This is a genomic window from Lentzea sp. NPDC051838, assembly GCF_040681245.1.
In the GTDB taxonomy this organism is placed as follows: Bacteria; Actinomycetota; Actinomycetes; order Mycobacteriales; family Pseudonocardiaceae; genus Lentzea.
Genome location: NZ_JBFAYI010000033.1, coordinates 1 through 57,671, shown reverse-complemented (window position 1 = coordinate 57,671; position 57,671 = coordinate 1). Strand labels below are relative to the sequence as shown.

General features: G+C 67.3%; 48 protein-coding genes, 1 tRNA gene and 1 other RNA gene (1 of these 50 running past the window's edge). 33 read left to right on the top strand and 17 right to left on the bottom strand.

Going from position 1 to position 57,671, the window contains the following annotated elements; all coding sequences use genetic code 11:
• On the top strand, positions 1 to 571 hold the 3' portion of the coding sequence (locus AB0M24_RS40415; protein ID WP_363779079.1) for a hypothetical protein. 17 nt of this gene lie to the left of the window's left edge; only the last 571 of its 588 coding nucleotides appear in the window; its start codon lies beyond the left edge, outside the window; the stop codon is at positions 569 to 571.
• A 1-nt stretch (position 572) separates the two neighbouring features.
• Here the strand turns inward: AB0M24_RS40415 and AB0M24_RS40410 are convergent, their stop codons facing one another.
• Complete coding sequence (locus tag AB0M24_RS40410) at positions 573 to 1,097, bottom strand: DUF6790 family protein (protein WP_363779077.1); 525 nt, start codon at positions 1,095 to 1,097, stop codon at positions 573 to 575.
• A gap of 46 nt (positions 1,098 to 1,143) precedes the next feature.
• On the opposite strand from AB0M24_RS40410, the gene AB0M24_RS40405 reads away from it, so the two are divergent.
• A complete protein-coding gene (locus tag AB0M24_RS40405; RefSeq protein ID WP_363779075.1) occupies positions 1,144 to 1,578 on the top strand; it encodes a MarR family transcriptional regulator in 435 nt (144 codons plus the stop codon).
• Here AB0M24_RS40405 and AB0M24_RS40400 read toward each other — a convergent pair.
• A complete protein-coding gene (locus AB0M24_RS40400) occupies positions 1,533 to 3,020 on the bottom strand; it encodes a pyridoxal-dependent decarboxylase (RefSeq protein WP_363779073.1) in 1,488 nt (495 codons plus the stop codon). The two genes, AB0M24_RS40405 and AB0M24_RS40400, sit on opposite strands and share 46 nt — an antisense overlap.
• A 209-nt stretch (positions 3,021 to 3,229) precedes the next feature.
• Here AB0M24_RS40400 and AB0M24_RS40395 point away from each other — a divergent pair, with 209 nt between their 5' ends.
• Complete coding sequence (locus AB0M24_RS40395; protein ID WP_363779071.1) at positions 3,230 to 3,895, top strand: hypothetical protein; 666 nt, start codon at positions 3,230 to 3,232, stop codon at positions 3,893 to 3,895.
• Positions 3,896 to 4,281: 386 nt separating this feature from the next.
• Positions 4,282 to 5,280 (top strand): HNH endonuclease, encoded by a 999-nt coding sequence (locus tag AB0M24_RS40390; protein WP_363779069.1) that lies wholly within the window; start codon positions 4,282 to 4,284, stop codon positions 5,278 to 5,280.
• 1,360 nt (positions 5,281 to 6,640) lie between these two features.
• Here AB0M24_RS40390 and AB0M24_RS40385 read toward each other — a convergent pair.
• The gene (locus AB0M24_RS40385) at positions 6,641 to 7,417 is read right to left on the bottom strand and encodes a hypothetical protein (protein WP_363779067.1); all 777 of its coding nucleotides are present in this window, start codon (positions 7,415 to 7,417) and stop codon (positions 6,641 to 6,643) included.
• Between the two features lie 483 nt (positions 7,418 to 7,900).
• Positions 7,901 to 8,149, bottom strand: a complete 249-nt coding sequence (locus AB0M24_RS40380; protein WP_363779065.1) for a hypothetical protein — start codon at positions 8,147 to 8,149, stop codon at positions 7,901 to 7,903.
• A gap of 186 nt (positions 8,150 to 8,335) precedes the next feature.
• Between AB0M24_RS40380 and AB0M24_RS40375 the strand changes: the two genes are divergently transcribed.
• Positions 8,336 to 9,577, top strand: a complete 1,242-nt coding sequence (locus AB0M24_RS40375; RefSeq protein ID WP_363779063.1) for a zinc ribbon domain-containing protein — start codon at positions 8,336 to 8,338, stop codon at positions 9,575 to 9,577.
• Here the strand turns inward: AB0M24_RS40375 and AB0M24_RS40370 are convergent.
• A tRNA-Leu gene (locus tag AB0M24_RS40370) sits at positions 9,556 to 9,641 on the bottom strand. The two genes, AB0M24_RS40375 and AB0M24_RS40370, sit on opposite strands and share 22 nt — an antisense overlap.
• 60 nt (positions 9,642 to 9,701) lie before the next feature.
• Here AB0M24_RS40370 and AB0M24_RS40365 point away from each other — a divergent pair.
• Positions 9,702 to 10,784: a bifunctional RNase H/acid phosphatase gene (locus AB0M24_RS40365; protein ID WP_363779061.1), complete on the top strand. Its 1,083-nt coding sequence runs from the start codon at positions 9,702 to 9,704 to the stop codon at positions 10,782 to 10,784.
• A 64-nt stretch (positions 10,785 to 10,848) separates the two neighbouring features.
• Positions 10,849 to 11,772 carry a DUF3103 family protein gene (locus AB0M24_RS40360; RefSeq protein ID WP_363779059.1) on the top strand — a complete coding sequence of 308 codons (924 nt, stop codon included), beginning with the start codon at positions 10,849 to 10,851 and terminating at the stop codon, positions 11,770 to 11,772.
• Here the strand turns inward: AB0M24_RS40360 and AB0M24_RS40355 are convergent.
• On the bottom strand, positions 11,769 to 12,290 hold the full coding sequence (locus AB0M24_RS40355; protein ID WP_363779057.1) for an NAD(P)H-dependent oxidoreductase: 522 nt from the start codon (positions 12,288 to 12,290) through the stop codon (positions 11,769 to 11,771). The two genes, AB0M24_RS40360 and AB0M24_RS40355, sit on opposite strands and share 4 nt — an antisense overlap.
• A 268-nt stretch (positions 12,291 to 12,558) precedes the next feature.
• On the opposite strand from AB0M24_RS40355, the gene AB0M24_RS40350 reads away from it, so the two are divergent.
• From AB0M24_RS40350 to rnpB, 4 genes are all read left to right on the top strand, one after another.
• A complete protein-coding gene (locus AB0M24_RS40350; RefSeq protein ID WP_363779055.1) occupies positions 12,559 to 14,319 on the top strand; it encodes an alkaline phosphatase family protein in 1,761 nt (586 codons plus the stop codon).
• Between the two features lie 3 nt (positions 14,320 to 14,322).
• Positions 14,323 to 15,531 carry an MFS transporter gene (locus AB0M24_RS40345; RefSeq protein WP_363779053.1) on the top strand — a complete coding sequence of 403 codons (1,209 nt, stop codon included), beginning with the start codon at positions 14,323 to 14,325 and terminating at the stop codon, positions 15,529 to 15,531.
• Positions 15,528 to 16,472 (top strand): hypothetical protein, encoded by a 945-nt coding sequence (locus AB0M24_RS40340; RefSeq protein ID WP_363779051.1) that lies wholly within the window; start codon positions 15,528 to 15,530, stop codon positions 16,470 to 16,472. Before AB0M24_RS40345 ends, AB0M24_RS40340 begins: the two co-directional genes overlap by 4 nt.
• A gap of 10 nt (positions 16,473 to 16,482) precedes the next feature.
• Positions 16,483 to 16,864: RNase P RNA component class A (gene rnpB, locus AB0M24_RS40335), an RNA gene on the top strand.
• Positions 16,865 to 16,916: 52 nt separating this feature from the next.
• Here the strand turns inward: rnpB and AB0M24_RS40330 are convergent.
• Complete coding sequence (locus AB0M24_RS40330; RefSeq protein WP_363779049.1) at positions 16,917 to 18,116, bottom strand: S8 family peptidase; 1,200 nt, start codon at positions 18,114 to 18,116, stop codon at positions 16,917 to 16,919.
• A gap of 114 nt (positions 18,117 to 18,230) precedes the next feature.
• On the opposite strand from AB0M24_RS40330, the gene AB0M24_RS40325 reads away from it, so the two are divergent.
• Positions 18,231 to 19,355 (top strand): threonine synthase, encoded by a 1,125-nt coding sequence (locus AB0M24_RS40325; RefSeq protein WP_363779047.1) that lies wholly within the window; start codon positions 18,231 to 18,233, stop codon positions 19,353 to 19,355.
• Positions 19,356 to 19,510: 155 nt separating this feature from the next.
• Positions 19,511 to 21,079: a DUF6345 domain-containing protein gene (locus tag AB0M24_RS40320; RefSeq protein WP_363779045.1), complete on the top strand. Its 1,569-nt coding sequence runs from the start codon at positions 19,511 to 19,513 to the stop codon at positions 21,077 to 21,079.
• Here the strand turns inward: AB0M24_RS40320 and AB0M24_RS40315 are convergent.
• Positions 21,076 to 22,557, bottom strand: a complete 1,482-nt coding sequence (locus tag AB0M24_RS40315; RefSeq protein WP_363779043.1) for a hypothetical protein — start codon at positions 22,555 to 22,557, stop codon at positions 21,076 to 21,078. The two genes, AB0M24_RS40320 and AB0M24_RS40315, sit on opposite strands and share 4 nt — an antisense overlap.
• A 39-nt stretch (positions 22,558 to 22,596) precedes the next feature.
• The gene (locus tag AB0M24_RS40310) at positions 22,597 to 22,860 is read right to left on the bottom strand and encodes a hypothetical protein (RefSeq protein ID WP_363779041.1); all 264 of its coding nucleotides are present in this window, start codon (positions 22,858 to 22,860) and stop codon (positions 22,597 to 22,599) included.
• A 425-nt stretch (positions 22,861 to 23,285) separates the two neighbouring features.
• Between AB0M24_RS40310 and AB0M24_RS40305 the strand changes: the two genes are divergently transcribed.
• The 13 genes from AB0M24_RS40305 to AB0M24_RS40245 all read left to right on the top strand — a co-directional run bounded on the left by AB0M24_RS40305 (position 23,286) and on the right by AB0M24_RS40245 (position 35,063).
• Positions 23,286 to 23,564 carry a hypothetical protein gene (locus tag AB0M24_RS40305; protein ID WP_030472642.1) on the top strand — a complete coding sequence of 93 codons (279 nt, stop codon included), beginning with the start codon at positions 23,286 to 23,288 and terminating at the stop codon, positions 23,562 to 23,564.
• A 3-nt stretch (positions 23,565 to 23,567) separates the two neighbouring features.
• The gene (locus AB0M24_RS40300) at positions 23,568 to 24,038 is read left to right on the top strand and encodes a hypothetical protein (RefSeq protein ID WP_045313344.1); all 471 of its coding nucleotides are present in this window, start codon (positions 23,568 to 23,570) and stop codon (positions 24,036 to 24,038) included.
• A 19-nt stretch (positions 24,039 to 24,057) separates the two neighbouring features.
• Entirely contained in the window at positions 24,058 to 26,871 is a 2,814-nt protein-coding gene (locus AB0M24_RS40295) for an ATP-binding protein (protein WP_363779153.1), read from the top strand.
• Positions 26,868 to 28,727, top strand: a complete 1,860-nt coding sequence (locus tag AB0M24_RS40290; protein WP_363779039.1) for a hypothetical protein — start codon at positions 26,868 to 26,870, stop codon at positions 28,725 to 28,727. Before AB0M24_RS40295 ends, AB0M24_RS40290 begins: the two co-directional genes overlap by 4 nt.
• A 15-nt stretch (positions 28,728 to 28,742) precedes the next feature.
• Positions 28,743 to 29,336 (top strand): hypothetical protein, encoded by a 594-nt coding sequence (locus AB0M24_RS40285; RefSeq protein ID WP_363779037.1) that lies wholly within the window; start codon positions 28,743 to 28,745, stop codon positions 29,334 to 29,336.
• A 2-nt stretch (positions 29,337 to 29,338) separates the two neighbouring features.
• A complete protein-coding gene (locus tag AB0M24_RS40280; protein WP_363779035.1) occupies positions 29,339 to 30,340 on the top strand; it encodes a C40 family peptidase in 1,002 nt (333 codons plus the stop codon).
• Between the two features lie 18 nt (positions 30,341 to 30,358).
• Positions 30,359 to 30,832 carry a hypothetical protein gene (locus AB0M24_RS40275; protein WP_363779033.1) on the top strand — a complete coding sequence of 158 codons (474 nt, stop codon included), beginning with the start codon at positions 30,359 to 30,361 and terminating at the stop codon, positions 30,830 to 30,832.
• The gene (locus AB0M24_RS40270) at positions 30,829 to 31,023 is read left to right on the top strand and encodes a hypothetical protein (RefSeq protein WP_363779031.1); all 195 of its coding nucleotides are present in this window, start codon (positions 30,829 to 30,831) and stop codon (positions 31,021 to 31,023) included. The genes AB0M24_RS40275 and AB0M24_RS40270 overlap by 4 nt, the downstream gene beginning before the upstream one ends.
• Before the next feature lie 78 nt (positions 31,024 to 31,101).
• Positions 31,102 to 32,499, top strand: a complete 1,398-nt coding sequence (locus AB0M24_RS40265; RefSeq protein ID WP_363779151.1) for an RNB domain-containing ribonuclease — start codon at positions 31,102 to 31,104, stop codon at positions 32,497 to 32,499.
• 141 nt (positions 32,500 to 32,640) lie between these two features.
• On the top strand, positions 32,641 to 33,306 hold the full coding sequence (npdG, locus tag AB0M24_RS40260; RefSeq protein WP_363779029.1) for an NADPH-dependent F420 reductase: 666 nt from the start codon (positions 32,641 to 32,643) through the stop codon (positions 33,304 to 33,306).
• A complete protein-coding gene (locus AB0M24_RS40255; protein WP_363779027.1) occupies positions 33,306 to 34,067 on the top strand; it encodes a helical backbone metal receptor in 762 nt (253 codons plus the stop codon). The genes npdG and AB0M24_RS40255 overlap by 1 nt, the downstream gene beginning before the upstream one ends.
• Before the next feature lie 50 nt (positions 34,068 to 34,117).
• Entirely contained in the window at positions 34,118 to 34,543 is a 426-nt protein-coding gene (locus tag AB0M24_RS40250; RefSeq protein ID WP_363779025.1) for an RICIN domain-containing protein, read from the top strand.
• A gap of 61 nt (positions 34,544 to 34,604) precedes the next feature.
• On the top strand, positions 34,605 to 35,063 hold the full coding sequence (locus AB0M24_RS40245) for an RICIN domain-containing protein (protein ID WP_363779023.1): 459 nt from the start codon (positions 34,605 to 34,607) through the stop codon (positions 35,061 to 35,063).
• Here AB0M24_RS40245 and pip read toward each other — a convergent pair.
• Positions 35,060 to 36,001 carry a prolyl aminopeptidase gene (gene pip / locus AB0M24_RS40240; RefSeq protein ID WP_363779021.1) on the bottom strand — a complete coding sequence of 314 codons (942 nt, stop codon included), beginning with the start codon at positions 35,999 to 36,001 and terminating at the stop codon, positions 35,060 to 35,062. The genes AB0M24_RS40245 and pip overlap by 4 nt on opposite strands.
• 18 nt (positions 36,002 to 36,019) lie before the next feature.
• Here pip and AB0M24_RS40235 point away from each other — a divergent pair, with 18 nt between their 5' ends.
• A complete protein-coding gene (locus AB0M24_RS40235; protein ID WP_363779019.1) occupies positions 36,020 to 36,880 on the top strand; it encodes a glutathione S-transferase C-terminal domain-containing protein in 861 nt (286 codons plus the stop codon).
• A gap of 7 nt (positions 36,881 to 36,887) precedes the next feature.
• On the opposite strand, the gene panB is transcribed toward AB0M24_RS40235, so the two are convergent.
• On the bottom strand, positions 36,888 to 37,742 hold the full coding sequence (panB, locus tag AB0M24_RS40230) for a 3-methyl-2-oxobutanoate hydroxymethyltransferase (RefSeq protein ID WP_363779017.1): 855 nt from the start codon (positions 37,740 to 37,742) through the stop codon (positions 36,888 to 36,890).
• Positions 37,743 to 37,873: 131 nt separating this feature from the next.
• Positions 37,874 to 38,713: an alpha/beta hydrolase gene (locus AB0M24_RS40225; RefSeq protein ID WP_363779015.1), complete on the bottom strand. Its 840-nt coding sequence runs from the start codon at positions 38,711 to 38,713 to the stop codon at positions 37,874 to 37,876.
• A gap of 21 nt (positions 38,714 to 38,734) precedes the next feature.
• Here AB0M24_RS40225 and lysX point away from each other — a divergent pair, with 21 nt between their 5' ends.
• Complete coding sequence (gene lysX / locus AB0M24_RS40220; protein WP_363779013.1) at positions 38,735 to 41,977, top strand: bifunctional lysylphosphatidylglycerol synthetase/lysine--tRNA ligase LysX; 3,243 nt, start codon at positions 38,735 to 38,737, stop codon at positions 41,975 to 41,977.
• Between the two features lie 84 nt (positions 41,978 to 42,061).
• A complete protein-coding gene (locus tag AB0M24_RS40215; protein WP_363779011.1) occupies positions 42,062 to 43,432 on the top strand; it encodes a M14 family zinc carboxypeptidase in 1,371 nt (456 codons plus the stop codon).
• Between the two features lie 51 nt (positions 43,433 to 43,483).
• Here AB0M24_RS40215 and AB0M24_RS40210 read toward each other — a convergent pair whose 3' ends face one another.
• Genes AB0M24_RS40210 through AB0M24_RS40200 form a run of 3 tightly spaced genes read right to left on the bottom strand, consistent with a single transcriptional unit; the run spans position 43,484 to position 47,085 of the window.
• Complete coding sequence (locus AB0M24_RS40210; RefSeq protein ID WP_363779009.1) at positions 43,484 to 44,131, bottom strand: response regulator transcription factor; 648 nt, start codon at positions 44,129 to 44,131, stop codon at positions 43,484 to 43,486.
• Positions 44,132 to 44,133: 2 nt separating this feature from the next.
• On the bottom strand, positions 44,134 to 45,324 hold the full coding sequence (locus AB0M24_RS40205; protein ID WP_363779007.1) for a sensor domain-containing protein: 1,191 nt from the start codon (positions 45,322 to 45,324) through the stop codon (positions 44,134 to 44,136).
• A 48-nt stretch (positions 45,325 to 45,372) separates the two neighbouring features.
• Positions 45,373 to 47,085 carry an NAD+ synthase gene (locus AB0M24_RS40200; RefSeq protein ID WP_363779005.1) on the bottom strand — a complete coding sequence of 571 codons (1,713 nt, stop codon included), beginning with the start codon at positions 47,083 to 47,085 and terminating at the stop codon, positions 45,373 to 45,375.
• Between the two features lie 29 nt (positions 47,086 to 47,114).
• On the opposite strand from AB0M24_RS40200, the gene AB0M24_RS40195 reads away from it, so the two are divergent.
• Together AB0M24_RS40195 and AB0M24_RS40190 are read left to right on the top strand one after the other, a co-directional pair.
• Entirely contained in the window at positions 47,115 to 48,677 is a 1,563-nt protein-coding gene (locus tag AB0M24_RS40195; RefSeq protein ID WP_363779003.1) for an alpha/beta hydrolase, read from the top strand.
• Between the two features lie 41 nt (positions 48,678 to 48,718).
• Complete coding sequence (locus tag AB0M24_RS40190) at positions 48,719 to 50,200, top strand: alpha/beta hydrolase (protein ID WP_363779001.1); 1,482 nt, start codon at positions 48,719 to 48,721, stop codon at positions 50,198 to 50,200.
• Here AB0M24_RS40190 and AB0M24_RS40185 read toward each other — a convergent pair.
• Together AB0M24_RS40185 and AB0M24_RS40180 are read right to left on the bottom strand one after the other, a co-directional pair.
• Entirely contained in the window at positions 50,155 to 51,672 is a 1,518-nt protein-coding gene (locus AB0M24_RS40185) for an MFS transporter (protein ID WP_363778999.1), read from the bottom strand. The genes AB0M24_RS40190 and AB0M24_RS40185 overlap by 46 nt on opposite strands.
• Complete coding sequence (locus AB0M24_RS40180) at positions 51,672 to 52,307, bottom strand: LppX_LprAFG lipoprotein (protein WP_363778997.1); 636 nt, start codon at positions 52,305 to 52,307, stop codon at positions 51,672 to 51,674. The genes AB0M24_RS40185 and AB0M24_RS40180 overlap by 1 nt, the downstream gene beginning before the upstream one ends.
• Positions 52,308 to 52,348: 41 nt before the next feature.
• Between AB0M24_RS40180 and glnA the strand changes: the two genes are divergently transcribed.
• Together glnA and AB0M24_RS40170 are read left to right on the top strand one after the other, a co-directional pair.
• Positions 52,349 to 53,692 carry a type I glutamate--ammonia ligase gene (gene glnA, locus AB0M24_RS40175; RefSeq protein ID WP_363778995.1) on the top strand — a complete coding sequence of 448 codons (1,344 nt, stop codon included), beginning with the start codon at positions 52,349 to 52,351 and terminating at the stop codon, positions 53,690 to 53,692.
• Between the two features lie 19 nt (positions 53,693 to 53,711).
• Positions 53,712 to 57,242, top strand: a complete 3,531-nt coding sequence (locus AB0M24_RS40170) for an FkbM family methyltransferase (protein WP_363778993.1) — start codon at positions 53,712 to 53,714, stop codon at positions 57,240 to 57,242.
• The last annotated feature ends 429 nt before the right edge of the window (positions 57,243 to 57,671 follow it).

Here is a 57,671-nt window from a genome sequence, read left to right as displayed (position 1 = left end):
CGCGGCGCTCGGCTCGGCCGCGGCGGACTTCCTGAGGGCGCATCTGATCAGACCCGGCGTGCGCGACGGCGTCTCGCTGCAGCCCGGTCTGACCGAGGCCGAGCTCTCCTCGGTGGAGGAGAGCCTCGGGTTCGAGTTCGCCGACGACCACCGCGCGATGCTCGCCGAAGTGCTCCCGACCGGCGGTTCTTGGCCCGACTGGCGCAACGACGACGTGGAGGAGCTCCGTCACAGGGCGGCTTGGCCGGTCGACGGAGTGCTGTTCGACGTGCAGGAAAACAGCTTCTGGCACCAAAGCTGGGGCGAGCGGCCGTCGGACGACGCCGAGGCCGTGGACCAGGCGCGGGCGCACCTCGCCACCGTGCCGCAGATGATTCCGGTCTACCTCCACCGCTGTCTGCCGGCGGGCCGCGGCAGCTTCGGGAACCCGGTGCTGTCCATGTACCAGACGGACATCATCTACTACGGGGTCGACCTCCTCGACTACGTCGCCCGCGAGTTCTACGTTCGCGATCAGGACCGTCCGTTGCGGCACCCGAAGCCGATTCCGTTCTGGGACGACCTGCTGTGAACTAGCTCGCGAGAGCAGGTTCGTCCGCAGTGGACAGTCGTTGTGCCTTGTGCGCGAGGACGATCAGGACCGCGGGCGCGAGCACGTCGTAGATCAGGATGCCGCCGGTGTTGCCCGGCGCGTGGTTGCCGGCCGCGAACCACTGGTAGACGTGCCCGATCACCGCGCCCCACAGGAACATCCCGGCACCCAGACCGACGAGCACGCGTTCCCTGGTGGTGGCCGACGACGACGCGGCGCGGAAGGCCAGCACCGCGAGGGCGAGGTTGGCGAAGGCGATCTCGAACTCGAACGGCGTGCGCGCGAAACCGATGGTGGCCGCCATCTCGACCGGCACGACCAGGAACGCGACGACGAGCCAAGCGCTGCCACCACCGAGCGCGGCGCCGGCCCACCACCGCTGCCAGGTCTCGAGCGTCGCAGCGCGGGACGGGCTGTGACGGGCGCGCACGACCGCCCCGACGACCGCGATCAGCAGCCAGAGCAGGGGAAACGAGGTCTTGGCGAGGTAAGAGAGCGCGTCCATGGCATCGAGTCTTGCATGGTTAATATTAACCGCGCAACATTGAGGTATGATCGACACCGTGGACGACGGACTAGCGGACCTGCTGCACCGGGTCGTGTACCTGCTCGGAGAAGCCGCCCGGCAGCAGGAGACCGACGGAGGCCAGGACGGGCTCACCTACAGCCAGTTGCGGCTGCTGGGCACGCTGGAGGAGATCCAGCCGGCGACGCAACACCAGCTCGCGCAGGCGTTGTCGGTGTCCGACCCGGCGATCAGCAGGGCGCTGCGCCCACTGGAAGCGGCAGGCCACGTAGAGGTCCGCGTCGACCCCGAGCACGCGCGCCGCCGCCTGGTGAGCCTCACCGAGGCCGGCGGCAAAGCGTTCCACGACAACGGGAAGCCGATGTACGACGAACTGCGCACCGCCCTGCTCAACGCGGGTTTCCCTTATGAGCGCTACCTGAGCGACACCCTGCGCCTGGCCGAGATCCTGGAGACGTAGCCACGGCCGACGTCGAGGATCTCGGCGACGAGAGTTTCGACATCGGCCTTCGTGGTGCGGTGGCCGCAGATCGACACCCGCAGGGCGAGTTCGCCGTGGACGCGGACGGTCGCCAGGAAGGCGGCGCCGCGCCGCTGGACCTCCGCGGCGATGCGCGCGGTGAGATCGTCGAGGTCGCCGTCGTACCCGGCAGGCCGGTACCGCAGACAGGTGATGGACCACGGTCCTGCGGCGGCGAGCTCGAGCTCGGGTTCCTCGTCGACGAGTCGGCGCAGGTGCTCGGTGTGCCTCAGGTAGCCGTCGATCAGCGCGGTCACACCCTGCCTGCCGAGGTGGTGCAGCACGGCGTGAACGGCAAGCGCCCGGTCGCCGGGCCGGGTCAGCTCGACGGTGTAGTCCGAGAGCCAGGGCCAGTCGTCGTTGCCTTCCAGGTAGGAGGCTTCGACGGTGAACGCCTCCTGCAACCGCGCGGGTTTCGTGACCAGGGCGGCGCCGCAGGCGATGGGAGTGTTGAGCGTCTTGTGCGGGTCGATGGTGAGGGAGTCGAGCTGACCGACTCCCTCGTAGTGCGGAGCCAGCGCGGGATGCGCCGCCCCGAGGCCCCCGTAGGCGCCGTCGCCGTGGTGCCACATGCCGAACTCGCGGCACACCGCGGTGATCTCGGCGATCGGGTCGACGGCGCCTGTGCTGGTGGTGCCCAGGCTCGAGACCACGCAGAACGGCAGGAGCCCCGCCGCGACGTCCGCGTCGACGGCGGCGCGCAACGCGACGACGTCCATCCGTTGATCTGACGTCGTGGGCACTGCGCGCACACGTGAGGACGGCATCCCGATGGTCCGCGCGGACTTGCTCACGCTCATGTGCGTCTCGGCTGACTGGTAGCAGACCAGGCGCGCATGAGCCTCGTCGTACGCCTCACCGTCCACGGCGCCACGGCCGCGCAGGAACCAGGTGCGGGCAGCCGCCAGGCAGAGCAGGTTGGCCATGGACCCGCCACTGGTCAGCACCCCGCCCGTGCCGGCCGGCAGACCGGCCAACTCGGCGAGCGCGCGAACCGCGCCACGCTCCAACTCGACCAGCGCGTTCTCGCCGTAGCCGCAGCTGGCGTTCAACGTCGCTCCGAGCAGGTGAGCGATGATCCCTGTAGGCGCGGGCGGTGTGGTGATCCATGCGAAGAATGCCGGATGGCCGTTGCCTCCGGAATAGGGAGCGATTTCCGAGGAAACGAAGTCGAGGAACGTTGAGGCCGGTTTACCGTCGTCGCTCAGTGCCGGGGTGGACAAGGCGCGTCGGTGTTCGTCCGGCATCGGGGTCGTGACGGGCGAGCTGGGCAGAGCCTGCAGGTAGTCGGCCGCCCAGTGCGCGGCCCTGACCAGTTCCTCGCGGAAGGTGTCAGGGTTCAGAACGAGCGGTGAGATGTCGGTCGAGTGCGCTGTGAACACATGATCAACGATAGGTTGAGCCTATTAAGACAATGGCTGTTGAGACGTTACGCCCCTCACAGGGTTCCGGCCGAGAGCGCTCTGTTTGCGTTTCGCGCAAAAAGCAGAAGAGTCTCGGCCTGCGGATCTCACCCTGCTCATGTGGTCCTCAGTGAGGAATCATGGTCGAACGACGGGAGATCTTTGGCTGTGCGGCAGAGGGGTTTCACATGGGCGAGTTCGTGGCGGCGTCGGCTTTCAAGACCGCGGACGTGATTGCTGTCGTGGCAGCAGTCAGCGGCTTCGTCGCGGCGCACTCCTCGCCCGCCGCGCGCGTTGAGGCCGCAGAGCCGGTGACCGCCGACGAAGTGCAGATCTACCCGCCGGCGAACGGCTGGACGGTGGTCCTCTGGCCGAACTACTTCATCGAAGTAGCCGCCGCCGAACATATGAGCCGTGAGCTCGGCGTCCTGACCAGCACAGCACGCATCTACGACGGCGACTACTGGACCCACTCGCTGCTGCGCGACGGCGAGACGCTCGACCGGTTCGCCTCGATACCGGACTACTTCGCCGAAGACGAGGACGAAGCCGCCGCCCTCGCCACCAAGTACGCGGGCAAGCCCGAGGTGATCGCCGACGCCACCGGCTGCCCGGTGGAGCAGGTCGCCCCCTACCTCGTGCACATCGAGGAGGACGAGGAGGGCGACGACGAGCCCGACAGGGTGAAGGCGTTCCCCGACGACGAGTTCGAGCTGGATTCGGCGTGGGTGTTCGTCGACTTCTGGCGCCGGTTCGGTCCGCGCTACCCGGACGACGTGTCGGCGTCCGCCGCGCGCCTTCGACTGGCGCCTGGATGGCTGGACAAGCTGCCGACCGGAGATCAGGAACTCTGAACCGGGTGCGAAAAAGCGGATGGGCCGTCTTGTGTACGGCCCATCCGCTCGATCTTCTTCAGTGTCCGAGAAGCGACTTGCTCTCTATCCCTACGGCTTGACCTGGGTTGAGGGCCTGGGCCGAGCTGTCCTGGCTGTCCTTCTTGAACTGAGGTTGGGACAAGCGTGTGGGACGGGTGAAACCGTGCTTCAAGCTGTGTGAACGCTGCCCAGGGCGGTGTGGGACGGGCCAGGGGCTGCTCGTCCCACGACGCCTAGTTGGACTCCCGTGGCATGGAGAAGCAGTGCTTCCGGCGATGGGACAGGAACCTTGACCCAGAGGGTGGGCGCACACCTCGAACTGCGGTGAGTGCTCTGTGTCGACACGCCGAGAATTCGGCTACCACATGAGCGAACACATGTTCGATTACGATCTCGCTGGGGTGAGTCGGCTTGGTAGCTTAACGGCGCGTCACTGGAAGGGAAGTATGAGAACAGGACGCCCGCGAGTAGATCGCGTTGTGGTTAGTTGTACTTGTTGTGGACTTCTGCTTGAGCGCTACGAGTCTGTAGTTGCCAGAAACTCAACGGGCCGCTTCTTTTGTTCGAAAGCATGCCGAGACCGAATCGGGAGCAAGCCAAGAAGGAAGGATATGGCTACGTGCCAGCAAGAACGGTGCGGCCGCGATTTCTATCCTAGGACCGGTAGTCCAAATAGATTCTGCTCCAAGTCTTGTCACGACATTTTTCAATCGCGCAACGGCTATCTAAAGACATGTCCTGTGTGTCAGGAGCGGTTCCGTGTTAGACCTTCTGATGAGGATGTATGGTGCTCCCGATCATGTTATGAAGTTGGGCGCCGTACAGTTGAAGGTAGGACGAAGCTTACATCTGACGGGTATGTGCTGGTGTATCAGCCGGGGCATTCTGAGGTAAATAGCACGGGATGGGCGTTGCAGCACAGGGTCATCTTGTCTGACCTGCTCGGGCACGCTTTGCCGAAAGGGTCCACTGTTCATCACAAGAACGGTCGGCGTGACGACAATAGACCTTCAAATCTAGAGTTGCGTGCGTCGCAACACGGAGCTGGTCAAAACATACTCGACCTTTTGGACTGGGCGCGTGAGCTGCTTCAGATGTATGGCCCTGATGAATCTCTGCTGCGTGAGGTGGCAGTCGCGAAGCATGACTCGATCTGTAGTAGTCGTGCGCGGCCGGCTCCAATAGGTATCCGCCGCCGGAATAGATATGGCTCGCAGGAGCGCATGCGACGGGGGAGTCACATCTTTCGGGTCACTTCGCACGCTAAGCTACGCCGATCGTCAACCCGATGTAATCCCGTGGGGTCAGTTGGGCGCGCCATCGCGTGCAGGGACGATATATTTGATCTCGGATCCGAACCTTAGGCTCGACCTCGTGTGCTGATGGGATGCCCTCGAGTTGGCGTATAGGGCGAATACTCAGAATTCGCCGCAGTTTTCGAGGTTTGTGCTCTAGACGCCGTCATCAGGGCGCTGTGGCCCAGTCGCCAGTCGATCTGAGCGCGGGTGTACCAGCGACCGGATTCGGTCGAGACTCCTACTGAGGTATTTTCCAGCCTGCACCATCTGAACAAGCTCTCTCGCGTGCGTTAAGTGCACGGTCAGGGCTATGTCGGTCTTTGGGCGTGGCGCTGTGCGCCGGGTACAAGGGTTCCGTTGGCATCGACTCGCTCGAAGCGAGAATTGCGGTATTCAAGGTTGGGGTACGTAAGTCTCGGAACTTCTGTGCCTTGAGCAAACGCTCGGCCCTTCCAGTGCACTCCGAACGTGCGCCCTGACCCGATTCGGTAGAGGCCAACCAATTGAGGCGCTCCCCCGGTTAGTGGGTCTCCCTCAGATTCCAAAGAATCGCAGAATGCACTGAAGACGGCGCGGCTCGTACGGTCCCTTGTCGTAGTACTGTCGGCGTCGAACCCTGAAGGTGGCACCCAATTCTTATACTCGTTCTCAAGTTGCTTGCTGCCGCTGCCCAGGAACTCGATTTTCGAGCTGAAGCTTGGTATCTCTAGGGGAATCGCAGTCCATCGAGAAGAGTTAGATGGAAGGTGTAGTAGCTGAACTCCGAAACTGCAAGTTGTTGTGGTGCCGATTCTCGTTCCGTGTACAAGGAAGCATTCGCCACGGATATTTGTCGGAGCGCCCCGCCACGCTGAATCAACGAGGTTCAACACCTGTTGTTGCGCATCTGCAACCGACTCCGCTGGAGGCGACTCGTCCAACTGCGCAATCACTGAAGGGAGAGTCAAGGCAGGGAAAAGGACGTCGCCGACGTAGCCAAGTACGTGTGGGACCTTCGTTGTCCAATAAGTCTTACGTCCGCCATCCCAGCAGGTCGTTACCTTCTGTCTGGTTGGCCAGCTGATCCGGCTGTCTGTCGCGATATATATAGACGCAGGGCCGCGCTGGTCCGCCGAGACCCAAACAACGAGGCTCGTCAATTTATCTCCTTGACAGGAAGACCGCGAAGTGATTTGCTGATTCGGCAACTCCGGGGGCCTCCACTGCATGGGGGCGGCGAGGTGCCCACGGTGGCCTCTGAACTAGATGCCTGCGTTCCGTGCCTCCGGTCGTCGAAGTGTCCGGCCCGGTATCATCTGGGTCGGACACTTTCTTGTCAAGTGGAGTTTACGGCGGGGATTGTAGTCGTCACTGGATTTGGAAAGAGTATCTGCTGGGCGGCTGACCTGTGTTGCCGCCAAGAAATTTCAATGAGTTTGCCCAGTGGTCAGTCGAACGGATGTTCCCTGCGCCACTCTTGGCCCGCTATTGCTCGCACTACGCCGCCGTCCTTTATGCCGGATGCTAGCCACAGCTCAGTAAGTCCGTCGGGGAGTTGGGGCGGCTCGCTGGGGAGAGGGCCTCCGAAGCACAGGTTTTCGTAGACGGGGAAGCTGAAAGCCTGGGATCGGATATTTAGGAAAAGATGCTGTTCCTTGTAGCCTGATGCGCCGAGTTTCTTTAGTTTGGTCTGCATCTTGCTTTCAAGCAGAGCATCGTTCACTTGGCGGGGAAGTTCCTGACTACCAGTCCCAGTAAAACCGCCAATTGAGGCGGTGACTAGCCAGACCACTGCCGCGCCTGTGGCGGATTCGGCGGTAGCCGTACCGCTGACGCCGAGATCGAGGAGTTCGTCTACTGCGTAATTTGTTCCGTCTGCGCGACTTAGGCGTCTCGCGCCAATTTTTTCGCAATGTCGAAGGGCGTTGTCGATTTGCGGAAACTTGGCCGGATGGAAATTCCAAGGTAGCGAGATGATCCAGTCGGAAGTAATGCCCTCAACGTAGCGCTTGTGTCTGCTCTTGTTGAGGAGATTCATGGTACGAGCTTCTTCGGGCGGGCCGAGCGAGGAGATTTCCAATGCTGCAATATGGCCGTCGGCATAGTGTAGAAGTCCATCGACCGCGGCTTGGAGCTTGCCGGTGTCGTGTTCTTCTACCAACACGCCAAGAACTCGACTGACCACGGCGAAGGCAAACTTCTCATCAGGGCGATCTGCGCTCACGGGTCGACGATAGGTGAAGTCGACGGTCGGCCGTTACTGCTTTTCTGCCTCGGTGCGCAACCGGCAAGCGCGTGTGCGGCTTGCCGGCTCGGCCTGTTGGACGCCCCACGTAGCCCCAGGCGGGACGGTGTGCGCTGGGCCTGGGCTCGATCCTTGTGGCCTGGTGTCTCATGCGTCGGCGCATGCCACTCAACACACCTCGTGCAACCTGGTGCACAGCGGCCGCAAAGCCAACTCACACATCGCTCTCGTGCCTGCACAACAAGCTTATGATCTTCGTCGGCGTGCGCCATTCGAACCGCCACCGTCATCGTGAATCACGTCGACTCGTCGTGGCATCAAGTGTTCGGTGTCGTGCTCGATCAGGAGAGACTCGGCGAACGGCCAGGCGCGCGACCAGTTCGCCATACACGATGGCGATGATCACTGCGAAGACCGCCAACAGAACTGTGTCGAGTCCACAGACGCACAATGCTGCAGCGGTCATTTGTGCTGCTCCCGGCGGTCGGCGAGCGCGCGAAGCTGCTCGATCAATGTCGCGGAGAAGTTCTCAGCGGCATGTGGCACGAAGCTGATCAGCACCTGGCACGGACTACCGGGCAGCGTGACGTAGATCAGGTCGTCGTCGCCGAGGTGTGTCTCGATCGGTGTGCTCGATCGCACCACCGAAACCACGTAGCCCGAACCGAGGAGGCCTTCCACCGGTTGGTGCCGTTCGCCGCGTATAGCCACGGTGACCTCCGTTGCGATATGTCCGGCGGCGCTGAGGCGGACTGGAGGAGTCCACGCCGGATGGCTTCGAGGGACTACTTGCGAGCGCACCGTGTCAAACTGAAATCAACGTCGCATCAGCGCTTGGTCAGCGGAACGACCTGGCGACGACATGTAGGCGACATGGGAGAGCGGGGAAGGGGTGGCATGCGGACGGTCCGGACGGTCCTTGCGCAGAAGATCAAGCAACGGGGTGAGACTCTCCAAGAGTTTGTCGACTTCGCCGAGGCGTTCGCACGTGAGCACAACGAGCCAGGAATGATCGGCAAGCGACATCTTCAGCGCCTCATCGCAGGTCGCAAGCCTTCTGGGCAACCGCTCGCCCCAACCGTTCAGCCGGCGACCGCGCGCTTGCTGGAACGGATCTTTCACCTCGGGATCGATGACCTGTTGTCTCCACCAGAGCCGCTCGAGTTCGCTGGCCAGCAACAGCCCGAGCGAGGCGCGGTCGAGTTGACTGCAGCCCTGGACTGGCTCGATGCACGCGTCGGATGGAAGCCGGGAACGAGCCGGTCGAAAGTTCGCGCCAGCCTGGCGGAACTCGATCTGGGGCAGTTGCTGGACCGGGGAGCGCGGCGAGCGAGGGTTGGGCGGGCGGCACTGGCTCGTGTGCTCGTCGACTACTACGGCCACAACGGTGTCTACGTCCAGTCACAGTTGCTGCGGCGGTCACGTGCTGCCGGAGGGTTCTCGGCCGGAAAGAAGCTGGTGCGTGGATCGAAGCGAACCAAGCGGGTCTACCCGCTTCGTGGTCGTGTGAAGTGCGGGTATTGCACGCGGCGTATGGAAGGAACGCCCATCGGTCGCAAGACCTATTACCGATGCGCACTTCGGACGATGGTGCCAGGGTCGCCCGCTCTGAACGGGCACCCGACGAACGTCTACCTCCCCGAAGGCGCGGCGCTCGACCGAATCAACGAGTGGCTTGATCGGCTCTTCGCTCCTGAGAACGTCGACAGCACGGTTTCAGCACTGGCGGCTTCCCAAGGCGATGAAAAGCCAGGTTCGGGTGATCAGGCCGCCGCACGGAAGCGGCTCACCGAGGCAGAAGCGAAGCTGCGCCGATTCCAGGACGCCATCGCGGCCGGTGTGAATCCAGAAGCGCTCGTCGGGGCGATCAACGAGGCGGAGCAGAAGCGCGCGGCGGCAGAAGCCGAGCTGGACGGCATGCCGAAGCGCGGCGGCCGACGGAGCGTCGCGGCGATCTTCGCGATGGTCGATTCGCTCGGAGACGTGAGGAGCATGACACGTCGCGGCGAGCCCGATGAGCTGCAAAAACTGTACGAGAAGCTCGGCCTGGAGACGGTCTACAACGCCGAAGGCCGGATACTCGATGCGAGCATCCGGCCTTCGGTTAGGGATAAAGCTGGTGTCCGAGAGGGGACTTGAACCCCTACGCCCTTGCGGGCACTAGCACCTCAAGCTAGCGCGTCTGCCATTCCGCCACCCAGACTGATGGGATCATCGTACAACGTGTCCGAGCGGGGTCTGAACGCGGGGTTACGATCGGGCCGTGAAGGTCATCGTCGAGGCCGACGGCGGGTCGCGGGGCAACCCCGGACCTGCTGGTTACGGCGCTGTGGTTCGCGACAAGCTCAGCGGTGAGACGCTGGCCGAGCGCAAGGGGTTCATCGGTGTCGCCACGAACAACGTGGCTGAGTACCAGGGGCTCATCGCGGGCTTGAGGGCCGCGCAGGAGCTCGAGGCCGAGACCGTCGACGTGCGGATGGACTCCAAGCTGGTCGTCGAGCAGATGGCCGGGCGGTGGAAGATCAAGCATCCCTCCATGCAGCCGCTCGCCAAAGAAGCCCAGCAGATCGCACGCAGCTTCGCGAAGATCACGTACGAGTGGATTCCGCGGGAGCGCAACCGGCAGGCCGATCGGCTGGCCAACGAGGCCATGGACGGGGAAACCAAAGCGGAGACCAAGGCGGAAACCGCAGCGGAGGGCGACAAGCAGCCGCATTGGAGTGGGGCCACCGGTGAGCCGACCCGGCTGATCCTGCTCAGGCACGGGCAGACCAAGTTGTCGGTCGAGCGCCGGTATTCGGGGCGTGGGGATCACGTGCTGACGGAGCTCGGTCACCAGCAGGCGGAGCAGGCTGCCGAGCGTCTATCCAAAATGGACGGAATCCACGCGATCGTCTCGTCGCCGCTGCAACGAGCGCAGCAGACCGCGCAGAAGCTCGCGGACAAGATCAACCTTGAGGTGCAGACGCACCAAGGGCTCATCGAGACCGACTTCGGGACATGGGAAGGGCTGACGTTCGCGGAGGCGGCGCAGCAGGATCCCGAGATTCACCGCCGGTGGCTCAGCGACACCGCTCAGAAGCCGCCCAACGGCGAGAGCTTCGACGAGGTCAACCAGAGGGTCCGCAAGGCGCGCAGCGAGATCATCGCCAAGTTCGGCGGCAAGACGATCGTGGTGGTCAGCCACGTCACGCCGATCAAGACCCTGCTCCGCCAAGCACTGGACGTCGGGCCGCAGTTCCTGTTCCGGATGCACCTGGATCTGACGGGCATCTCCACGGCTGAGTTCTACTCCGACGGGCATGCGTCGGTGAAGCTGGTGAACGACACCTCACACCTCGGTTGACCTGGGGCGAAGTAGTCCTTCGGCGGGTTGTCGGGCACAAGCGACCAGGCCACGATCCGAAGACATGAGAACCCTGCGCGCAACTCTCGCAGCCCTGTTGGTCGCTGCCGTCGTGCCCACCGGTACGGCGGCAGCGGCGTCTCCGAACGTCGACCAGATCCTCGACCGGCTCGCCCACGACATCGCCACGAACACGGCGGACCGGGCCAAGGTCGAACGGCAGATCGCCAGAGCCAAAGGCCTGCCGGAGAACGAGAAGCTGATCACAACGAAGCTGGTCGGTGGCACGAAAGGTGAGCGGCTCGTCGCGGCCGCACCCGACGACGACAAAGCCCAAAGCATCACCGCCTACGACCGCAACGGCCGCAAGCACGCACTCCCAACAAACAAAGAACCCGACCAGCCGCTGCTGCTCGTCGACATCGACGTGGAGAAGGCGGTCAACCTGGGCATGGACGTGATCCGCAAAGCCATGCCCGCGCAGCAAAAGATCCAGGCCGGCTACTGGGCCACGCAGGTCACCAAGGTCAGGGTCAGCGACGTCCAGGAGCCCTGGTTCAAGGGCGACGCGGAGATCTTCAGCCTGGTCTCCGGTTTCGGGCTCGACGGCAAGGTCCGCGTCGACCCGGTGACGATGCCCTACCTGGACGAGGAGAACACCACCTACTCGCCCAACCAGCTGATCGTGCACTGGAACAACTACAAGTACGACCTCGCCGACGTCGTCATGATGGAAGACGACGGCGACACGAACTACAAGGCGCTCGCCCAGGCGCTGGCCGCCGCGCTGCTGACCATTGTGGACGGTGGCGCGTACATCCCGCTCGTCAGCGCGGTTCTCGACGCCATCCCGGACAGCTGGTACACGGACGACCCCGACTACGTGGAGTCCTGGTACACGCTGAGCGAACAAGGCGGTGGCGTCGTCAACGGCGCGTCGGGCAGGGGATGGATGGAGACCAGGCCCTACTGGGTTCGCGAGCTCTAGGAGGCGCGGCGCAAGCGAGGCGTCAAAGCGGACACGAACCGGTCGGCCGCCGCGTCCAGCACAGCGGCCGACTCGGGCAGGCCCACCTTCTGGTCCAGCACGAACTCTCCGCGCACCACCTGGTCCGCGCCCTTGGCCGCGAGCAGCGGGTGCAGGGCGTAGTCCATCGCGACCAGGAAGCCCTGGCTGCCGCCCGTCGCCAACGGCAGCACCGCGCGGCCCCGCAACGCCTTCTTCGGCAGCAGGTCGAGCAACGCCTTCACCAGACCGCTGTAGGCCGCGCGGTAGACGGGGGAGGCGACCACCACGCCGTCCGCGGACAGCACGGAGCTCACCGCGTCACCGATAGCAGGATCGCGGAGGTCCTCCGTGAGCAACGACAACGTGGGCAGCGCGCGCACGTCTAGCAACGACACGTGGTGTCCCAACGACGAGAGCACGGCGGACACGTGTGACACCACGACGCCGGTCGGCGCGGTGTGGGACGGCGCGCCGGAGATGATCAGCAGATCGGACATGGCAAGCACTCCCTGAGGTCGCGGACGAGAAGAAAGCGCACTCAGCGGAGGCAACACAGGCTGGCTGCCACGCGGCCGTAGTCGACGTGGCGACGTCGTGTCATGACCGAAGTGAACCAACGTCCGGACCGGTGAACAACCAGTCCCAGACGCTGGGACGAACGCGCGGTGAACCTGCCGGAAACCTTCGCCCTCTTGAGCGTTCTAGCTGAAAGAAGGTCGGAATACTCCCCGAAGAACGCCAGGATCGTTCGTAAAGGGGCGGATAATGCGGACGAAGTGGAACGTGCTCCCGTGGCTGCTGGCCCTCGTGGCCGCGCTGCTCGTACCGGCATCGGCGGTGGCGGCGGGCTCCACGCTGAGCCTCGACCGCACCACCTATGCGCCAGGGCAGAACGTCGTCGCGAGCTACGCGACGGATACCACCAGTGCCAAGAACTGGATCGGCGTCTACACGCCGAACGCGACGCCCGGCAGCACCGGCTCGCTGGTGTGGCAGTACGCGCCGAACGCCTCGGGCACGGTCACGATGCCGACGACGAGCCTCGCGAACGGCAGCTACGTCGCCAGGTACTTCCACAACGACGGCTACACCGAGCTTTCCGCCGCAGTCCCGTTCACCGTCGCCGCACCCCAAGCAGGATCGAACCTCCTCGTCAACGGGGACGGCGAGTTCGCGGACGCCTCGACCAGCGGCTACGACGGCGTCACGATCCCCGGCTGGCGCGCGACCGGTGTGCCCACGATCGTCGGCTACTCGGTGGGCAAGGGTTTCCCGACGAGCGGGCAGGGCGCGCAGTTCTTCGCCGGTGGACCGATCGGCGACTCGACCCTCTCGCAAACGGTGAACGTCTCCCAAGCGGGCAGCCAGATCGACGCGGGTGGCGTCACGTACACGTTGTCCGGCCTGCTCGGCGGCTACTCCAGCGAGATCTCCAGCGCCACCGTGAAGATCACGTTCCGCAACGCCTCCAACGCCGCTCTCGGCACCGGGCAGATCGGCCCGGTCACGGCGACAGACCGGGGCAACGCCACGAAACTGTTGCAGCGCACCGCGAACGCACAGGTACCACCGGGCACGCGGACGATCGACGTGCTGGCGACGTTCTCCGGCGACCCGAAGCGCAACGCCGGCAACCAGTACAACGACGCCTACGCGGACAACCTCGTGCTCACCCTGTCCGCGACGCTGCCCAACGCGCCCGTCCCGACCCCGCCACCGTCGTCGGTGCCGGGCTTCGACCACGTCTTCTTCACGATCCTGGAGAACCGCCACCGCGACCAGGTGATCGGCAACGCGGACGCGCCGTACCTGAGTGCGTTGGCGCAGAACAACTCCAGCCTCGGCGACTCCTACGGCGTGGTGCACCCGAGCGACCCCAACTACATGGCGGTCGCGGGCGGCAGCACGTTCGGCCACACCGACAACCCGTGGCCGTCGGGCATGGGCTCGATCGACGCGCCGAACATCGCCGACCGGATCGAATCGGTGAACAAGACGTGGCGCGGCTACATCGAGGACATGGGCACACCGTGCAACCGCACCAGCAACGGCAATTTCGACGTCGACAACCTGCCTTTCCTGTTCTTCAAGAACATCGCGGACGACGACGCTCGCTGCCGCCGCTCGATCCACCCGATCACGCAGCTGTGGAGCGACCTGCAGAGCACCGCGACGACGCCGAACTTCGTCTGGTTCGAGCCGAACACGTGCAACACCATGCACAACTGCTCCACCAGGACCGGTGACGACTGGTTCCGCGCGAACCTGCCGAAGATCCTCACCTCGCCCGCGTTCACGCAGCAGCGGTCGTTGCTGATCATCACGTTCGACGAGGACGACAACTACCACGGCCAGCGGATCCCGACGATCGTCGTCGGCTCGCAGGGCACGGTGAAGACCGGCTACGTCAGCGCGAACCGCTACGACCACTACAGCGTCTCCCGCACGATGGAGAACGCGCTCGGCCTGACTCCGTTGACGCGCAACGACAAGTTCGCGACGCCGCTCAACGACGTCTGGAAGTAGCTCGTGTACCTGTCGAGCGTCCGCGCGCCGAAGAACACCGGGTCGTCCCGCGCGGTGATCTCCGGCAACGTCGTCGCGCTCGGCCTGGTGAGCCTGCTGACGGACGTGTCGGCCGAGATGGTCACCGCGATCCTGCCCGCGTACCTGGTGCTGGGGCTGCATCTGTCGGTGCTCCAGTACGGCGCGCTGGACGGCCTCTACACCGGCGCCACCGCCCTCACCCGGCTCCTCGGCGGCTGGGTCGGCGACCGGACCTGGCGGCACAAGCTGACCGCCGGGCTCGGGTACGCGCTGTCCGCCGCGTGCAAGGCGGGTCTGCTGCTCGCGGGACGTTCCGCGGTCGCGATCGGCGGCGTGCTGGTGATCGACCGCATGGGCAAAGGACTGCGCACGGCACCTCGTGACGCCCTGATTGCCTTGTCCGTGCCCGAGAAAAGCCTCGGCCGGGCGTTCGGCGTGCACCGCGCGATGGACAGCGCCGGCGCGTTCGCCGGGCCGCTCGTCGCGATCGGGGTGCTCGCGCTGGCGGGTAGCGCGAGCGGGTACGACGCGGTGTTCGTGGCGAGTTTCTGCATCGCCCTGCTCGGCGTGCTGGTGCTGGTCCTGTTCGTGCGCAACCAGATGGGGGAGCGCGGGTCCGCGTCTTTGCGGCAGGCGTTCGGGTTGCTCAAAACAGCATCTTTCCGCCGCGCGTGCCTCGTCGCGATGGTGCTCGGGCTCGTGACGATCGGAGACGGTTTCGTCTACCTGGTGCTGCAACGGCGAGAAGACCTGCCGCAGCTGTGGTTCCCGCTCCTCGCGGTCGGTGTCAACCTCGGCTACCTGCTGCTCGCAGGGCCGGTCGGCGTGCTGGCGGACAGGATCGGTCGCTGGGTCGTGCTGATCGGCGGGCACGTCGCGTTGCTCGCGGTGTACCTGCTGCTCGTCGCTCCGTGGCACGGCACGGGGTGGGTGGTGCTGATTCTGTTGCTGTACGGCGGTTTCTACGCGGCGACGGACGGCGTGCTGATGGCCGCGGTCGCACCGCTGATCCCGGAGTCGTTGCACGGCAGTGGAATGGCGGTAGTCAAGACCGCGCAGGCGTTGGCGTACCTGGGTTCTTCGGTCGCGTTCGGGTTCGCCTGGCAGTCGTGGGGACACGTCACGGCGTTGTGGTGTGCGGTGGTGGCGGTCGTGGTGGCCCTGCCGGTGTCGTGGAGGTTGCTGCGATGAGGTCCCGTCTGGTCATCGCGCTCGCCGCGACGGTCCTGCTGCTCGGCGCGGCTGCCGCGTATGCGTTGCTGCAAAGGCATTCCGACGCCAACGCCACCAGCGGAGTGCGGCTCGACGCGGGCGGGCTGCTCGTCCGCAGCACGGCGAACGGCCACCTCGCGAAGACGTCGAACAACGAGGTCACGACCAGCGGCCTGGAGTGCGCCAGGGTCTACGCGGCGGGCGGCACGGGGGTGTGCCTCGGCCCCGCGCTCCCCGGCACGTACCAGGCGACCGTGCTCGACGCGGCGTCCCAGCCGACACGGACCGTGCCACTGGACGGTGTGCCGAGCCGGGCGCGGGTGTCCGCGAGCGGCCGGATGATCTCGTGGACGGTGTTCGTGGCGGGCGACTCCTACAACCGCGGCGCCTTCTCCACCCGTTCCGGCGTCCTCGACACCCGCACGGGCGATCTCGCCGGCAACCTGGAGACGTTCGGCATCGACCGCGACGGCCAGCGCTACACCGCGGACGACGTCAACTTCTGGGGTGTCACGTTCGCCGCGGACGACAACCGCTTCTACGCCACGCTCGCCACCGACGGCCACCACTTCCTGGTGGAGGGCGACTTCGCGAACCGGACCGTGCGCACTGTCCACGACGGCGTCGAGTGCCCGTCGCTGTCACCGGACGGCAAGCGGATCGCGTTCAAGAAACGCGTCGGCGACGGCTGGCGGCTGAGCGTGCTGTCACTCGACGGCATGACCGAGACCCCGCTCGCCGAGACTCGTAGTGTCGACGACCAGCCGGCGTGGCTCGACGACCACACGATCGGCTACGGCCTGCCACGCGCTGACCCGCGCCACTCGGACGTGTGGACAGTCCCGGCAGACGGTTCCGGCGCGCCGGAACTGCTGGTGGAGGACGCCGAATCGCCCGCACCTCTGCCTGCCGTATCCTGATCGACGCGGATGAGTCGGCAGGGCGGCCGCGGCGGGGTGACTCGTCGAGGAAAGTCCGGACTCCACAGGGCAGGGTGGTTGTTAACGGCAACCAGGGGCGACCCTCGGGACAGTGCCACAGAAAGCAGACCGCCTCGGCGAAAGCCGCGGTAAGGGTGAAACGGTGGTGTAAGAGACCACCAGCGCCCCAGGTGACTGGGGCGGCTAGGTAAACCCCACCCGGAGCAAGGCCAAGAGGGCCCGCGAGGGCCTGCGCGAGCGTTCGAGGGCTGCCCGCCCGATGCTCGCGGGTAGGCCGCTAGAGCCTGTCGGCAACGGCAGGCCGAGATGGATGGCCGCCAAGCGGGACTCGCTCCCGTGAACAGGATCCGGCTTACATGCCGGCTCATCCGCCTTCAGACGAACGGACGGTGCCGGGCCTGCCCGCCCGGCACCGTCCACGCATCAGAACGTCGCGACGTTCAGCAGTGGCTCGTGCGTGCTGTCCGGGTCGGTCCCGGAGTTCCAGTTGGTCGTGCCGGCGGAGCGCAGGGCGGTCTTCACGGCCGCGGGAGACGCGCTCGGGTGCGTCGCCTTGTAGAGCGCCGCAGCGCCGGCGACGTGCGGGCTGGCCATCGACGTGCCCGAGATCGTGTTGTAGCCGCCGCCCTTCCAGCTCGACAGGATGCACACGCCCGGCGCGATGATGTCCACGTCGGCGCCGTAGTTGGAGAAGTCGGCGAACGTGTCGTCCACGTCCGCGCGACAGGTCGAGGCCGCACCGCCACCCGGCTGGCCGTTGAAGTCGGCGAGCGCGCTGACGGTGATGACCTCCTCGTAGGTCGCTGGCACGAAGGTCGACGAGTTCGCCGCGCTGTTGCCCGCGGCGACGACGTAGGTCACGCCCGCGGCCACCGAACGGCAGATCGCCTCGTGCATCGCGTCCTTGTTGGACCCGCACGCGCTGTCGCTGCCGGAACCGCCGAGGCTCATGTTCGCGACCTCGATCTCGTTCGCGTGCGCCGTCACGTAGTCGATGCCGCAGATGATGGCCGAGAACGAGCCGCTGCCCTGGTTGTTGAGCACGCGGACCGGCCAGATGCGGGCACCGGGAGCCACGCCCACGACGCCGCTGCCGTTGTCGAGCGCGCCGATGGTGCCCGCCACGTGGGTGCCGTGGCCGTTGCCGTCGTCGGCGCTGCGGCCGGTGGAGCAGTTCTTCGCGCCCGCGGTGTTGACGTTGAGGTCGGGATGGTCGAGGTCGACTCCGGTGTCGATCACGGCGACGTCGACGTTCACGCGCTCGTCGGTGCCGTTGATCTTCGCGGTCGGGCTCTGTTCGGCGTCGATGCGGTCGATGCCCGTGGGCAGGGTCTGCGCGGCGATCGAGGCCACGCCGTCCGGCTGCACCAGGGCGACCCGCGGATCACGGGCGAGGCGGGCGGCCGTACTCGCGGTCATGCGGCCCGAGTAGCCGCGCACCGCCGACTCGTACACGTTGTCGACCGTGACGCCGAGCAGGTTGGTCACGCTCGACACGCCCACGCCGTCCTTCAGCAACACGATGTATCCGCTGGTAGCGGCGTCGGCGTTGGCTGGAGCGGCAGGAATGGCGGCGGCGAGCAGAGAAGCTGCGAACAGGGCCTTGACTGTGAGTCGTCGCATGGGCTCTCCTCAAGGGGCTCGAGCAGGGACCACGATGCTCTCACCCGAACGGGGTGATGCGTTAGTACTTTCGGGTGTAAATGTGCGGCTCGATTCGCCGGTATTGATGGAGCTGTGCTGTCACACCTGGAGTGCGCTCGCTGCGGCCTGCGCCACGACGCCGACACCGTCCAGAACCTCTGCCACGCCTGCGCGTCGCCGTTGCTGGCCCGCTACGACCTCACGAAGGTCGGCAGGCCCACCCAGGACAACAGCCTTTGGCGCTATCGGGACGTCCTGCCGGTCCGCGACCCCGATCCCGCGTTCAGTCTCGGTGAGGGCATGACGCCGCTCGTCCCGTTGCCGAAGCTGAGCGACCAACTCGGCGTCACCGTCCTCATGAAGGACGAGTCGCTCATCCCGACCGGCTCGTTCAAGGCCCGTGGCGCGGCCGTCGGCGTGGCGCGGGCCAGGGAACTGGGCGTCGAAGGCATCAAGATGCCCACCAACGGCAACGCGGGCGCCGCCTGGGCCCTGTACGCGGCCCGCGCGGGTCTCCACAGTGTCATCGCGATGCCCGAGGACGCGCCGCTCATCACTCGCGAGGAGGTCCAGGCGAGCGGCGCCGAGCTCAGGATCGTTCCAGGCACCATCGCCGATGCCGCGCAGGCCATCAAGGACGTCGATCTGTTCGACGCCTCGACCCTCAAAGAGCCCTATCGCATCGAGGGCAAGAAGACGATGGGGTACGAGATCGTCGAGCAGCTCGGCTGGCGCGTCCCGGACGTGATCATCTACCCGACCGGCGGCGGTGTCGGTCTGATCGGGATTCACAAGGCGCTCGAAGAGATGCGCGAACTCGGCTGGATCACAGGGAAGATGCCGCGTCTCGTCGCGGTGCAGTCGACCGGGTGCGCGCCGATCGTCAGGGCGTTCGACGAAGGTGCCGCCGAATCGACCTTCTGGGACAACGCTTTCACGAGCGCGTTCGGGATCAACGTGCCGAAGCCGTTGGGGGACTTCATCATCCTGCGGGCCATCAGGGAAACCGATGGCACCGCGATAGCCGTGGACGATGGGCAGATTCAGGAAGACCGCGAGGAAACCGCGCGCCTGGAAGGGGCTTTCCTCTGCCCGGAAGGCGCCGCGACGATCAGTGCCGTCCGGACACTCCGCAAGAACGGCTGGCTCACCGAGAACGAGGAAGTCGTCGTGCTGAACACCGGAGCCGGCATCAAGTACCCAGGTGTCCGCCTCTAGGTACGCGCAATCCCCAAGAGCGTTACAAAATTTCGGCCGAACGAGTGGTCGGACCGGCAGTCCAGGCCACTCTCGGTATCACGGCTCCGCAGCACAAATCCTCCTGTCAGACGACCGGCCCCTGCAGCCGGTCGTCCCCAAGGGAGGGAAGAGACATGCAACGCAAGCTGACCGTGGTGCTGGCCCTGTCCAGCCTCGTCACGGCTGGGGCGGTCGGTGTCGCCACCGCCGACGCCGCGGAGCTCCCCGTCTACGGGGTGAAGAGCTCCGGTCTCGACCAGGAGCAGACGCAGAAGCTGCAAAGATCCTTCGGCCTCAAGGACGTTCAAAGATCCGAGTTCGGTGCGGTGTCGTTCGCCGACGAGCAGCGCTACCAGTACGTGCCGACCGTCGACAAAGGACAGGGCAAGCCGGACGAGGACGGCGAGCCCACGACGTTGACCGCGCTCGACCTCGACGCGCTCAAGCGCATCACGTCCATCCCCACCGACGAGGCGGCGAAGCGCGCGCAGGAAGGTCTCCGCGCAGCCGGTGTGCTGCCGGACAACGCGACGCCCACCGCGCAGTACACGACGTTCGAACTGGCGGATCCCAACGGCCGCAACGCACTCACGGCGAACCTCGACACGTCGGTGTCCTACACGTTCCAGCTCGGCGGCATCCCGCTGGAAGGCGAGGGCGCGAACATCCGCGTCTCCTTCGACGCGCAGGGCGTGACGTCGGTGAGCCACGCCGCGCGCACCTACGGCCAGGCGGGCACGGTGAAGGTGCACGACCTCGCCACCGGCGCGAGGTTGTGCTCGAAGTTCCTCGGCACCCAGGCGCGCGCCGACTACGTCTACGTGGCCCCGCCGCTGGAGGACAAGGTCGAGCAGCTCGAGCCGTCGTTCCGCTGCACCGGCGGCAACGCGGACAAGGGCGCGGCCCAGGCCATCACGCTGCCCGCGGCCGTCGGAGCCGAACTGCCGCAACCGACCGAGCCGCAGCCGCCGCGCGAGCAGACGTTGCAGGCTCAGGAGATCCGCGAGGTCGGCATGGAGGGCACCGGCAACTGCTCCGGCCTGCCCAACACCGTCGCGAACGTCAACAGCTTCGACGCCGAGGCCGGCGCGCACGGCATCAACCGCAACTTCAAGTGGCTCGACGGCAACGCGTGGGAGAGCGACTTCAAGGACCCGATGTTCGCGGGCGGCGACGACAACAACTGGGCCGACGACGTCGACATGACCTACTGGCAGGGCCACGGTTCCGGCACCGGCTTCTACTTCACCGGCTGCTCCAACCACAACGACACCAAGCTCGCCAACACCGACGCGCGCTGGGGTCAGAACGACGTCGAGTGGATGAGCCTCTTCACCTGCCTCATCCTGGAGGACACGACCGGCGGCCTGAACTGGGCGCAGCGCTGGGGCCAGGCGTTCCGCGGCCTGCACCAGATCAACAGCTTCACCACGGTCAGCTACAACTCGTCCAACCACGGCGGCAAGTTCGGCCACTACATGTGGCGCAACCCGTTCCTGTGGTGGAACAAGCCGATGAAGGTCCGCGACGCGTGGGCGCAGGCCAGCATCGACACGCAGCCGGCCTCCGTGCGCTGGGCGACGATGGGCGTCTACAAGGCCGGCGCGTACGTCAACATCGACGACTACTTCCACGGCAAGGGCCCGGTCGGACCGGACACGCTGCCCAACGGCTGGTTCTGGCGGATCTCCGGCGCGAGCTAACCGAGATCGCGCACTTTGAGTCGTGCCACACCAACTGAAGTGAGCAGGACAGCCACCGCCGCGAGCCCTACGAGGGGCGCGGCGGTGAGCTGTTCGCCGGTCAGCACGCGCGGCAGGAAGTGGAACGGCGACACCAGGTTTGCCACGTCGTAGGAGATGCCCAGCGACGGGCCGACGATCTCGCCGAACATGTTGACCGCCAGCCACACCACGAACGAGATGGCCGCGGCGGCACGCGGCACGAACCCCACCGCGAGCATCGCCACCGCACCCACCACCAACGCGGCGGGCACCTGGAGCAACGCCGCCGTCAGTACCTTTAGATCGCCACGTCCGGCGGCGAGCCCGGCAACGGTCATCATCGCCACGGTCCCCGTGATGGCCACGGACAGATGCCCGGCCGCCCACCGCATCCGGCTCGTCGCCGTCGACAACAACAACTCGGCCCGCCCGGACGTCTCGTCCGCCCGCAGCCGCAGCACCACGAGCACCGGGAACAACGCCGCCGCCCCGCCCAGGCTGATCATGATCATCCACAGCAGCGTGTCGCCGATCGGGCCGGTGCCGTAGCGGTGCAGGAACTCGGCCATCACCGACGAGTCGCCGATCGAGCCGCGCATGCCCGACGTGACGCCGCCCATCGTGGCTCCGGCCAACGCGAACGCCGTGACCCACCCGATGAGCTGAGTCCGGTGCACCCGCCACGGCAGGTTGACGTCACCGCCCGCCTTCCCCGGCCGCGCGGGCACCACGCCGGCCCCCTCGTCACGGCTCCGGTTCAGCCAGAACGCCCCTGCTGTCAGCGCGGCGGTGGCGACGAGCGGCACCACGATCACCCAGCTGGAGGTGAGGAACAGGTGGCTCCACCCGTTGGGGGAGAACCAGCGCAGCCACAGCACGCCGCTGCCGTCCGCCGCGAACCGCACCCCGTAGGTCACACCCAGCGCGCCGCACGCGATCAGATGCGCGGTCGAGGACCGTTCGGTCAGCTGAGCGGCGATCCCGGCCACCGCCGCGAACACCAGTCCGGGAGCGGTCACCGCGAGGCCGAACCTCGGTCCGCCGATCAGCGTCACCAGGAGGCCGACCACGATCGCCGCTCCCATGGCGAGGCCCAGCGCGGAGATCAGCGGCGCGTACCGGGAGATCGGGGTGGAGCGCAGCAGTTCCTGGCGGCCGGATTCTTCTTCGGACCGGGTGTGCCGCAGGACGATGAGGATCGCCATGAGCGCGGTCAGCGTGAACGCGACGTCGGCGATCTTCCAGAGGATCAGGCCGTGCAGCGTCGGCGCGGTCAGCTGTCCGGTGAACGCGGTCAGCGCTGTGTTGCCTTCGAGGTCGTGTGCGAAGGATCGAGCGGCCTCGGGGGTCGGGAACATGCGGGTGTACTGGCCGGTGGTGCTCAGGACCACGCCCGCGATGAGCACGATCCAACTGGGCAGCAGCACGCGGTCGCGACGCAGCAGGAACCTCAACATGCTTCAGAAGCTACACATGTTTCACAAACTTGTGAAGGATCACCGCTTGGCGGGACGTCCTGAAGGCATCCGCAGCACCGGACGGAACGGCTCCCCGGCGTTGTACAGCTCCTCCAACTCCGTCACGTAAGCCAGCACGGCGGGATTCACGATGTCCGCCAGCGACCGCACCCCGGCCTGAGGCTCGTAGGAAGCGAGGTACGTGGCCGCCGCGCGAGCGCGCTCCAGCACCGACCTGTCGAAGTTGATCGTCCTTTGGACCCGCCGGGTGGTTTGTCCGCCCTCACCGGTAGGCTGATCCACGCCTGGAGCACTAGGGGAGGCTGTGATTCCGTCCACACTTCCGTCCGGCGCGAGGTCAGGTTCGAGCATGGGCGAATCTCCTCGGAGTCGTCGCTCAGGGTCGCACCCGCAGCGTCTCCGAGCGGGGTCGCGAACCGGCCGATCAGGGCTTTCACATGCGTGTACTCGTGCACCCCATCAAGACGCACACACTGTGTGTGACCAGGGCCTTCGCAGTCGGGTGAACATTGCCAGCGACGGAGAGAATCTTGGTCCGGGTGTTCCCCACTGACGTCTCCTCAGTGATGATGTGTCGGCCAGATTAGACGTAATTCCTCCCAGGGGGAACGGCCAGATGATCTACCGCCCGCACCAACAGCTTCACACCTCGTGACGAACTCGTGTTCTACTCGTAGCGCAAGCCCGAGCGCACTCTGGAGTACCAAATGACCGCCATGGACCTGGTGACACTCGCTCAGCAGCAGCCGACGGTGCCGGGCACAGGCAATGTCCGCGGCTGGATCCTGGACAACATCGTTCCGCTGCTCCTCCTGACCGTCGCGCTCCTCCTCCTGTGGCTGGGAGGCGGCAAGGGTGACAACGCGGGTGTCATGCGCCGCCTCGGTGGTGTGATCGTCGCCCTGGCCATCATCGGCCTCGCGGTCACGACCGACGCGGGCTCGAACATCGGCAAGTGGCTCGCCGGCCTGTTCGTCGGAGGCTGATCCGTGCGGGTTCGCACTGACGACGAGGTCTACCGGGTCGACGCCGTCTGGCTCGGCCCGCCCAAAGCGACTTTTCCCTGGCGCGCGCGATACGTCGCGTGGGGCGTCGGGATCGTCGTTTTCCTCGTCGTACTCACGATCGAGCGGCAGATGGGCGTCGGCTTCGGGTTCTTCTCGACGGCCTGGGCTCTCGTCGCGACGATCATCCTCACACGCTTCATCACCCAGCGGATCAGCCATGAGCGGCCCCTCACGGCCGTCATGTCGATGTGGGTCCGCGAGCTCACCGCACCTCGAGAGCGCACGGCAAGTACCGGCGGAGCGGCCAGTGCCGCCCGGATCCGGGTCAGTCCGCAGCGGCCTCGTCCCAAGTTGAGCAAGAAACAACGGGCGAGACAGCAGGCCCAGCACCGCCGGACGTCAGCCAGCCGTAAGAAGGAGGTTCGCGGTGTTCGGACGCCGGCGAGACCGTGACCGTCGCGCAGCGCAGCACATCGCCCAGCACGCCGCGGCCGACCCCCGCGAGCGTGAGCGGGCCGCATATTCGAAGCGCGGCCGCCGCCTGCCCGGCGAGCAGGCCGTGCCGAGCTACACGCCGTCGATCGCCGCGCGCAGCATCGACGGCCATCTGCTGCGCACCGGCCAGGAGGTCTACGCCTGGTACCGGCTCGCGCCGCAGCGCTGGTCGTTCCGCAGCGACTCGCAGCGCCAGGACCTGATCGCCGCCATCGCGGGCCAGTACGCCGAGCTGCAGGGCCGCTGGATGCACCTGCGGGTCACGACGCGGCCGTACCCGATCCGCATGTGGGCCGAGGCGCACGTGCACAACGCCGTCAAGCGCCTGCCGGACACGCCCGGCACGCTGTCGTTCGACGACTACATGGTCGGCGAGCAGCAGCAGCTCATGGGCCGCTCGATGGCCGAGAAAGAGGTCTACCTGGGCGTCCAGGTGCAGACCCGCAACATGATGGACCGCGCCGTCGAACGCGCCGCGCCGGTGTTGCGCAAGGTCTTCCCGGACGCCGTCGACGCCGAGCTCGTCGCCCTGGACTCCGAGGTCGAGCACCTCGACCAGGTGATCGGGTCCGCGGGTCTCGAAGGCCGTCCCGCGACGGCCGAGGAGATGTCCTGGCTGATGCACCGGTCGTGCTCGCTGGGCCTGCCCGCGCCGCGCAACCTGCCCGCCGTGCCGGGTGCCGCGTGGGAACCGGAGGACCTGGCGTCCTTCACCGACGCCGCCGACTTCCACCAGGAGCCGTATTCGCCGACGGTGACCGTGCGCGGCCGCACCGGCTCGAACGCGGGCATCAAGCGGCACGTCGCGGTGCTCACGGTTGGGCTGATGCACGGTCTGCAGATTCCCGAGACGGACGACCCGTGGGTGCAGCGCGCGGACAGGCTCCCCGCGAGTGTGGAATGGTCCGCTCGTATTTACGTGCGCAAGCCCGAGGAAGTCTCGGGTGAGCTGTCGCGGCAGATGAGCAAGGTCCGCTCGCAGGTCCGCCACTACACCGACGAGCACGAGCTCGACCCGCCGCAGTCGCTCGCCCGCCAGGCCGGGCGCGTGCTGGAGATCGACGACGAGATGACGTCGGGCTTCACCGCGCTGGGCACCCGGGTGCGAAGCTGGTGGCGTCTTGCGGTGAGCGGCCCGACCGAGCGTGAGGCCCTGCGCCTGGCCCAGTCGCTGCTGGAGCTGTACAAGCCGAAGGTCGCCATCGAGCACCCCGAGGCGCAGTACGCGATCGCCCGCGAGTTCATCCCCGGCGAACCGCTGTCGAACGGCGCGTACCTGCGTCGCGGCTCGGTGTTGTGGGCGGCGAGTGCTGTCCCGACGGCGACGGCCGAGGTCGGTGACCGCCGCGGAATCCTGCTCGGCGAGACCGTCACGGCCACCCGCCGCCCGGTCGCGTGGGACCCGTGGATGGCGCAGGAGCTCCGTGACGCCTCGGGTCTGACGGCGATGGTCGCGGGCCTCGGTGCCGGTAAGTCGTTCCTCGGCGGCGGCATGGTCTACAAGACGCTGCGCTCCGGCGCGCACTGGACGTTGCTCGACCCGTCCGGCCCGCTGTCGGCGCTCTGCGACCTGCCCGAGCTGCGGCCGTACGCGCGGCCGATCAACCTGCTCAACGCCCAGCCCGGCATTCTGAACCCGTACCGCGTGGTCGCCGAGCCGATGATCGAGCACTTCCTCGACGAGGAGGACCCGGAGAGGGCCTGGCGTCGTGAGAAGGCACTGGCGGCGGCGACTCGTCGTCGCCTGGTGCTCGACGTGCTCACGGGTCTGCTGCCGTTCGAGGTCGCGCGCCTGCCGCAGACGCGCATCGTGCTGCTGCGCGCCGTCCGCACGGTCGGTGGCCGCTTCGACGCACACCCCGGTCTTGTCTTCGAGGCGCTGCGCCGTGACGCGTCCGAGCACCACGAGCACGCCGTCGTCGTCGCGGACTTCCTCGACGAGATGCGCGAGCGCATGTCGTTGCTGATCCCCGAGGACAACGCGGACCCGTACAACGAGCAGCGCGACGACAGGCTCACGGTGCTCACCATGGCGGGCCTCAACCTGCCGAAGGACGGCGTCGGCCGCGAGCACTGGACGGACGCGGAGTCGCTCGGCGTCGAGATGCTGAACCTGGCCGCCTGGCTCACCCAGCGCTCGATCTACGACCGGCCGAAGGACCTCCGCAAGGGCGTCTGGATCGACGAGGCGTTCTTCCTCTCGGAGGTCCCGACCGGTCGCGTGCTGATGAACCGCTTCGCACGTGACTCGCGAAAGTGGAACGTCCGCGTGCTGCTGTCGTCCCAGATTCCCGCCGACTTCCTGAGGATCCAGGGCTTCGTCGCACTGCTCGACTCGGTCTTCGTCGGCAGGCTCGACGACGACCAGGCGCAGGCGGATGCGTTGCGGCTGCTCAAGGTTCCGGTCGGAGCCGGGTACGAGCAGGTGATCGCGTCACTGGGTCGTCGACCGGGTGGCGAGCGCACTGCGACCGAACGCGACCGCGCGCCGAGGCAGTTCATCTTCGGTGACGGTGCCGGTGGCGTAGAGCGCATCCGCATCGACTTCAGCGGCCCGCACCTCGAACACCTGCGCAACGCCCTCGACACGACCCCCGATGCCAAGCGCGACAACGGCAAGGGCGAGCTCGTGCCGACGGACGACAACGCGGCTCCGCAGCCGCCCGCCTACGTGCCCGACGAGATCGACGACGAACTGGCGGCGGACATGGAGCTCGGACTGACGGAGGACGAGGCCCACCTGGTGGGCCACGGTGACGGCTCGAACCGCCACCGGGACGGCGCCGCATGACGGCGCTGACGATCGTGCTCGCGATCGCCGCCTTGCTCTGGGCAAGGCGGCGGTTCGCGCTGCGCACGTCAGCTCGAAGCCGTTCTGTCATCGCGGTTTCGGTGATCTTGGCTCTGCAAGTGGTGATCGGTGCTCCGGCACACGCCCAGTCGTGTGGCGAGGCACCGAACCCGGAACGGCCGGGCGCCGGCATGGTCGGCGCGCTCGACCCGCCCGTCGGCAACGGCCTGCCCGGCTCGCCGTACCTCGACTACGGCTACGCGGGCATGGTCTGGCACAACTACCAGCCCAAGTGCAACATCGTCCCGGACGCCAACGCCACGATCGACACGTGGGCGGGCAACGAGCTCTTCAGCATCGGCAAGAACATCGTCGGTGCCACGAACGCGTTGCACTACACGGTGATGGGCCGCGGCCTGCTGGTTCCGCTCGACGACGCCGTGAAGAACGGCGTGCAGAAGGTCTACGACAACGTCTACCTGCGCTGGTTCGGCCTGGTGGCGTTGATCCTCGCGATCCTGATGTTCCGGCAGATCTGGACCGGCGACTTCGCCACGATCTCCAAACGCGGGCTCTGGGCGTTGGCGGCCATGTGGCTGGCAACGTCCACATTGGCCTTGCCGCAGTTCTACAACCTCCTCGACAACACGCTGGTCTCGAAGACGTCCGAGATCCAAGCAGGGTTCATCGAGGCACCCGAAGAGCAAGGCACACTGCACGTTCTGCCGACGAAGCTGCACGACGCCGTCGTCTACCAAAGCTGGCTGCGCGGTGCGTTCGGCACACCGGAAGCACCGCAGGCCGCCGAGTACGGCCCGCGCATCCTCAAGGCGCAGGCCTGGACGACGTCGGAGATCGCGGAGCACAAGGACGCGGACCAGGCGGCGCTGGAAGCCAAGAAAGCCGAGTGGAAGGCCCTCGAAGCCCAGCTCGGCACCGCCAAGGGCTACTTCGACGGCACCGACGGCAGCCGCACCGGCGCGGGATTCCTGGCGCTGCTGCAGTCCATCGCGTTCTCGCTGTTCCAGCTGTTCGCGAAGGCCGCGGTGCTGCTGGCCCAGCTGCTGCTGCGCATTCTCACCTTGGCGGGACCGCTCATCGGTCTCGTCGCGTTGATCCACCACGACCTGCTGCGCAAGGTCGCGCGCGCGGCCGCCGTGACGGTGTTCAACGTGCTGGTGCTCGCGGTTCTCGCGGGTGTCCACGCGTTGCTGCTGCAGGCGATCTTCAACGCGACCGGGCTTTCGTTGCTGACGCGCACTTTGCTCGGCCTGATGCTGACACTCGTCTGCTTCGTGATCGGCAAACCGTTGCGCCGCATGTGGCAGATGGTCGAGATGTCGGTGGGCTCCGCGGGCAACGTCCTGCCGATGAGCGGCGGCGTCTGGTCGAAGATGATGGGCCGCAAGAAGCAGACCGGCCCGACGCCGCAGGACGAGTTCTGGGACTCCGTGCGGGAGAACGAGACCGACGAGGCGGCGCCGCAGCGCGGTCGTGGCCGGGTCCGCCCGGAGGCCTCGAACCCCGTCATGGCGACGGCCCAGCGCCTCGACCGCGACGCGCAGCCCGGCCAGATCGTCAGCGGTGGCGACGGTTACGGCGTGCGTGCCGGCGCACTGCCCGCGGGATCCGGTCCGGCGGCGTTGCCCGCAGCCCGGTCGCGCGTGGTGGACAGCCCGACGGTCACCGACAGGCAGTGGGACAGGGTCGACGACGCGGTGCTCGTGCCGTCGCGGTCCTCGAGCTACTCGGGTCCGGTGCAGGAACCTCGCAGGGCCGAGACAGAAGTGGTGGCAGGGCGTCAGGTGCACGTGATCTACCGGCCGTCGCGCGGCTTCGAAGTCCGAGACAACTAGAGAGGGGGACGCTAGATGCCCATTCGCACCAACCGCGGCCGTGCCGCGGTCTACCGCAGGCTCTGGGGCTGGCCGCTGCGTTCCCCGCGGCACCTCGCCGCGTCGATCATCATCTTCGTGGTGGTGGTCGTCGCGCTCGGCGTGATCATCCCGAAGGTGCTGGACCGCAAGCCTTCCGCGCCGAACACCGCGGCCGGCCAGTCGTCCTCGCAGGGCACCCAGGTCGGTCAGCTGCCGACCAGCGGCGCCTCGCTGCCGACCAAGGTCCCGCCGCCCTCGAACTCCGCCTCGGCCGCCCCGCCGGCCGCTGACGCCCAGCTGATCGCGGAGCTGTGGGCGGAGAACTGGATCAAGCCGCCGCCGGACAACGACGTGAACAAGTGGCTCGCGCAGCTCCGTCCGTACACGACGGAGGAGTTCCTCGCGCAGATGGCCACGATCGACCCGAAGAACGTGCCGGACAAGATCACGCAGAAGGTGACGCCGAAGAAGTCGTACGTGTCCTCGGCGGACTTCGAGATCGGCACGGACATCGGCAAGGTCGTCATCACGCTGGTGAAGACGCCGGCCAACGAGTGGCGGGTAAACAGCTACACGAAGGCGGACTGACCATGCGCCTGATGCTGCTGATAGGTGCTCTCGTCGCGATCGTCGTGATCGCGGTCGCCACGTCCGGCGTCACGCAGGTGGTCAGCAACTCCACGAACCCCGCGGCACAGGGCGCTTTCAAGCTGTCGAGCTGCAACGCGGCCATCGGCCCGTGGGACTCGGGCGGCGGCGACAAGGGTCAGCACGACGCGTCGCGGCTCAACGACGAGCAGCGCAACATCGTCGCCCGGATCATCTCCATCGGCCAGGAGCGCAAGCTGCCGCCCCTCGCGTGGCAGATCGCGATCCAGGCGGGCATGACCGAGTCGGGTCTGCGTCCGCTGAACTACGGCGACCGCGACTCGCTGGGCATCTTCCAGATGCGTCCGTCGATGGGCTGGGGCACCGAGGCCGAGGTCGTCGATCCGACGTACGCGATCAACAAGTTCTACGACGTGCTGCTGAAGGTGCCGGACTGGGAGAGCAAGCGTCCCGGCGACTCGGCGCAGGCGGTGGAGCGGTCGGCGTTCCCCGACCGGTACCACAACTGGGAGGCCATGGCGGCGTTCCTGCTGGGCGAGCTGGGCCAGATCACCGACCCGGCCGGCTGCGGTTCGGGCGCGGGCCAGTTCCTGCTCGCGTCGAACGCGGCGGGCGTGGCGATCCAGTTCACCAAGGAGCAGCTGGGCGAGCCGTACCTGTGGGGCGGCAACGGCCCGGACGCGTGGGACTGCTCGGGAATCCTGGTCAAGGCCTTCGGCGCGGCCGGCGTGAAGATCCCGCGCGTGGCCAACGACCAGTACGAACAGGGCGGCGCCCACCTCCCGGTGCGCGACGCCCAGGCAGGCGACCTGATCTTCTGGGCGACTGACACGTCCAACCCGCGAACGGTGCACCACGTGGCCATGTACCTCGGCGGCGACGAGTACATCCATGCACCCCAAACGGGTGACGTAGTGAAGATCAGCAAGATCAACTGGGATTATCACGAGTTGATGCCGCTGGCCGTCCGGCCGGGCGTGTAGATCGCGGGGAGGCGCTGCATGTTCAACCACGACCCCATCCCGAGGCCTTCCGGACCGCCCGCGTCGAGCACACCAGTGCGTGACTACATGGCGTCCGGCGGTCCGGGTGTGTCGCCCGACTACGTGGTGGTGCCACGAGCGCTGGCCGAGGCCATGCCGCTGCCGTGGCAACAGCACTTCACCCACCTGCTGGCCGAGTTCCACCGCACCTACGGCCACCTGAACTGGCCGATCTACCGGGTGGTGCCGTCCCGCTACGAGAAACTCGCCGACCTCGACGAGGAACAGCTCGCGGAGGTCGGCGCCATCATGGAGATCGACTCCGACGGTTCGCTGGTCTACCGGGACCGCGCCGGGCGTAAGATCGAGAACGCCGAGGATCGCACGGTGCTGGTGTCGTGTTCGGACCCGATTCCGTCGGAGTACGCCAACGCCAACCAGTCCACGCCTCCTCGCGGGTTCCCCGCGCCACTGGGAGGCGAACGCCGATGAGCGACAAGAGCGGTTGGTACTTCTGCCTGACCCACCAGACGGTCGAGCAGGGCAAGGGCTGCAAGGGGCCGGACCGAATGGGGCCTTATCCGGACGAGGCCACCGCGGCTCGTGCGTTGGAGATCGCCCGTGAACGCACTCGCGCCGCCGACGAGGCGGACCGGAAGTTCCGCGGCGACGACGAGGACTGAGGATTTTTCGAGCGAGGCCCAGGGCGCGTGCTCCGGGCCTCGTTCTGTGCGCACGCCTAGTCTGTGCGGGTGGCTTCGATGGTGATCCGCACTGGTCGCGCTGACCTGGCGTTCGACGGCATCCGCACCGAGTTCGGGCTGCGGTCCTCCTTTCCCGCGGCCGTGCTCGCCGAGGCCGAGGCGGCGGTGTCCCGCTCTCCTGGCGACCGCCCCGACCTCACCTCGATCCCGCTGGTGACGATCGACCCGCCCGGCGCGAAGGACCTCGATCAAGCGCTGTGCGTGCAGAAGTCCGGTGACGGCTTCGTCGTGCACTACGCGATCGCCGATCTCGGGCTGTTCGTGACGCCGGGCGAGGCTCTGGATCTGGAGGTCCGGCAGCGCGGCCAGACGATCTACCTGCCTGACGGCAACGTGCCGCTGCACCCGACCGTGCTGTCCGAGGGCGCGGCGTCGTTGCTGCCCGGCGTGGTGCGGCCCGCGGTGCTGTGGACGTTCACGTGCTCGGCGGCTGGTGTGTCGACCGCGGTCGAGGTGCGGCGGGCGTTGGTGCGGTCGCAGGCGCAGTTCGACTACGCGTCGGTGCAGGAGTCGTTCGACGCCGGAAACCCGCACCCGTCCGTTGCGGCTTTGGCCGAGTTCGGGCCGTTGCGGCGGGCACTGGCTCGTGAGCGCGGGGCCATCGAGCTGCAGCTACCGGAGCAGGAGATCGAGTCGAACGGTGAGGGCTGGAAGCTCGTCACCCGGCCGCGTGCCGCCGTCGACTCGTGGAACGCCGAGATCTCGCTGATGACCGGGATGGCGGCGGCGTCGCTGATGCTCGAAGCCCGTGTGGGAATCCTGCGGACGCTGCCTGATCCGGATGTGGCGGCGGTCAAGACGTTGCGCAAGTCCGCGGCCGCGTTGAGGGTGCCGTGGCCGGCGGACGTGTCGCCGGGTGCGTTCCTGGCGGGACTCGACGCCTCGAAGCCCGAGGCCTTGGCGCTGTTCACCGATGCCACGCGGCTGCTGCGCGGCGCGGGCTACTCGGCGTTCAACGGCACCGTGCCCGAGGTCGTGACCCATGCGGGCGTTGCGGCTCCGTACACACACGTGACGGCACCACTGCGCAGGTTGGTCGACCGGTTCGCCACGGAGGTGTGCCTGGCCGTTTCGGCTGGTCAGGAGCTGCCTTCGTGGTTGGCCGAGGCCTTGCCGCAGCTGCCGTCGCTGATGGGTGCGTCGGACTCGCTGGCGTCCAAGGTCGAACGGGCCTCGCTGGACCTGGTCGAGGCGTGGGTGCTGGCCGGTCGCGTGGGGCAGGAGTTCGACGCCGTGGTGCTGCGGTCGGGAGAGAACGACGCCGAGGTGTTCGTGGCTTCGCCGCCGATCCTGGCCAAGTGCGCGGGCAAGCGGCTGCCCGAGGCGGAGACGGTTCGGGTGCGGCTGGTGGAGGCGGATCCGGTGGAGCGGAAGGTCCGGTTCGAGAAGGCCTGAGCACGCTCGCGCAAGGGTCCCCTCTGGCTTGGGATCCCTCGCAGCCCACGCTACTCGGCGGGTCCGACATTCCCGGCGGGCCGAGGAGCCCAAGGTCACGTTGCACAGCCCGCTCCCGGCCGTCCGTGTGAAGATGCACGGGTGACAGACATTCGTGACCTCACCGTGGGCGTGTTGGGCGGCACCGGCGCCCAGGGCAAGGGCCTGGCGATCCGCTGGGCCAAGGCGGGCGTCAAGGTGATCATCGGCTCCCGCAGCGCCGAGCGGGCCGAGCTCGCGGCCAAGGAGATCGTCGAGGTCGCGGGCGGTGACGTCCGGGGCGCGGACAACTCGGACTGCGCGGCCGACTCCGACATCGTGCTGGTGGCGGTTCCGTGGGACGGCCACGGCGACCTGCTCGCGTCCCTGCGCGACCAGCTGGCCGGGAAGATCGTCATCGACTGCGTGAACCCGCTCGGCTTCGACAAGCAGGGGCCGTTCGCGCTGCCCGTCACCGAGGGCAGCGCCGCCCAGCAGGCCGAGGCGCTGCTGCCGGAGTCCAAGGTCACCGCCGCGTTCCACCACGTCTCGGCCGTGCTGCTGGCCGACCTGACCGTGTCCGAAGTGGACATGGACGTGCTCGTGCTGGGCGACGACCGCGAGGCCACCGACACGGTCCGCGAGCTCGCCGAGCTCGTGCCGGGCTTCCGCGGCGTCTACGGCGGACGGCTGCGCAACGCCCACCAGGTCGAGGCGTTCACCGCGAACCTCATCGCGATCAACCGCCGCTACAAGACCCACGCCGGTCTGAAGATCACGGGCGTCTGATGCTTCCCGTCGACGACCTCGGTGAGCCGGTACCGGTCGACCAGCCCCAGCGCGTGGTCAGCCTGGTTCCGTCCATCACCGAGGCCGTCGCGGTCAGCGTCCCGTCCTCGCTCGTCGGTGCGACGGACTACTGCACGCATCCGTCCTCTTTGGACGTTGCGCGGGTCGGCGGTTCCAAGTACCCGGACGTCGACAAGGTCCTGGAGCTGAAGCCTGACCTCGTGATCGCGAACTCCGAGGAGAACCGCGCCGAGGACGTCGACCGGTTGCGCGCCAACGGCATCCACGTCTGGGTCACGGAAGCGCCGGCCACGGTGCCGATGGCGTTGAAGTCGCTCAGAAGACTGTTCGGCCTGGCGTGGGACCTCGAACCCGACTGGCTCGTCCGATCCGAAGACCTCTGGCGTGACACGAAACCGGCGAAGCTCACCGCGCTGATCCCGGTCTGGCGTCGTCCGTGGGTCGTCGTCGGCCGCGACACATTCGCCACCGATGTGTTGCGGCGCTTGGGAATCGAGAACGTCTACGCGTCGCACGACGAGCGTTACCCGCGTCCGTCGCTGGAAGAGCTGAACGCGAAACGCCCTGACCTGGTGATTCTGCCCGACGAGCCGTACGTGTTCACCCACGAGGACGGCCCGGAAAGCTTCCCCGGCTTGCCATACGTGCTGGTCAACGGCCGCCACCTGACGTGGTACGGCCCGTCGCTCGTCGAAGCCCGCGCAAGCCTGGAGAAAGCGCTGAACTACGGCCAGGGTTGACAAACCACGGGTGGATTCGCGGAACCCCTTGCGTTGCCAGGATCTTCGCCATGGGGAAACTAGCCGCGATCATCGCGACCGCCGCAGCCGTCACGACCCTGACCGCCGTCCCGGCCTCCGCCGAGCCGGTGGTCATCTACCAGCTGTCCGGCACGAACCGCTGTCTCGCCGACACCGGTACGAACGTTGTTCTGCAGCCCTGCAACCGGACGTCCGAGGCGCAGCGCTGGATCGTCCCGATCACCGATGCCGTCGACTGGCCGCACAACATGGCCACCGACAAGTGCCTGGGCGCCACCGCCGCCGGTGACGTGCTGGGCCAGGCCTGCGCGAGCGGCACCACCCGCTGGCACCGGATCCCGCCGGCGGGCAGTGCCTTCCAGTTCCGCAACGCCGCGTCCGGCAAGTGCCTGACCGCTCAGGTCACCGTGGCGGCGTGCGGCACGACGAGCGCGCGCTGGGTCGGCCTGCGCTGAACGGCAGGTGACACGTTCGGCCGCTATCCGGACGTGTCACCTCCACCGCAAGGTTCGTGGCGTGAAGAAACTCCTCGCCACCATCGCGACCGCCGCCGCCCTCGTCACCCTCAACGCCGCACCCGCCCACGCCTTCGGCGACGTGATCATGTACCAGCAGGTGGGCACCACCAAGTGCTTCAGCACGTTCAGCGGCCTCTCGGTCAGCCTGGCCACCTGCAACCCTGCCGACACCCGCCAGCAGTGGTCGGTGGGCTACTACAGATTCCCGCAGGTGCATCCCATGAACGTGTACACGGGCACGTGCCTGGAGCACTACGCCACGGTCCGCGTCCTGCTCAACACCTGTGTCAGCGGCGGCAACCAGCGCTGGTACACCAACTCGTCGACCGGCACCTACACCATCCGCATCGAGCCTGAGAAGAAGTGCGTCGAGCCAACATCGAGCAACGGTCTGAGGCTCGACCCCTGCACCGCCGCCTCGACGCGCTGGAAGGAGATCGTGCTGGTCCGCGGCTAGTCCCGGAACCGGTCCGTCGCCTCCAGCAAGGCCGAAAGGATGCCGGGCTCGTCGTACGCGTGCCCGGCATCCGGCACCACCACCAGTTCCGAACCGGGCCATGCCTTGTGCAGATCCCAGGCGGACACCGCAGGTGTCGCGATGTCGTACCGCCCCTGCACGATCACGCCGGGAATGTCCTTCAGACGACCGGCGTCCCGGATCAGCTGCCCCTCCTCGAACCACCCGCCGTGCACGAAGTAGTGGTTCTCGATCCGCGCGAACGCCAGCGCGTACTCCGGCACCGCGAACTCCGCCACCAGTTCGGGCCGCGGCAGCAACGTCACGGTCGCGCCCTCCCAGGTGCTCCACGCGACAGCGGCAGGTCCGTGCACCGCGGGATCCGGCGAGGCGAGCAACTTCGCATACAGCTCAACGGGATCGCCTTCGAGGCCGGCGAGCGGCGCCGTGAACTTCTCCCACAGGTCGGGGAAGAGGTTCGCCGCCCCGCCGCGGTAGTACCAGTCCACTTCGGACTCTCGCAGCGTGAAGATCCCGCGCAGCACCAGCTCGGTAACGCGATCCGGGTGCTTTTCCGCGTAGGCGAGGGCCAAAGTCGACCCCCAGGACCCGCCGAACACCTGCCAGCGCGAGATTCCGAGCGACTCCCGCAGCCGTTCGATGTCGGCGACGAGGTGCCAGGTCGTGTTCAGCGACAGATCACCGGACACGGAAGCGTGCGGCAACGAGCGCCCGCACCCGCGCTGGTCGAACAGCACGATCCGGTAGGCGTCGGGGTCGAAGAGCCGGCGGTGCGACGGCGAACACCCGCCACCGGGGCCGCCGTGCAGGAACACCACAGGTTTGCCGGAAGGGTTTCCGCACTCCTCCCAGTACACGAGGTTGCCGTCACCGGTGTCCAGGTGACCTGACGCGTGGGGCTCGATCTCCGGGTACATGGGCCTATCGTCGAGCACATGGCTCAGTTCACGAAGGAGACCTCCACCACGGGGGCGTTCGTCCGGCAGCCGAACCGCTTCACCGCCCGCCCGGAGCCCGAACCGGGCCGCTACCGGCTCGTCGTCAGCCTCGCCTGCCCGTGGGCCCACCGCGCGATCATCGTCCGCAAGCTCCTGAACCTCGAGGACGCCATCTCGCTGGCGGTCGTCGACCCGATCCGCGACGAACGCGGCTGGCGCTTCGCCACGACCGACCCGGTCCTGGACATCGACTTCCTGAGCGAGGCGTACAAGAAGGCCGATCCGAACTACGACGGCCGAGTCACTGTCCCGGCGCTGATCGACACCACCACCGGCGAGGTCGTCACCAACGACTACCCGCAGATCACGCTGGACTTCAGCCTGAAGTGGCGCCCGGAGAGCACCCTCTACCCGGAACACCTGCGCGAAGAGATCGACGCCTGGATCGAGCCGATCTTCCACAACGTCAACAACGGCGTCTACAAGGCCGGGTTCGCCACGTCACAAGAGGCCTACGAGCAGGCGTACACGAACCTGTTCGCGGAGCTCGATCGCCTGGAAACCCACCTCGACATCCACGAGTTCCTGGTCGGCGGCCAGCTCACCGAGGTCGACATCCGGCTCTGGACCACGCTCGTCAGGTTCGACGCGGTCTACCACAACCACTTCAAGTGCAACCGCAACAAGCTCACCGAGATGCCGAACCTCTGGGCCTACGCGAAACGCCTCTACGGCCTGTTCGCGGACACGGTCGACTGGGACCACATCAAGCGCCATTACTACGTGACGCACCACCAGATCAATCCGACCGGAATCGTGCCGGCGGGCCCAGACCCGGAGGTCTGGACCCGCCCGTAGCCAACGATCAGTGGAAGGTGTGCTCGGGACCGGGGAACTGGTGCCCGCGCACCTCGTTCGCGAACTCGGTCGCCGCGCCCAGCATGATGTTGCCGATGTCGGCGTAGCGCTTGACGAACCGGGGAGCCTTGCCGCGGTTCAGGCCCATCATGTCCTGCCAGACGAGGACCTGGGCGTCGGTGTCCGGACCGGCGCCGATGCCCACGGTCGGGATGACGAGGTCGTGTGTGATCTGCTTCGCGACCTCGGCGGTCACCATCTCCAGCACGACCGCGAACGCGCCCGCCTCCTGCACCGCGATGGCGTCCTGGACGACGACGTCGTGGTTCTCGTGGCGGCCCTGGACCCGGTAGCCGCCCAGCTGGTGCTCGGACTGCGGGGTGAAGCCGATGTGCGCCATGACCGGGATGCCCGCGGCGGTGATCGCGCGGATGTGCGGCGCGAAGTAGGCGCCACCCTCCAGCTTGACCGCGTGCGCCTGGCCTTCCTTCATGAACCGGATCGCGGTCGCGACGGCCTGCTCGACCGACACCTGGTAGGAGCCGAACGGCAGGTCAGCGACCACGAGAGTGCGCTTGACCGAGCGCGTCACGGCACGTACCAGCGGGATGAGCTCGTCGACCGTGACCGGCAGCGAGGTCTCGTTGCCGAAGACGGTGTTCGACGCGGAGTCGCCGACCAGCAGAACGGGGATGCCGGCCTCGTCGAAGATCGAGGCGGTGAACGTGTCGTAGGCGGTGAGCATGGGCCACGGCTCGCCGCGTTCCTTCATCTCACGCAGGTGGTGAACGCGAACCCGCTTGGCAGGGGCCTTCTGACCCGATCCGTTGCCGTACGGCGCGGAAACTTCGGCAGTGGTCATCGTCGACCGGTCCTTTCCTCGAGGCCCACGTGGGGTCCCCGGGCGCTTGGTGCACGGTTGCCGAACACCAGAGTGGCACCGTTGGCCACAAACCGGCAGAGGATGCGGTTACCGTCACACGCACGATGCGCTCAGCGGTCGGGCAGACCCTGGAGCACCTCGCGGACGGCCATCACCACGGCGTCCGGCCGGTCCATCTGGATCATGTGACGACTGCCGGGAACAGGCACGTTGCGTCCCCACGGCACGAGAGCGGCCAACGAGCGGTGCTCCGGCCACACCTTCCGACCTGCGGTGAGCACCAGCCATGGGACTCGTGGCAACGCACGGCGCTGACGAAGCCGTTCCAAGGTCGCCACCTGACCGGGGTACGACGCGAGCTCCCACAGCACCGCCCGCCCCACCCCAGGCCGCCGGTAGACGAGTTCGACCAGGTCAGCGGGTGCGGGATCGGTCACGCCGAGCGTCGAGGCCGCGGTCAGCCAGTTCCGGAACGAGTGCCCGTACCGCCGGGTGATCCGTGCGCCGAGCCAGCGGCTGCCGAACGCCCGCAGCCCCTGCGCGACGACGGCCGACATGTCGAACGGAGCCCCGCCACCAGGCGTTTCGGCGTCCGGATCGAGCAGCACGACCCCGTCGACCCGATGTGGCCGCAGCCGGGCGTAGGCCTCGACGTGCAGGGACGCCATCGAGTGTCCGATGAGGATCGCTCGCGGCACCCCGCGCAGCACCGCGTCCAGCACGGCCACCTCACGTGCGAGCGACGGCCCGCGCCGCGCCGGACCGCTCATCCCGAGCCCCGGCCGGTCGAACACGATCACCCGGACGAGTGGCTGGAGCAGCCTCACCGTCCGGTCCCAGTCGAACCACGCTCCACCCAGCCCCGAGCTGAGCACGACGACGGGTCCGCCGACACGCCCGGAGGCGGCGACATGCACCCGCCCCGCTGAAGACGGAATCATGGCGGTCATCGGTCGACCTCGGGAGTTGAAGTGGTACCGGCGTGGAAGTGGAAGGCCGCGGGCGCGATCGCGACCGTAGTGCAGCTGGCCGCGGTGTTGTCGCTGCTCCGGGTGATCCTGCCGGAGGACAGCTGGTTCACCGACGTCGCCGACGGCATCGGGTACTTCTTCGGCCTGCCGATCGACGGCAACCTCTTCATCGCCCTGGTGTTCTTCGTGCTCGGCGCCGCCCTGCGCAGGCACAAGCGAGCAGCGCTGTGGGCGTTGCTGCTGTTCCAGGTCATGGGCCTGCTGCTGGTCGGCTTCATCATGGTCATCTTGGCGCTGGCACCTGAAGAAATCCTGGATGAGGGCGAAGTTCCGCATTGGGCGTTTCTCGGTGTCGGCGTCGCGACCTCGCTCGTGTTCGTGGTGCTGCTGTGGGTGGTGCGCGAGGCGTTCCCCGCCCGGTTGGCGCGGGGTGCGTGGCGGCGGGCGCTGGCGTCGTTCGTGCTGGGCATGGTCGTGCTGGTGCTGGTCGGCTGGGGTCTCACCGAGGTGTTCCCCGGCAAGCTCGTGGAGCAGCTGGACAAGCTGGCGTGGGCGGCGAACCAGGCCACGGGTGAGATCGTCCGGCTGGGACGGTTGGACATCCCCGAGGGCCCGCAGTGGCTGAGCGTGCTGCTGGGTCTGGGCGGCACGCTCGTCGCGATCCGCGCGATGTACGTGTTCTTCCGCGGTGTCCGCACGCAGAGCATGATCACGCCGGACCAGGAGCTGGACGTGCGCCGGCTGCTCGCGGCCGACGGCGAGCCCGACTCGCTGGGCTACTTCGCGACCCGGCGCGACAAGAGCGTGGTGTTCGCCGCGTCTGGCCGGGCGGCGCTGACCTATCGGGTGATCGGCGGCGTCTCGCTGGCGTCGGCCGACCCGATCGGTGACGAGGACGCGTGGTCGGAAGCCGTGCAGGCGTGGCTGTCCGAGGCACGCACCTACGGCTGGACTCTTGGCGTTCTGGGCGCGTCCGAACGGGGTGCGCAGGTCTACTCCGACGCCGGGCTGAAGGTGCTGGAGATCGGCGACGAGGCGATTCTGGACGTCCGCGAGTTCGTCCTCGCCGGTCCGGAACGCCGTGGGCTGCGCCAGGCGGTCTCCCGTGTCGAACGGGCCGGGTACACCGCGCGGGTGCGCCGGCACAGCGAGATCGCGCCGGACGAGATGGCGTCCATTCTGGACCTGGCCGAGGCCTGGCGAGGTGCCGAGACCGAGCGCGGGTTCTCGATGGCGTTGGGGCGCTTGGGAGATCCGAGCGACGGCCGGTGCGTGATGGTCGAGGCCTACGACGCTTCGGGTGCGTTGCGCGGGCTGTTGTCGTTCGTGCCGTGGGGCCGTCGTGGTGTGTCGCTGGATCTGATGCGGCGCGACCGGGCGGCGGAGAACGGTCTGAACGAGTACATGGTCGCCCAGTTCGCCGCCGCGGCCGGGCATCTTGGCGTGCAACGGATCTCGTTGAACTTCGCGATGTTCCGCGCGGTGTTCGAGGAGGGCGAGAAGATCGGCGCCGGCCCGGTGCTGCGGGCGTGGCGGCGGGTGCTGTCGCTGGCGTCGCGGTTCTTCCAGCTGGAGTCTCTGTACCGGTCGAACGCGAAGTACCTGCCCGATTGGGAGCCGCGGTTCCTCTGCTACCAGCGCTCCCGGTCGTTGCCGCAGGTCAGCATCGCCGCGGGTGTCGCGGAAGGGTTCGTGCCGTCGCTGCGGTCGTTGCGCAAGCGGGCCCTGCAGAAGACGGACGTGAGCTCCGACTTCGCTCTGAAGGTCGCCGAGATCGACGCGATTCGTGTCGAACCGAAGGCTGTGCGGCGCCCCGAGCAGGTCCGGGTGCGGATCGCGAAGGTCGAACGGCTCGTGGCCGCCGGCGTCGAGCCATATCCGGTGGGCTTCGACCGGTCGCATCTCCTTGAAGCGGCACGGGAACGCTTCGGCGAGAAGGTCTCGGTCACCGGACGTGTGGTGGCGCTGCGGGAGATGGGCAAGCTGTGCTTCGCGCGGCTGCGGGACTTCGGCGGCGAGATCCAGGTGATGCTGACCGCCGACACGCTGGGGGAGGCGCTGACGTCCTGGAAGTCCGATGTGGACCTGGGCGACCACGTCGGCGTGACGGGCCTTGTGATCAAGTCGGACCACGGCGAGATATCGGTGCTGGCGTCGTCGTGGACGATGACGGCGAAGTGCCTGCACCCGTTGCCGGACAAGCGGAAGGGCTTCACCGACCCGGAGGCGCGCGTGCGCCAGCGCTACCTCGACCTCGTGGTGAACCAGGACTCGGCTCATCTGCTGAAGCTGCGCAGCGACGTGATCCGCAGCGTCCGAGAGTTCCTGCACTCGCACTCGTACCTCGAGGTCGAGACGCCGATGCTGCAGTCGGTGCACGGCGGCGCGAACGCCAGGCCGTTCGTCACCCACATCAACGCCTACGACATGCGCATGTACCTGCGGATCGCGCCGGAGCTGTACCTGAAACGGCTCTGCGTCGCGGGTGTGGACCGGGTGTTCGAGCTGAACCGCAACTTCCGCAACGAGGGCGCGGACGCCACGCACAACCCCGAGTTCACGATGCTGGAGGCCTATCAGTCCTATGCGGACTACCGGGTCATGCTCGACCTGGCACGTGAGTTGATCCAGCACGCGGCACGGACGGCGTTCGGCTCCGAGGTGGCGCATCGGCCGGACGGTGCCTTCGACATCTCGGGGGAGTGGCCGGTGGTTCCGGTCTACACAGCGGTGTCCGAAGCGTTGGACGCTGTCGTCACGCCTTCGACCTCGGTGTCGGAACTGCGCTCGCTGCTCGCCGCACGGGGTGTCGAGATCAACGAGGACTGGGACCACGGCCAGCTCGTGCAGGAGGCGTACGACTCGTTCGTGGAGTCCGAGACCGTCGGCCCCACCTTCTACATCGACTTCCCGACGTCGGTGTCACCGCTGACCCGGCAGCACCGCGTCGACCCCAGGCTGGCCGAGCGGTGGGACCTCGTGGCGTTCGGTGCGGAGATCGGCACGGCGTACTCCGAGCTCACCGACCCGTTGGAGCAGCGCCGCCGACTCGAAGCGCAGTCGTTGAAGGCTGCTTCTGGTGACGTCGAGGCGATGGAGCTGGACGAGGACTTCCTGCGCGCGCTGGAACACGGCATGCCGCCGACGGGCGGGCTGGGTATGGGTGTCGACCGGTTGCTGATGATGCTGACCGGCACGACGATCCGGCAGTCGGTGCTCTTCCCGTTCGTCCGGCCTCAATGATTTGTCGGTGATCTACGAACCTACGTAGGTGTTGCGTTCGCTCGAACTGGTCCATCCTCGGCGTCACCCTGCATGAGGAGAACCATGTCAACAATTCGCCGAAAGCCGCTGGCAATGCTGGTGGCAGGCGTGACGACCGCGGCGTTCCTGTTCGGGACGTCGCCGGGAACCGCGGGACCGGCCCCTGCACCGGTCGCGCAAGAGAGCCCGACCTACGTCTACCGCGTGAACGCGCCGCTGGGAGAGAAGGCCCAGAAGCTGCTGGCGCGCGGGTTCGACGTGCTGGAGGAGCGAGACGGCGACGACCTGTTCGTGCTGGGCGGTCGTGCCACGTCGCAGAAGCTGGCCGACGCCGGGTTCGCGCCCGTCGTCGAGTCCGTGATGGAGCCACCGCAATGGGATGCGCCGGCCCTCAGCGCGGCCGCTGATGTGAACGAGACGTACTACGGCGGCTACCGGACGATCAACGCGCACCAGGCACACCTGGACCAGGTCGCGTCGCAGTATCCGGGCTTGACGACGGTGGTCGACTACGGCGACTCGTGGAAGAAGACCCAAGGCGCGGGCGGACACGATCTGCGGGCGATCTGCATCACGAAGAAGAACGCCGGTGACTGCGAACGCCGGACGAACGCGCCGAAACCGCGGTTCTTCGTGATGGGCCAACTGCACGCGCGCGAGATCACCACTGGTGACATGGCGTGGCGGTGGATCGACCACCTCGTCGCCGGCTACGGCACGAACAGCCAGGTGACGAACCTGCTGAACTCGACCGAGGTGTGGGTGGTGCCGATCGCGAACCCGGACGGCGTGCAGATCGTGCAGTCCGGTGGCAGCTCGCCGAAGCTGCAGCGCAAGAACGCCAACAACACGAACGGCAACTGCACGAGCGGTCAGATCGGCATCGACCTGAACCGCAACACCAGCTCGCACTTCGGTGGCAGCGGAACGTCGACGAACCCCTGCAACGAGACGTACCGCGGTCCGGCGGCCAACTCCGAGTCCGAGACGAAGGCGTTGCAGTCCTTGTGGCGGTCGCTCTACCCGGACAAGCGCGCGACCGGTGACACGGCGCCCGCGGCGAACGACACGCGCGGCGTCGTCGTGAGCATGCACAGCTACTCGAACCTGGTGCTGTTCCCGTGGGGCTGGAGCACGGCCGACACGGGCAACGACCGGCCGTTGCGCGCGATGGCGAAGGAGATGGCCAGGCTCGCGGGCGGCTGGACGTACGGCCAGCCGGGCGAGGTGCTGTACAACGCGGCGGGCGCGACCGACGACTGGGTCTACGACGACCTGGGCGTCGCGAGCTTCGTCTGGGAGATCGGCTCGGGCAGTGGCAGCTGCTCGGGCTTCCTGCCCGCGTACTCGTGCCAGTCGTCCACGCACTGGCCGAAGGTCCTGCCGATGCTGATGTACGCGGCGGGCAAGGCGGCCGCCCCCTACAGCGGCTGATCGCCACCATCGGCCTGCTGGGCCTCGCCAGGTCCAGCAGGCCGATTCGGCTCAGTGATCCAGGTACGCGAGCACGGCCTGAACCCGGCGGTCGCCCGCCCCGTCCTCGGTGTTCAGGCCGAGCTTGAGGAACACGTTGCCCACGTGCTTGTGCACCGCACCCGCGCTGACGACCAGCCGTTCGCCGATGGCCGCGTTCGACAACCCTTGTGCCATCAACCCGAGCACCTCGCGCTCACGTGGTGACAGCACGCTGAGCGCGTCGTCCGCCTTGCGCCGCACCAGGAGTTGCGACACGACCTCGGGGTCGAGCGCCGTGCCACCGTTCGCCACGCGCTGCAACGAGTCGAGGAAGTCCGCGACCTTGCCGACACGTTCCTTCAGCAGATAGCCGACGCCACCGCTCGTGCCCGCCAACAGCTCGTGCGCGTAGCTCTGCTCCACCCACGCTGACAGCACCAGCACGGCCAGTTTCGGGTGCCGCCGTCGTGCTTCTACGGCTGCCTTGAGTCCCTCGTCGGTGAACGTAGGTGGCATCCGTACGTCGACAACGGCGATGTCGGGCTCGTGCTCGGCCACGGCTTCGAGGAAGTCGGTCGGGTTGTCGGTCGCCGCTGCGACTTCGAGGCCTTCGTTGCGCAACAACAACGTCAGCCCCTCGCGGAGCAGAGCGTCGTCTTCGGCGATCACGATGCGCATGGTCACTTCCCCACAGGTAGTACGACGGTGAGCACGGTAGGGCCACCGGAAGGACTGCTGACGCTCGCGGTGCCGTCCAGCGCCTCCACCCGGCCGCGGATGCCGTCCAGCCCGGTTCCCCGCGCCGCGTCGGCGCCGCCCTTGCCGTCGTCGTGCACCAGAACGGTGAGCCCCTGGCCGTCGACCCCGAGGCTGACCCACGCGTGTCGCGCTCCGCTGTGCTTGGCCACGTTCGTCAACGCCTCCGCCACCGCGAAGTACGCCGCCGCCTCCACCGCGGCGGGGAGTCGTCCGAGATGCTCGGCCTGCAGCACGCACGGCACCGGGCACCGCGCCGCCAAAGCCTGGATCGCCCCGTCCAGCCCCAGGTCCTCCAGCACGGGCGGGTGAATGCTGCGCACGACGTTCCGCAGTTCCTCCAGCGCGTCGCCCGCCGCGTCCTGTGCCCTCAACAACGCTTGCAGCGCGTTGTCAGGGTTCTGCTTCAGCGTCCGTTCCGCGATCCCGAGCATCATCACGACGCCGACCAGCTTGTTCTGCGTGCCGTCGTGCAGGTTCCGCTCGATGCGCCGCAGCTCGGCCCCGTGCGCCTGCAACGCGGCGGCCCTCGTCGCGACCACCTCGGCGAGCCGCTTCTCCAACGATGCCCGCGGCGGCGACAGCAACGTCCGGGCCAACCTCGCGTCCAGCTGGGCCAGGCGCGGCAGCTGCGTCAGGATCAGCGTGAGCACGATCCCGATCGGCACGCTGAGCAACGCCGTCGCCCACGAGTCGACGTGGACGCCGAACGAGTTCTCCATCCCACCAGGCACCGACCACCAGGTGAGCACCACGACCGGCTGCTGCACCAGCGACCCCGGCACGCCGACGGCGATCGCCCCGAAGAGCGTGCCCACCAGCGCGTGCGTGATCAGCCACATCCCGTCCCGGCGACTGGCGGGATCGGCCAGCACCCGTTGCGCCCGGTGCAGCCACGGCCCGTCGAGCGGCTCGGCGGACGGCACGGCCACGCCGGTGTAGCGCGCGAGCCGCTGCCGGTCGAAGTCCACGATCCGACGGATCACCGGCGCGGTGATGGGCAGCAACGGCAGCACGACCACGGACAGCAGCAACACACCGATCGCCAGCCACGACGCTATGGCCGTCAACAGGCCGGTCGCCAGGTAGGCGAGTGCCGCCCAGATCCGTCTCATGAGGGCAAACCTAGCCAAAGGACCAGGTCGCGCGCGGTAGAGCAGGCTCTACCCCTCGCGCCACCCGTTCGTGATCGGCAGCCGGCGGTCCCGCCCGAACGCCTTGACGGAGATCTTGGTGCCCGGCGGGTACTGGCGGCGCTTGTACTCGGCCTTGTCCACCATCCGCAGCACGCGGTCGACCAGCTCGGACGAGAACCCGGCGGAGATCAGGTCGTCGTACCCGCGGTCGCCGTCCACGTACTGGGTGAGCAGCGAGTCCAGCAGGTCGTAGTCCGGCAGCGAGTCCGAGTCGACCTGGCCTGGCCGCAGCTCGGCCGACGGCGGCTTGGTGATCGAGTTCTCCGGGATCGGCGGCACCTCGCCGCGCTTCTCCGCCTCGGTGTTGCGCCACCGCGCCAGCCCGAACACCAGCGTCTTGAAGACGTCCTTGATCGGCGCGTAGCCACCGACCGCGTCGCCGTAGATCGTCGAGTACCCGACCGCGAGCTCGGACTTGTTGCCCGTCGCGAGCACCAGGTGCCCGTGCTGGTTCGACAGGCCCATCAGCAACATGCCGCGGCAGCGGGCCTGGATGTTCTCCTCGGCCAGACCGGTCAGCGAGAGCTGCGAGACGTACGTGGACACCATGTCGCCGATCGGCTCGGTGCTGAAGTGCAGTCCGGTGCGCTGGGCCAGATCCGACGCGTCCGACTTGGAGTGCTCCGACGAGTACGACGAAGGCATCGACACGCAGTACACGGAGTCGGCGCCGAGAGCGTCCACGGCCAGAGCGGCCACAACGGCCGAGTCGATGCCACCGGACAGACCGAGCACAACGGACCGGAAGCCGTTCTTGTGCACGTAGTCGCGCAGACCGGTGACCAGCGCGTGCCACACCTCTGCCTCATCGGACAGCGGCTCGAACACCCGAGGCGCGGGCAACGGCTCGTAAGCGGCGACCGCGTCGGACACGAACACACGGCGCATGTAGAAGTCGCCGATCTGCCCCTGCTCGTACTCCGAGCCCTCCGGCAGATCGAAGTCCACGAGCATCAGGTGCTCGACGAACTGCGGCGCTCGCCCGATCAGCTGACCGTCCTCGGCGACGACCAGCGAGTCGCCGTCGAACACCAGCTCGTCCTGCCCGCCGACGAGGTTGCAGTAGACGAGCGGCGCCCCGGCCTCGGCGGCCCGGCGCGCGACCAGCGGCAGCCGCTGGTCGTCCTTGTTGCGCTCGTACGGCGACGCGTTCGGCGAGACCACCAGGTCGACCCCGGCGTCACCCAACGCGCTGGTCGGGCCGTGGTCCTGCCAGAGGTCCTCGCAGATCGCCATGCCGACCTCGACACCGTTGATCCGCACGATGTCCAGGGACGCCCCCGGCTTGAAGTGCCGCCGCTCGTCGAAGACGCCGTAGTTGGGCAGGTGGTGCTTGCTCTGCCGCGCCACGACACGCCCGCCGTGCAGCACACCCACGGCGTTGCGCGGACCCACGGAGTCGTGTTCCAGATACCCGACGACCGCGGCCACGGAACCGAGCCCGGCGTCGTCCAGCGTCCGAGCCAGCTCCTCCAGCGCCTCCGCGGAAGCACGGGCGAACGACGTGCGGATCGCCAGGTCCTCGACCGGGTAGCCGGTCAGCACCATCTCGGGGAACACCACGAGGTGCGCGCCGCCCTCACGGGCCTTGCGCGTCCAGTCCACGACCAACGACGCGTTCCCGGAAAGGTCGCCGACAGTGGCGTTGACCTGGGCGAGCGCGATGCGAAGCTGCGGCATGCCCTCATCATCTCCCATACCATCGGGCTGTGGTCCGTCTCTTGAGCGTGTTGCTGGTCATTCCCCTTCTCGCCTCGTGCACGTCGGTCCTGGAAGGGACGGCCAAACCGGGCGTGACCCTCGAGAAACCGGGTCCTGCCGGGACTGTCCCCGCAGGTCTGGAGAAGTTCTACGGTCAGCAGCTCGCGTGGCAGGACTGCTCGTCGTTCGCCACGACCGGGTCGAGCAGACAGGCGTACGGCAGCAAGCGGGACGTCGAGTGCACCCGTCTCTCCGTCCCGCTCGACTACTCCAAACCAGACGGCGACACGATCACGATCGGCGTCCTGCGGTACAAGGCGACCGGCCAGAAGATCGGGTCGTTGCTGATCAACCCCGGCGGCCCCGGCGCGTCCGGCATGGCGTCGGCCGCGGGCATGGTCTCGGACTACCGCAAGACCGATCTCGGCAAGCGCTTCGACCTGATCGGGTTCGACCCGCGGGGCATCGGCGCGAGCGAGCCGGAGGTGAAGTGCCTCACCGGACCGGAGCGCGATGCCGAGCGTTTGGACCTCGACGTTGATACGAGCGCGCAGGGAATCGCCCAAACGGAGCAAGAGAACAAGGCATATGCCGAGAAGTGTGCCGCCGGAACAAAATTCGGGGCGGCAATGCTCGCCAACTTGGGCACGCGGGACGTAGTTAAGGACATGGATGTCCTCCGCTCTGCGCTCGGCGACGCGAAGCTGAGCTATGTCGGGTACTCGTACGGCACCCGCATAGGCACCGAATACGCCGAGACCTTCCCCCAGAACGTGCGCGCGCTCATCCTCGACGGCGCGGTCGATCCGACCCAGGACCAGCTCGCGTCGCTGGTCGCCCAGGCAGCCGGCTTCCAGAAGGCGTTCGACGAGTTCGTGAAGTGGTGCCGCGAGAAGGGCGAATGCCCTCTCGGCGACGACGCCAACGCGAGCTTCCGCCAGCTCACGACGCCGTTGATCCAGAAACCGGTCGGCGTCGGCGACCGCAAGCTCTCCTACAACGACGCGATCACCGCCGCGATCCAGGCGATGTACTCGGAGCAGCTCTGGCCGGTCCTGCTCAAGGGCCTCAACGAGCTGAAGAACGGTCGCGGCACGACGTTGCTGGCCCTCGCCGACGCCTACTTCGACCGTGACGACCAGGGCAACTACTCGACCATCACGGACGCGTTCAACGCCGTGCACTGCGTCGACGACCCACGGCTGACGGACAAGAACGCGCTGTTGGAGACCGCGAAGAAGTACAAGGAGGCGGCGCCGTTCCTCGACGACGGCAACCCGCCCGGCGCGGCGCTCGACTCGTGCGCGTTCTGGCCAGCCCCCGTCTCGGCCCGCACCGGCCCGCCGAAGGCCGACGGCATCCCGCCGCTGCTGGTCATCTCCACGACCGGTGACCCCGCCACGCCGTACCAGGCGGGCGTGAACCTCGCGAAGGCGCTCAACTCGAAGCTGCTCACGTACGAGGGCGTCCAGCACACGGTCTTCCTGCAGGGCGTGCAGTGCGTCGACGAGGTCGGCGTGAAGTACCTGATCGACCAGACCTTGCCCGCCGACGGAACCCGGTGCGCCTAATGTCGAAGAGGCGATCCCGAGTCACCGCTGCCTTGTTCGCCTTGATCGTTCTGCTCGGCACGTCCACGTCCTACGCGCGCATAGACGGCAACCCCGTCGCCGCGCGCAAGGGCCTGGCGCGCTTCTACGAGCAGGCGTTGGCGTGGGGCGCGTGTCAGCCGTTCGCGACGGACGCGAAGAGCAAGGGCCTGTACGAGCGCGAGGGCATCCAATGTGCGCGGTTGCAGGTCCCGCTCGACTACGAGAAGCCGGACGGGGGCACGATCTCCGTCGGTCTCTTACGCCGGCAGGCCTCCGAACAGGGGCGACGGGTCGGTTCCGTGGTGGTGAACCCCGGCGGTCCGGGTGGCTCGGGCATGGCGCACGTCGCGAACATGCAGCCGAACAACCCGGTCGGCAAGCGGTTCGACGTCGTGGGATTCGACCCGCGCGGTGTCGGCGCGAGCCTGCCCCGCGTGCAGTGCCTGACCGACTCCGAACGGGACGCGCAACGGCTGCGGCCCAAGGGAGAGAGCGCGAACCAGACCGAACAGGAGAACAAGTTCTTCGTCGACAGGTGCACCGAGCGCAGCGGTATCGACCTCCTGAAGAACGTGGGCACCCGGGACGTCGCGCGTGACGTCGACGTGCTGCGCGGGGCGTTGGGCGAGAAGAAGCTGACGTACCTCGGCTACTCCTACGGCACGCGCATCGGCACGTTGTACGCCGAGATGTACCCGAAGAACGTGCGCGCGATGGTGCTCGACGGCGCGGTGGCCGCCGACGGCGACAAGGTGGACGCGGCGGCACGGCAGGCGCAGGGCTTCGACCAGGCGTTCCAGCGGTTCGCGGGCTGGTGCGCGCAACGCGACTGTCCCATCGGGAAGGACCCGAACTCCGCCGAGTCCAAGTTCCGGCAGGTGATCGAGCCGCTGAAGAAGACGCCGTTGCAGGTCGGCGAGCGCAAGCTGTCCCACTCGGACGCGAACACCGCCATCATCCAGGCGATGTACTCGGACCGGCTGTGGGAGACGGCGCTGAAGGGTCTTCAGGAACTCAAGCAGAACAAGGGTTCCACGCTGCTGCAGCTTGCCGACCAGTACCTAGGCCGCGCCCAGGACGGCTCGTACTCCCGCATCCAGGACGCGTTCGTGGCCATCCGCTGCGTCGACGAACCACCGGTGAAGGACCGCGCCGAGCTCGAGTCCAACCGTCGCAGGCTGCTGGAGATCCTGGGCAACGACACGGTTCCCACCGACGAGACCGCGCTCGGGCCGTGCGCGTTCTGGCCGGCCCCGCACACCTCGGAACCGCATCGGCCGCAGGTGCAGGGACTGCCGCAGGTGCTGGTGATCTCGACGACCGGTGACCCGGCGACGCCCTACCAGTCCGGAGTGGACCTTTCGCGGGCGCTCGGGGCGCGGTTGCTGACGTACAACGGAAACCAGCACACGGCGTTCCTCGCGGGCATCGGCTGCGTGGACGGCGTGGGCACGAACTACCTGGTGGACTTGAGGCTTCCGGAGACGGACTCGGTCTGCTGACGGCGTTTCCCGGGCAGGAGGACCGAACCCAGCGCTCCGAGCGCGCAAATCACCGCCGTGATCAGGAAGATCTCGTGGTACTCGGTGAGCAGCGCCTCGGTGAGCCTGCGCTGGTACTCGGCCAACTGCTGCTGGTAGACGTCCTTCTCGACCCCGAACGGCAGCGGGGTGTTCAGGCCTGCCGTGAGCTCCTTGAACCGGTGGAGTCCCCACGCGGACAAAGCCGCCACGCCCACGAGCATGCCCGTCATGCGCGCGACGACGACGAACGCCGACGCCACGCCGTGCCTGACTGACGGGACGACGCGCAGCACAGCGCCGGACAACGGCGCGATGACCAGACCCAGCCCGAACCCGGCGATGGCCAGGTCGCGGGTGAGTGCGAACCCGCTGACGTCAACGGGCCACTGCGCGATGAACACGTACGACACCGCGGCGATCGTGAGGCCACCGAACGACACCCAGCGGTCGCCGAGACGTGACGCGAGGAACCCACCCAGGACAGCGCCGATCGGCAACGCGACCAGGAACCGGGTGAGCAGGGTCGCGGCGGCAGCGGAGTCGCGGCGCAACACGGTCTGCGCGAACAGTTCCACGTCGACCAGCGTCACCATCAACGCGGCACCGGCCGCGAGCGACACGCCGAGCACGGCCCAGAACGGCCGCCACTGCACGCCTTCCGGGTCGATCAGCCTGGTGGCCGAACGGCGTTCCCACCAGAAGAAGACGGCCAGGACGACTACCGCCGCCGCCAGCACCGGCCAGCCCCAGGACGGCAGCACCGACTCGGCGGGCTTCGGGTTGTAGAGGGCGACCACCAGCAGCGACAACGCGATGGCGAGCAACGCGCCGCCCACGACGTCGATGCGCACCTCACGCCGTGTGTTCGGCACGGTCCGTTGCACGATCACCATCGCGATGACCGCCAACGGCACGTTGACCCAGAACACCCACCGCCAGCTCTGCGGCTCCCACGACTCGAACAACGGCAACGCGTTGAACAGCGACGCAACGCCGATGCCGTACAGCGTGCCGAGAACAGACCCCAACTCTTGAGCAGCACCGACCGCGCCAAGAGCGGTCGACCGCCGGTGCTCCTCCCACAGGTCGGCGACGAGAGCCATCGTGACCGGCAGCAACGCGCCACCGGCCAAGCCCTGCACCACACGTCCGGTGACGAGCAACGGCGACTCGGCCGCGAGAGCCGTGATCACCGAGCCCACCAGGAACCCGAGCAGCGACACCTGCAGCACGAACCGCCGCCCCAGCCGGTCAGACAGCTGCCCGAGCAACGGCATGCCCGCCACGTACCCGAGCAGGTACCCGGTGACGATCGGCGTGGCCTGGTGCAGGTCGTTCACCGCGATGCCCAGGTCACGCACCATGTCCGTGAGCACACCGACGACGACGTACGCGTCCAACGCGCCGAGGAGCACAGCCGCGCCGGACGCGGCGAGGGCGACCTTCCGCATTACTCGGGTGCTACGACTGTGACGGGCTTGTCGAAGTCCGCGAGCCCGACGTCGACCTTCTGACCACCGGGCAGCTCGAACAGCGCGTTCTTCAGCCGGTTGTCCTTGTCGATCGAGAACGTCGCCTTCACGTCGGCGGAGATGCCGGGCACGAGACCCGCGGCCACGTCCTTCGGCACGGTCGCCTCGACCACCGACAGGTCACCGGACGACTTCGTCTTCGCGTCCTTAGTGCTGGCCAGGACCTTCGCGACACCCTTGTCGGGGTTCAGGATCGCGGACGGGTCGTACACCTGGCCCGCGAACGCCGCCGGCAGCTTGGTGAACCCGCCGGTCGGGCCCTTGAAGTGCAGGTTTCCGCCGGTCAGCACGTACTCGATGGACAGCAGCTGGCCGCCGAACGTGACCTTCGCGTTGCCCTTCGAGTCGCCGCCGGACGTGAGGTCGCCGTCGGCCTCCTTCACCGGGACGTCCGGCAGCTCTCCCTCCACCTTGATGGTGAAGTGGACGCTCTTGACCGAGCGCATCGACTCGGCCGATTTCGAGAGCAACGTCGCACCATCGGGGAGATCTCCACCGGACGTGCAGCTCGTGAGCAGGGCGAGTGCGCAAACCAACAACCAACGGGCGGACATGCGTTGATCGTAGAGTCCCGGGAGCCCTTAAGCTGCGCCCTATGGACCGCCAGCAGGAGTTCGTGCTCCGCACGCTCGAGGAACGCGACATCCGGTTCGTCCGGCTCTGGTTCACGGACGTCCTGGGCTTCTTGAAGTCCGTGGCGGTCGCACCGGCCGAGCTCGAAGGCGCCTTCAGCGAGGGCATCGGGTTCGACGGCTCGGCGATCGAGGGTTTCGCCCGTGTCTACGAGTCGGACATGGTCGCGAAGCCGGACCCCGCCACGTTCCAGGTGCTGCCCTGGCAGACCCCGGACGGCTCGAACTACTCCGCGCGCATGTTCTGCGACATCACCATGCCGGACGGCTCCCCGTCGTGGGCCGACCCGCGCCACGTGCTGCGCAGGACGTTGTCGAAGGCGAGCGAGGCCGGGTTCACCTGCTACGTGCACCCCGAGATCGAGTTCTTCCTGCTCAAGGACCTGCCCGGCGACGGCAGCGAGCCGCAGCCCGCGGACAACGGCGGCTTCTTCGACCAGACGTCGCACGAGACCGCCACGCACTTCCGCCGCCACGCCATCGAGGCGCTGGAGGCGATGGGCATCTCCGTCGAGTTCAGCCACCACGAGGGCGCGCCCGGCCAGCAGGAGATCGACCTGCGCTACGCCGACGCGCTGACCATGGCGGACAACGTCATGACGTTCCGCTACGTGGTGAAGGAGGTCGCGATCACGCAGGGCGTGCGCGCCTCGTTCATGCCCAAGCCGTTCTCCGAGCAGCCGGGCTCCGGCATGCACACGCACTTCTCGTTGTTCGAGGGCGACCGCAACGCGTTCCACGACGAGGAAGACCCGTACCAGCTCAGCGACATCGGCAAGATGTTCGTCGCGGGTGTGCTGAAGCACGCGCGCGAGATCTCCGGCGTCACGAACCAGTGGGTCAACTCGTACAAGAGGCTGATCGTCGGCGGTGAGGCACCCACGGCCGTGTGCTGGGGTCACGCCAACCGGTCGGCATTGGTCCGTGTGCCGATGTACTCGCCGGGTAAGTCGTCGTCCCGCCGCGTGGAGATTCGTTCGCTCGACTCCGCGTGCAACCCGTACCTCGCCTACTCGGTGATCCTGGCCGCCGGGTTGAAGGGCATCGAGAAGGGCTACGAGCTGCCGCCGCCCGCCGAGGACGACGTGTGGTCGTTGACGGATCGGGAGAGGCGCGCGGCCGGCTACGCGAACCTGCCGCAGAACCTCGGCGAGGCCCTCGCCGAGATGGAGAACTCGGAGCTGCTGCCCGAAGCGCTGGGCGAGCACGTCTACGACTTCTTCCTGCGCAACAAGAGGACGGAGTGGGACGCGTACCGTCGTAGCGTCACCCCGTACGAGTTGCGCTCTCTTCTTCCCGTGCTGTGAGGCCGATACGTTGCTCTCCGTGACAGAGGTACCCGAGTTCCAGCCGACGATCTGCGCGTGCACGGTCGCCACGGCGGCGGAACTGCCCGCGGTGAAGGTCCTGTCCAGCTCGTTCCTCGCGGAGCACCCCGAGGGCCGGTTCGTCGCGCTGATCGTGGACGCGCAGCCGGAGCACGCCGGTCCCGGGCTGATCACGCCCGCCGAGATCGGGGTGTCCGAGCTCGAGCTGCACGTGCTCGCGACCTCGCTGGACGCTGACGCGTTGAAGGCAGCTGTGTTGCCGCGGCTGCTGGAAGCGTTGCTGACACAGGGCATGCCCGTGCTGTACCTCGACCCGTGGGTGCAGGTGTTCGGGTCGTTGACGAAGCTCGTGCTGGAGTCGTTGCGCAACGCACCCGTGGTGCTGCTGCCGCGCACGTTGCGGCCGTTGCCGTCCGACGGTCTGCAGCCCGGTCCGGCCGACCTGCACGACCTCGGCGCGTTCGACCCCGGTTTCATCGCCGTGGGTGAAGGGGCCGAGCCCTACCTGGCTTCCCTGGACATGCCGGCGATCGTCCCGCACCACGTGCTGCGGGACGCGCGGCTCGGGTTGTCGGTGTGGAACGTCGCCGACCGGCCGTTGCACCGCACCGAGTCGGGTTCGCTCGCCGTGGTCGGCCAGGACCTGCTGACGGTGCACTTCCGCGGGTTCGATCCGCGTCGTCCGTGGCTGCTGTCGGCGGATTTCACCGAACGGCCGCGCGTGCTGCTGTCGGAGTACGCCGAGGTCGCCGAGCTGTGTTCTTCGTATCGTGCCGAGCTGGTGCGCTGCGGGTGGACCGTGGCGCCCGTGCCGTACCGCTTCGGTGCGCTCGTCGACGGGACTGTCATCCCGTCCGAGCTGCGCGCCGACTACCGGGAAGCCTCGCCGACGCCGTTGCCTGCGTTCGGGGAAGACGGTGGTGGTGGGTTCCTCGTCTGGGCGTGCGAGCCGACGGAGATCGGTGGCACGCGGTGGGCGGACGCGGTGTGGCGTGCGGATGTCTTGCTGCAGCAACAGTTCCCGGCGCCTTACGGTGCGGACGCTGACGCGTGGCGCGAGTGGTGTTCCGGTGTCGGTGTCGCTTCCGGACGCTTGCCCGTGCCTGCCGTGCCGCAGCCACGTGCCGATGGACCCGCACTGCTCGACCAGCTCGGTGTGTCCGTTGTGGGCTCTGGGCCGTTGGCGGACATGATGCTCGCGGCGGCGCGCGCGTCCGGACTGCCGGTGTCCACTGAGGCCAGTTATCCCGTTGTGGTGCGGACTTCTCCCGACGACGAGGTGCCTCCGGGCCGGTTCGTCGTCGAGGTGGCGTTGGACGCCACTGCCGCGGACGACCGCACGGGCGTCAACGAGCTGTGGCTGTCTTCGGACCTGTCTCGTGCTGCTGCCGAACGCATCGGCGGACCGATCGTGCGGGTCATGCCCGTGCCGGTGGCCGACGTTGGCGCGCGTGAGCACACATCTGGTGATGTGGTGGTGTTCGCGGCGATCGCGGACCATGCGCTTGATCGGCCCGGCAACGTGCTGGGTGCGGTGTCGGCGTTCTTGAGTGCGTTCCCGGATCGCACGGACGTGGAGCTGCGGATCGCGGTGTCCGGGGCGTTCGAGCACCCGGAAGCAGCTGAGCGGTTGCGTTTGGCCACGGCCTCTGACCAGCGGATTTCGTTGGTCGAGGACTTCGACGTGTGCCTGGACGCAGACGCCGTGGTGTCGTTGCACCGGGGTGGGGCGGACGATCGGATCGCGCTGCGTTTGGCCTCTCTGGCCGTGCGGGGCGTTCCTGTCGTGGCGTCCGACCATGGCGCCGTTGCCGAGTTGTTCGGCAAGACCGCTGTTCTCGTGCCGTGTCACCAAGGTGCCGAGCCCGATGTGCAGGCAGCTTCGCGGTTGCTGCGCTCGTTGGCCGATGACCTGCCGACCGCAGAGGCGCTGGGTGCTGCTTCTCGTGAGCACGTACTGGCCGTGCGGTCCGTTCCGCGCGTGGCGGAGATGCTGCGCGAACGCGTCGAGCACGCGTATCGGGGATGGCGCGCGCGTCGGCCGAAGCCGAAGCCCGAGGTCGACCCGATGCTCGCGCTGCAGTCGGCCAAGCACGCGTTACTACGTCAGCCGAACATAGACACCGCTCATCGGACGCCGATGGCGCCGGCGTTGCGCAAGATCGTGTTGCGCGCGTTGGACCACTACGACAACCACATGCGCCAGGTGCTGCACACCCTGATCGACGGGGTGGAGCGCACGGTGTCCGAGCTGGTCGACCGGCAGGACGCGCTGCGGACCGGTGTCGGCGCGGGTGAGCTGGAGCTGCTGCGGGCCGAGATCGAGCAGGTCGCGGGCCGGCAGTCGCACTTCGGTGACCAGCTCGTCGGTGTGGACGACGGTGTCGTGCGCGTGCGTGCGGACATGGCCGGTCAGGGTCGCCGGTTGCGGGACATCGAGGACGCGGTGGTCGCCGAGGCGGCGAAGCGCGCGACGTCCGACGACGTGCTGGCGGAGCGGATCGACAAGCTGACGGTCGCTCTGGATCGCACGCTGGACCGGATCGACTCGTTGGAGTCGAAGGTTGTCGAGGTGTTCCGCGAGCGCGACTCGCGGTTGGACGTTGCTGTGCGTGCGGCTCATCAGGCACAACAGACCGCGGACGCTCTTCGGCGCGTGGTCGTTCGTCAGCACGAGGCCGCTGGTGACGCGCCTGAGGTGCGTTCGTCGTTGGTGTTGTGCGACGCGGGCATGATGCGTCTGCCCTCTGACGACGCGTTCATGCTCCCGCTGTTGTCGTCCAACGGCGTGTGGGAGCCGGACCTCGCGGAGCTGCTCGACTCGGTGCTGGAGCCGGACGGGATCTTCCTCGACGTCGGTGCCTACGTCGGATATCACTCGATCAGGGTGTTGTCGCGACTCGGCCTGATGGGAGCCGTCGTCGCCGTCGAGCCGGATCCTTCCGCTGCGGCACTTCTGCGCCACAACGTCTCGGCGAACCTGCCTGCCGCGGTGGCTGCTCGTCTCACCGTCGTCGAGGGTGCTGCGTGGGAGAGCGCCGGTGAGCTGGCGGTGTCGCCGACGCTGACCGGTGGTGTGTCCGTGTCGCCGCTGGCCGCGGATGCCGGGGAGGACGTCGCTCGGGTTCGGTCGGTGCGCCTGGACAAGGAGCTCGAGGGAATCGAGCTCGCGAAGGGCATGAAGCTCTCCGTCGTGCGGGTGGACACGCCTGGACGCGGGCATCGGGCGCTGGCCGGGTTGGTGCGGTTGTTGCGTCGCGATCGGCCGCACGTGTTCCTGGAGTTCTCGGCGACCTCGACCGCGGACTTCGGTGACGATCCGGTGACGGTGCTGAAGGAGTTCGGCATCTGGGGCTACGACCTGGTGCCGCTGGCGACTCGTCAGGCTGCTTCGCCGGACCAGATCGTGAGGGCGATGGAGGGTCTTCGTTCCATCACCCTGTGGCTGCGACCGCGTCCGGTTGGCGCCAAGCCGGCTGCTCCTTCGCCGTCCGTGCCGATCAAGCAGCCCGCTGACCAGGCGATTTGACTTTGATCGGGGCTGTGAGTAACTTTCTCCAAGTCGCAAGCGAGACCCCGGAACGAGCGGTTGACACCGCGGATCGGGCCGGGTAAAGTCTCACGGCGTCAAACCCCCAGAAGTAAATGAACGGCCTACCGTGCTGTCCGGGATCTGAAAATGACCCCGATTTGACACCGGAAAACCACTCGGATAACTTCTGAACCAAGCTTAAAACTGAATGCGAAGCGAGTTTGCGCCGAGCCTGAATCGCCGGAAACGCCGATTTGACAAAGCGAAAACGAACGAGCTAAGCTTCAAACACAAGCCCCGAGAGAAACTCTCCGGAAACGGAGAATGGAACCGGTGAGCGCGTGTTCTTTGAGAACTCAACAGCGTGCCGAAACACAGCCAGTAATATGAAAACTCCTCGTCAGGAGTTTTCCTTTGAGTAGATAG

Excerpts from the sequence above, each read along its gene's own strand:
- AB0M24_RS40410 (WP_363779077.1), bottom strand. The coding sequence starts at position 1,097 with ATGGACGCGCTCTCTTACCTCGCCAAGACCTCGTTTCCCCTGCTCTGG.
- AB0M24_RS40405 (WP_363779075.1), top strand. The coding sequence starts at position 1,144 with ATGATCGACACCGTGGACGACGGACTAGCGGACCTGCTGCACCGGGTC.
- AB0M24_RS40395 (WP_363779071.1), top strand. The coding sequence starts at position 3,230 with ATGGGCGAGTTCGTGGCGGCGTCGGCTTTCAAGACCGCGGACGTGATT.
- AB0M24_RS40390 (WP_363779069.1), top strand. The coding sequence starts at position 4,282 with ATGAGCGAACACATGTTCGATTACGATCTCGCTGGGGTGAGTCGGCTT.
- AB0M24_RS40375 (WP_363779063.1), top strand. The coding sequence starts at position 8,336 with ATGCGGACGGTCCGGACGGTCCTTGCGCAGAAGATCAAGCAACGGGGT.
- AB0M24_RS40360 (WP_363779059.1), top strand. The coding sequence starts at position 10,849 with ATGAGAACCCTGCGCGCAACTCTCGCAGCCCTGTTGGTCGCTGCCGTC.
- AB0M24_RS40355 (WP_363779057.1), bottom strand. The coding sequence starts at position 12,290 with ATGTCCGATCTGCTGATCATCTCCGGCGCGCCGTCCCACACCGCGCCG.
- AB0M24_RS40350 (WP_363779055.1), top strand. The coding sequence starts at position 12,559 with ATGCGGACGAAGTGGAACGTGCTCCCGTGGCTGCTGGCCCTCGTGGCC.
- AB0M24_RS40340 (WP_363779051.1), top strand. The coding sequence starts at position 15,528 with ATGAGGTCCCGTCTGGTCATCGCGCTCGCCGCGACGGTCCTGCTGCTC.
- AB0M24_RS40330 (WP_363779049.1), bottom strand. The coding sequence starts at position 18,116 with ATGCGACGACTCACAGTCAAGGCCCTGTTCGCAGCTTCTCTGCTCGCC.
- AB0M24_RS40320 (WP_363779045.1), top strand. The coding sequence starts at position 19,511 with ATGCAACGCAAGCTGACCGTGGTGCTGGCCCTGTCCAGCCTCGTCACG.
- AB0M24_RS40315 (WP_363779043.1), bottom strand. The coding sequence starts at position 22,557 with ATGTTGAGGTTCCTGCTGCGTCGCGACCGCGTGCTGCTGCCCAGTTGG.
- AB0M24_RS40305 (WP_030472642.1), top strand. The coding sequence starts at position 23,286 with ATGACCGCCATGGACCTGGTGACACTCGCTCAGCAGCAGCCGACGGTG.
- AB0M24_RS40290 (WP_363779039.1), top strand. The coding sequence starts at position 26,868 with ATGACGGCGCTGACGATCGTGCTCGCGATCGCCGCCTTGCTCTGGGCA.
- AB0M24_RS40285 (WP_363779037.1), top strand. The coding sequence starts at position 28,743 with ATGCCCATTCGCACCAACCGCGGCCGTGCCGCGGTCTACCGCAGGCTC.
- AB0M24_RS40280 (WP_363779035.1), top strand. The coding sequence starts at position 29,339 with ATGCGCCTGATGCTGCTGATAGGTGCTCTCGTCGCGATCGTCGTGATC.
- AB0M24_RS40275 (WP_363779033.1), top strand. The coding sequence starts at position 30,359 with ATGTTCAACCACGACCCCATCCCGAGGCCTTCCGGACCGCCCGCGTCG.
- AB0M24_RS40270 (WP_363779031.1), top strand. The coding sequence starts at position 30,829 with ATGAGCGACAAGAGCGGTTGGTACTTCTGCCTGACCCACCAGACGGTC.
- AB0M24_RS40265 (WP_363779151.1), top strand. The coding sequence starts at position 31,102 with ATGGTGATCCGCACTGGTCGCGCTGACCTGGCGTTCGACGGCATCCGC.
- AB0M24_RS40255 (WP_363779027.1), top strand. The coding sequence starts at position 33,306 with ATGCTTCCCGTCGACGACCTCGGTGAGCCGGTACCGGTCGACCAGCCC.
- AB0M24_RS40250 (WP_363779025.1), top strand. The coding sequence starts at position 34,118 with ATGGGGAAACTAGCCGCGATCATCGCGACCGCCGCAGCCGTCACGACC.
- pip (WP_363779021.1), bottom strand. The coding sequence starts at position 36,001 with ATGTACCCGGAGATCGAGCCCCACGCGTCAGGTCACCTGGACACCGGT.
- AB0M24_RS40235 (WP_363779019.1), top strand. The coding sequence starts at position 36,020 with ATGGCTCAGTTCACGAAGGAGACCTCCACCACGGGGGCGTTCGTCCGG.
- panB (WP_363779017.1), bottom strand. The coding sequence starts at position 37,742 with ATGACCACTGCCGAAGTTTCCGCGCCGTACGGCAACGGATCGGGTCAG.
- AB0M24_RS40225 (WP_363779015.1), bottom strand. The coding sequence starts at position 38,713 with ATGACCGCCATGATTCCGTCTTCAGCGGGGCGGGTGCATGTCGCCGCC.
- AB0M24_RS40215 (WP_363779011.1), top strand. The coding sequence starts at position 42,062 with ATGTCAACAATTCGCCGAAAGCCGCTGGCAATGCTGGTGGCAGGCGTG.
- AB0M24_RS40210 (WP_363779009.1), bottom strand. The coding sequence starts at position 44,131 with ATGCGCATCGTGATCGCCGAAGACGACGCTCTGCTCCGCGAGGGGCTG.
- AB0M24_RS40205 (WP_363779007.1), bottom strand. The coding sequence starts at position 45,324 with ATGAGACGGATCTGGGCGGCACTCGCCTACCTGGCGACCGGCCTGTTG.
- AB0M24_RS40200 (WP_363779005.1), bottom strand. The coding sequence starts at position 47,085 with ATGCCGCAGCTTCGCATCGCGCTCGCCCAGGTCAACGCCACTGTCGGC.
- AB0M24_RS40185 (WP_363778999.1), bottom strand. The coding sequence starts at position 51,672 with ATGCGGAAGGTCGCCCTCGCCGCGTCCGGCGCGGCTGTGCTCCTCGGC.
- AB0M24_RS40180 (WP_363778997.1), bottom strand. The coding sequence starts at position 52,307 with ATGTCCGCCCGTTGGTTGTTGGTTTGCGCACTCGCCCTGCTCACGAGC.
- glnA (WP_363778995.1), top strand. The coding sequence starts at position 52,349 with ATGGACCGCCAGCAGGAGTTCGTGCTCCGCACGCTCGAGGAACGCGAC.